Origin of the sequence: Paenibacillus sp. USHLN196, from assembly GCF_037144955.1 — a bacterium.
In the GTDB taxonomy this organism is placed as follows: domain Bacteria; phylum Bacillota; class Bacilli; order Paenibacillales; family Paenibacillaceae; genus Paenibacillus; species Paenibacillus xylanexedens_C.
Genome location: NZ_JBBCYH010000017.1, coordinates 57672 through 115342, shown reverse-complemented (window position 1 = coordinate 115342; position 57671 = coordinate 57672). Strand labels below are relative to the sequence as shown.

At 47.3% G+C, this 57671-nt stretch carries 50 protein-coding genes, 2 tRNA genes and 2 other annotated features (2 of these 54 cut by a window edge); of the genes, 4 read left to right on the top strand and 48 right to left on the bottom strand.

The window, feature by feature from the left end:
• The 41 genes from WFI24_RS29450 to WFI24_RS29250 all read right to left on the bottom strand — a co-directional run.
• On the bottom strand, positions 1-402 hold the 5' end (the start) of the coding sequence (locus WFI24_RS29450; RefSeq protein ID WP_336765448.1) for a homoserine dehydrogenase. The gene continues 885 nt to the left of window position 1, outside the view; only the first 402 of its 1287 coding nucleotides appear in the window; it begins with the start codon at positions 400-402; its stop codon lies off the left edge, out of view.
• A gap of 58 nt (positions 403-460) precedes the next feature.
• Entirely contained in the window at positions 461-898 is a 438-nt protein-coding gene (locus tag WFI24_RS29445) for an ACT domain-containing protein (protein WP_017692625.1), read from the bottom strand.
• 227 nt (positions 899-1125) lie between these two features.
• Positions 1126-2436: a GTPase ObgE gene (obgE, locus tag WFI24_RS29440; RefSeq protein WP_336765447.1), complete on the bottom strand. Its 1311-nt coding sequence runs from the start codon at positions 2434-2436 to the stop codon at positions 1126-1128.
• 17 nt (positions 2437-2453) lie between these two features.
• Positions 2454-3194 carry a Spo0B domain-containing protein gene (locus WFI24_RS29435; RefSeq protein WP_145325277.1) on the bottom strand — a complete coding sequence of 247 codons (741 nt, stop codon included), beginning with the start codon at positions 3192-3194 and terminating at the stop codon, positions 2454-2456.
• A 149-nt stretch (positions 3195-3343) separates the two neighbouring features.
• Positions 3344-3655 (bottom strand): 50S ribosomal protein L27, encoded by a 312-nt coding sequence (gene rpmA / locus WFI24_RS29430; RefSeq protein ID WP_017692622.1) that lies wholly within the window; start codon positions 3653-3655, stop codon positions 3344-3346.
• A 23-nt stretch (positions 3656-3678) separates the two neighbouring features.
• Positions 3679-4008 carry a ribosomal-processing cysteine protease Prp gene (locus WFI24_RS29425; protein WP_036605912.1) on the bottom strand — a complete coding sequence of 110 codons (330 nt, stop codon included), beginning with the start codon at positions 4006-4008 and terminating at the stop codon, positions 3679-3681.
• A gap of 14 nt (positions 4009-4022) precedes the next feature.
• Positions 4023-4334, bottom strand: coding sequence for a 50S ribosomal protein L21 (gene rplU / locus WFI24_RS29420; protein WP_091037543.1), 312 nt, complete (start codon positions 4332-4334; stop codon positions 4023-4025).
• A gap of 14 nt (positions 4335-4348) precedes the next feature.
• Positions 4349-4433: a sequence feature (ribosomal protein L21 leader region), on the bottom strand.
• A gap of 56 nt (positions 4434-4489) precedes the next feature.
• Positions 4490-5740, bottom strand: coding sequence for an Rne/Rng family ribonuclease (locus tag WFI24_RS29415; RefSeq protein WP_145325276.1), 1251 nt, complete (start codon positions 5738-5740; stop codon positions 4490-4492).
• 106 nt (positions 5741-5846) lie between these two features.
• Positions 5847-6707 carry a M50 family metallopeptidase gene (locus WFI24_RS29410; RefSeq protein ID WP_145325275.1) on the bottom strand — a complete coding sequence of 287 codons (861 nt, stop codon included), beginning with the start codon at positions 6705-6707 and terminating at the stop codon, positions 5847-5849.
• Positions 6700-7548, bottom strand: a complete 849-nt coding sequence (locus WFI24_RS29405; protein ID WP_336765446.1) for a M23 family metallopeptidase — start codon at positions 7546-7548, stop codon at positions 6700-6702. The genes WFI24_RS29410 and WFI24_RS29405 overlap by 8 nt, the downstream gene beginning before the upstream one ends.
• A gap of 149 nt (positions 7549-7697) precedes the next feature.
• Complete coding sequence (gene minD / locus WFI24_RS29400) at positions 7698-8492, bottom strand: septum site-determining protein MinD (protein ID WP_053783092.1); 795 nt, start codon at positions 8490-8492, stop codon at positions 7698-7700.
• 3 nt (positions 8493-8495) lie between these two features.
• On the bottom strand, positions 8496-9158 hold the full coding sequence (gene minC, locus WFI24_RS29395; protein WP_017692615.1) for a septum site-determining protein MinC: 663 nt from the start codon (positions 9156-9158) through the stop codon (positions 8496-8498).
• Positions 9159-9232: 74 nt separating this feature from the next.
• Complete coding sequence (mreD, locus tag WFI24_RS29390) at positions 9233-9766, bottom strand: rod shape-determining protein MreD (protein ID WP_145325273.1); 534 nt, start codon at positions 9764-9766, stop codon at positions 9233-9235.
• Positions 9766-10638 (bottom strand): rod shape-determining protein MreC, encoded by an 873-nt coding sequence (mreC, locus tag WFI24_RS29385; RefSeq protein WP_336765445.1) that lies wholly within the window; start codon positions 10636-10638, stop codon positions 9766-9768. The genes mreD and mreC overlap by 1 nt, the downstream gene beginning before the upstream one ends.
• A gap of 186 nt (positions 10639-10824) precedes the next feature.
• Entirely contained in the window at positions 10825-11859 is a 1035-nt protein-coding gene (locus tag WFI24_RS29380; protein ID WP_024633969.1) for a rod shape-determining protein, read from the bottom strand.
• A gap of 183 nt (positions 11860-12042) precedes the next feature.
• On the bottom strand, positions 12043-12732 hold the full coding sequence (radC, locus tag WFI24_RS29375) for a RadC family protein (protein WP_145325270.1): 690 nt from the start codon (positions 12730-12732) through the stop codon (positions 12043-12045).
• 40 nt (positions 12733-12772) lie between these two features.
• Positions 12773-13384 (bottom strand): Maf family protein, encoded by a 612-nt coding sequence (locus WFI24_RS29370; RefSeq protein ID WP_145325269.1) that lies wholly within the window; start codon positions 13382-13384, stop codon positions 12773-12775.
• 93 nt (positions 13385-13477) lie between these two features.
• The gene (locus WFI24_RS29365; RefSeq protein ID WP_145325268.1) at positions 13478-13720 is read right to left on the bottom strand and encodes a DUF4321 domain-containing protein; all 243 of its coding nucleotides are present in this window, start codon (positions 13718-13720) and stop codon (positions 13478-13480) included.
• 145 nt (positions 13721-13865) lie between these two features.
• A complete protein-coding gene (locus tag WFI24_RS29360) occupies positions 13866-15086 on the bottom strand; it encodes an SPOR domain-containing protein (protein WP_336765444.1) in 1221 nt (406 codons plus the stop codon).
• 117 nt (positions 15087-15203) lie between these two features.
• Positions 15204-16523, bottom strand: a complete 1320-nt coding sequence (gene murC / locus WFI24_RS29355; protein ID WP_062837803.1) for a UDP-N-acetylmuramate--L-alanine ligase — start codon at positions 16521-16523, stop codon at positions 15204-15206.
• Positions 16524-16579: 56 nt separating this feature from the next.
• Positions 16580-17956, bottom strand: a complete 1377-nt coding sequence (locus WFI24_RS29350; protein ID WP_336765452.1) for a bifunctional folylpolyglutamate synthase/dihydrofolate synthase — start codon at positions 17954-17956, stop codon at positions 16580-16582.
• A gap of 78 nt (positions 17957-18034) precedes the next feature.
• Complete coding sequence (locus WFI24_RS29345; protein ID WP_336765443.1) at positions 18035-20701, bottom strand: valine--tRNA ligase; 2667 nt, start codon at positions 20699-20701, stop codon at positions 18035-18037.
• 60 nt (positions 20702-20761) lie between these two features.
• Positions 20762-21043: a binding site (T-box leader), on the bottom strand.
• A gap of 156 nt (positions 21044-21199) precedes the next feature.
• On the bottom strand, positions 21200-22783 hold the full coding sequence (locus WFI24_RS29340) for a LysM peptidoglycan-binding domain-containing protein (protein WP_336765442.1): 1584 nt from the start codon (positions 22781-22783) through the stop codon (positions 21200-21202).
• Between the two features lie 368 nt (positions 22784-23151).
• Positions 23152-24060: an RluA family pseudouridine synthase gene (locus tag WFI24_RS29335; RefSeq protein WP_336765441.1), complete on the bottom strand. Its 909-nt coding sequence runs from the start codon at positions 24058-24060 to the stop codon at positions 23152-23154.
• A complete protein-coding gene (gene hemL, locus WFI24_RS29330) occupies positions 24057-25361 on the bottom strand; it encodes a glutamate-1-semialdehyde 2,1-aminomutase (protein WP_336765440.1) in 1305 nt (434 codons plus the stop codon). Before hemL ends, WFI24_RS29335 begins: the two co-directional genes overlap by 4 nt.
• Before the next feature lie 26 nt (positions 25362-25387).
• On the bottom strand, positions 25388-26389 hold the full coding sequence (hemB, locus tag WFI24_RS29325) for a porphobilinogen synthase (RefSeq protein WP_336765439.1): 1002 nt from the start codon (positions 26387-26389) through the stop codon (positions 25388-25390).
• 100 nt (positions 26390-26489) lie between these two features.
• Positions 26490-28052 carry a uroporphyrinogen-III C-methyltransferase gene (gene cobA, locus WFI24_RS29320; RefSeq protein ID WP_336765438.1) on the bottom strand — a complete coding sequence of 521 codons (1563 nt, stop codon included), beginning with the start codon at positions 28050-28052 and terminating at the stop codon, positions 26490-26492.
• A 4-nt stretch (positions 28053-28056) separates the two neighbouring features.
• A complete protein-coding gene (gene hemC, locus WFI24_RS29315; RefSeq protein ID WP_076216941.1) occupies positions 28057-29013 on the bottom strand; it encodes a hydroxymethylbilane synthase in 957 nt (318 codons plus the stop codon).
• A gap of 2 nt (positions 29014-29015) precedes the next feature.
• Positions 29016-29666 (bottom strand): precorrin-2 dehydrogenase/sirohydrochlorin ferrochelatase family protein, encoded by a 651-nt coding sequence (locus WFI24_RS29310; protein WP_145325259.1) that lies wholly within the window; start codon positions 29664-29666, stop codon positions 29016-29018.
• A 5-nt stretch (positions 29667-29671) separates the two neighbouring features.
• Positions 29672-30499, bottom strand: coding sequence for a cytochrome c biogenesis protein CcsA (gene ccsA, locus WFI24_RS29305; RefSeq protein ID WP_440131304.1), 828 nt, complete (start codon positions 30497-30499; stop codon positions 29672-29674).
• 14 nt (positions 30500-30513) lie between these two features.
• Positions 30514-31899 (bottom strand): glutamyl-tRNA reductase, encoded by a 1386-nt coding sequence (gene hemA / locus WFI24_RS29300; RefSeq protein ID WP_336765437.1) that lies wholly within the window; start codon positions 31897-31899, stop codon positions 30514-30516.
• Positions 31900-32241: 342 nt separating this feature from the next.
• A complete protein-coding gene (gene speD / locus WFI24_RS29295) occupies positions 32242-32643 on the bottom strand; it encodes an adenosylmethionine decarboxylase (protein WP_145325257.1) in 402 nt (133 codons plus the stop codon).
• Positions 32644-32977: 334 nt separating this feature from the next.
• Positions 32978-33565, bottom strand: coding sequence for a non-ribosomal peptide synthetase module (locus tag WFI24_RS29290; RefSeq protein WP_336765436.1), 588 nt, complete (start codon positions 33563-33565; stop codon positions 32978-32980).
• 274 nt (positions 33566-33839) lie between these two features.
• Entirely contained in the window at positions 33840-34490 is a 651-nt protein-coding gene (gene yihA / locus WFI24_RS29285) for a ribosome biogenesis GTP-binding protein YihA/YsxC (RefSeq protein ID WP_336765435.1), read from the bottom strand.
• Positions 34491-34646: 156 nt separating this feature from the next.
• Complete coding sequence (gene lon, locus WFI24_RS29280; protein ID WP_145325254.1) at positions 34647-36986, bottom strand: endopeptidase La; 2340 nt, start codon at positions 36984-36986, stop codon at positions 34647-34649.
• An 86-nt stretch (positions 36987-37072) separates the two neighbouring features.
• Positions 37073-38827, bottom strand: coding sequence for an ATP-dependent protease LonB (lonB, locus tag WFI24_RS29275; protein WP_145325253.1), 1755 nt, complete (start codon positions 38825-38827; stop codon positions 37073-37075).
• Positions 38828-38994: 167 nt separating this feature from the next.
• Positions 38995-40092, bottom strand: coding sequence for a flavodoxin-dependent (E)-4-hydroxy-3-methylbut-2-enyl-diphosphate synthase (ispG, locus tag WFI24_RS29270; protein ID WP_145325252.1), 1098 nt, complete (start codon positions 40090-40092; stop codon positions 38995-38997).
• A gap of 120 nt (positions 40093-40212) precedes the next feature.
• A complete protein-coding gene (gene clpX / locus WFI24_RS29265) occupies positions 40213-41466 on the bottom strand; it encodes an ATP-dependent protease ATP-binding subunit ClpX (protein WP_145325251.1) in 1254 nt (417 codons plus the stop codon).
• A 12-nt stretch (positions 41467-41478) separates the two neighbouring features.
• Positions 41479-42069, bottom strand: a complete 591-nt coding sequence (gene clpP / locus WFI24_RS29260; protein WP_145325250.1) for an ATP-dependent Clp endopeptidase proteolytic subunit ClpP — start codon at positions 42067-42069, stop codon at positions 41479-41481.
• Between the two features lie 378 nt (positions 42070-42447).
• Positions 42448-43788: a trigger factor gene (gene tig / locus WFI24_RS29255; protein ID WP_336765434.1), complete on the bottom strand. Its 1341-nt coding sequence runs from the start codon at positions 43786-43788 to the stop codon at positions 42448-42450.
• Positions 43789-43926: 138 nt separating this feature from the next.
• A complete protein-coding gene (locus tag WFI24_RS29250) occupies positions 43927-44859 on the bottom strand; it encodes a hypothetical protein (RefSeq protein WP_145325303.1) in 933 nt (310 codons plus the stop codon).
• Positions 44860-45093: 234 nt separating this feature from the next.
• Between WFI24_RS29250 and WFI24_RS29245 the strand changes: the two genes are divergently transcribed.
• Together WFI24_RS29245 and WFI24_RS29240 are read left to right on the top strand one after the other, a co-directional pair.
• Positions 45094-45167, top strand: a tRNA-Arg gene (locus tag WFI24_RS29245).
• A gap of 595 nt (positions 45168-45762) precedes the next feature.
• Entirely contained in the window at positions 45763-46992 is a 1230-nt protein-coding gene (locus WFI24_RS29240; protein WP_336765433.1) for a CynX/NimT family MFS transporter, read from the top strand.
• A 136-nt stretch (positions 46993-47128) separates the two neighbouring features.
• On the opposite strand, the gene WFI24_RS29235 is transcribed toward WFI24_RS29240, so the two are convergent.
• From WFI24_RS29235 to WFI24_RS29225, 3 genes are all read right to left on the bottom strand, one after another.
• The gene (locus WFI24_RS29235) at positions 47129-51142 is read right to left on the bottom strand and encodes a S8 family serine peptidase (protein WP_336765432.1); all 4014 of its coding nucleotides are present in this window, start codon (positions 51140-51142) and stop codon (positions 47129-47131) included.
• A 379-nt stretch (positions 51143-51521) separates the two neighbouring features.
• Positions 51522-52295, bottom strand: coding sequence for a methyltransferase domain-containing protein (locus tag WFI24_RS29230; protein WP_336765431.1), 774 nt, complete (start codon positions 52293-52295; stop codon positions 51522-51524).
• A gap of 415 nt (positions 52296-52710) precedes the next feature.
• Positions 52711-52784 (bottom strand) — tRNA-Arg (locus tag WFI24_RS29225).
• 280 nt (positions 52785-53064) lie between these two features.
• Between WFI24_RS29225 and WFI24_RS29220 the strand changes: the two genes are divergently transcribed.
• Entirely contained in the window at positions 53065-53358 is a 294-nt protein-coding gene (locus WFI24_RS29220) for a DUF4870 domain-containing protein (protein ID WP_336765430.1), read from the top strand.
• Between the two features lie 166 nt (positions 53359-53524).
• Here WFI24_RS29220 and WFI24_RS29215 read toward each other — a convergent pair whose 3' ends face one another.
• Complete coding sequence (locus WFI24_RS29215) at positions 53525-53881, bottom strand: hypothetical protein (RefSeq protein ID WP_336765429.1); 357 nt, start codon at positions 53879-53881, stop codon at positions 53525-53527.
• A 30-nt stretch (positions 53882-53911) separates the two neighbouring features.
• Positions 53912-54211, bottom strand: coding sequence for a hypothetical protein (locus WFI24_RS29210; protein ID WP_145325243.1), 300 nt, complete (start codon positions 54209-54211; stop codon positions 53912-53914).
• Between the two features lie 193 nt (positions 54212-54404).
• Here WFI24_RS29210 and asnB point away from each other — a divergent pair, with 193 nt between their 5' ends.
• Positions 54405-56249 (top strand): asparagine synthase (glutamine-hydrolyzing), encoded by a 1845-nt coding sequence (gene asnB / locus WFI24_RS29205; RefSeq protein WP_336765428.1) that lies wholly within the window; start codon positions 54405-54407, stop codon positions 56247-56249.
• A gap of 91 nt (positions 56250-56340) precedes the next feature.
• Here the strand turns inward: asnB and WFI24_RS29200 are convergent, their stop codons facing one another.
• Both WFI24_RS29200 and WFI24_RS29195 read right to left on the bottom strand, forming a co-directional pair.
• Positions 56341-57204, bottom strand: a complete 864-nt coding sequence (locus WFI24_RS29200) for an STM4011 family radical SAM protein (protein WP_336765427.1) — start codon at positions 57202-57204, stop codon at positions 56341-56343.
• Positions 57201-57671 carry the 3' end of an STM4012 family radical SAM protein gene (locus WFI24_RS29195; protein ID WP_336765426.1) on the bottom strand. Its footprint extends 918 nt past the window's final position, so only the last 471 of its 1389 coding nucleotides appear in the window; its start codon lies off the right edge, out of view; the stop codon is at positions 57201-57203. Before WFI24_RS29195 ends, WFI24_RS29200 begins: the two co-directional genes overlap by 4 nt.

Below are 57671 nucleotides of genomic sequence, written 5' to 3'. Positions count from 1 at the left end.
TCCCGCAACACTCGCTTCATAGAACACGTCACATTGTTTTTCCTGCGCCTTCGCCAAAATTTCTGAACCATGCAGGGCCATGAGATCTTTGTTCGCTGTTACGATGTGTTTCCCCCGCTCCAGCGCTTCAAGAATATACTCCTTCGTCTGATCGATGCCGCCCATGACTTCAACGATAACATCAATATCTGGATGACGAATGACTTCCCAAGGATCTTCCGTCAGCTTGGCACGGTCTACAGCAATGACACGGTCTTTCTCTGTATTTTTCACTGCGATCTTCTCGATGACAATCGGTGATCCAACCTGACTGCTCAGATCCTCCTGATTCCCTTCCACAATGCGTACGACTCCCGTTCCGACAGTTCCCAGACCCAACAATCCGACTTTTACCGGTTTCACTAACGATCTACCCCCTAATGTCTATTCTTGTCTGTCAGTCCTGTATGATAAAGCCTAATTAACCTTGGCCTACAATACGCGTTCGTCTCACTCCAGGCATATCTTGCATCCGATCCAGCATTTCTCCAATTTCGCCGTGAAGATGTGTCGTCTCCACTGAAATGACAACATTGGCTCTTCCCTGAAGCGGGATACTCTGATTAATTGTAAGTACATTGGCCCCATAACCAGCTACATGTCCAAGCACACGAGACAAGATCCCCGACTGATGCTCCAGATCAATGGAGATCGTCACAATTCTCTCGCGCTCCAGCTGGTTGATCAGATGAATTCCATCCTTGTACTTGTAAAAGGCACTCCGGCTTAATCCGACCTGTTCAACCGCCTCATGCACTGTTTTAACATCACCGGAAGCCAGCAGTTCTTTTACCTGCATGGTCTTCACCACAGCCTCTGGTAAAATATCTTCCCGTACTAAGTAATAGCGTTCGTTCACAGAACGTCCTCTCCTCAAAGACTCATGTATTCATATAGTGGACATTATATAGGATCTATGACAAAAGGGCAATACATGACACGCCTATTTTTTTGAAATACGTTCCTCACAGTATACAAGTTTATCCCTCTCCCATGTCAGGAAAAAACAAAAAAACGCAGAGTCGTGGGTCAACTTCCCACTTCTCTGCGTTCATATATCTATCTGTCTCCATGGAAGACGGCTACTTAGTAGTAACTGCTGCCTTCCACGAATTCGAATTCAAAGTCTCCGATGCGCACGATGGTGCCTTCTACAGCTCCGCGCTTACGCAACTCAGCATCCACACCCATATAACGCAGTGTACGTGCGAGTTTCAGTATAGCCTCATGCGAGTTCAGTTGCATCCGTTTCATCATGCGGTCAATCTTGGCACTTTCGACAATGAACATTTCATTCTCACGCACAATTTTGAAACCATCGTCTTCTTTTTTGTCCAAGCTGTACACTTTACGTTCGGATACGTCTGCTACCTCTTCAACAACTGGCTCATCCGGAATCTGATCCAGCAGATCAGCAGCACGATACAAGAGCTCTTGAATCCCTTTACGAGTGAGTGACGAAATAGGCATCACTTCAATATCCGGCTGCACCTCACGAACTTGCAGCAAAAATTGCTCCAGGTTCGCTTCCGAGTCTGGCATGTCCATTTTGTTCGCTGCTACAACTTGCGGTCTCTCAGCCAGAAGCGGATTGTACAGTTTCAGTTCATCATTGATTTTCTGCCAGTCTTCAAATGGGTCGCGTCCTTCTGAACCCGACATGTCCACCACATGAATAATAATACGGGTACGCTCGACATGACGTAAAAACTCATGTCCTAGTCCAATTCCTTCATGTGCGCCTTCAATTAGACCAGGCAAATCGGCCATCACGAAGCTTCGGCCTTCTCCTACACCGACTACACCCAGATTCGGTGTAATGGTTGTGAAATGGTATGCACCGATCTTTGGCTTGGCTGACGAAACGACAGAAAGCAATGTGGATTTCCCGACACTCGGGAAACCAACCAGACCAACATCTGCCATAACCTTTAGCTCTAATACGATGTAACGCTCCTGGCCTTCTTCACCATTCTCGGCAAGTTCAGGTGCAGGATTGTTCGGTGTGGCAAATCGGATGTTACCCCGTCCGCCCCGACCACCACGAGCAATAACAACCTGTTGACCGTGACGTGTCAAATCCGCCAAAATTTCTCCACTGTCTTCATCCAAAATCACAGTCCCAGGTGGAATGCGCACGATCATGTTCTCAGCGTTTGCACCATGCTGACTTTTATTACGTCCCTTCTCACCACGCGGGGCCTTGAAGTGACGCTGGTAACGGAAATCCATCAATGTACGCAAACCTTCATCCACGCGGAAAATGATGTCAGCTCCTCTGCCTCCATCGCCCCCGGCAGGTCCGCCGTTTGGTACATACTTCTCACGACGGAACGAAATAATTCCATCCCCTCCGTCTCCGGCTTTTACATAAATCTTCGCTTTATCTACAAACATTGGTTAACCCCTTCTTCCTATATTCCACACGGCATTCTGAATTGTATAAACGTATCCTCAGACGGAAGCTGCTCCGTTCTGACTTTTTTTCCTTTGAGTACGGCAGTAAGATGCCGCAGTGTTTCCGGATCGGGTGTTTGATCCCCATCCAGTCGGACAACCACATCTCCATGATCCTGTCCGAAATTTAAGGTCAGTTTGCGAACCTCTCCCCAAGACGACCGGCCGCCGCCATATTGATAGGCCCTGATTGCATCCGCAATCGCTCCGGTAAGTGACTCGCCATCCTCGGGAGAGACCAGAGCACTAAGCTGCAGCTCATCTTCTATTTCCACATGCAATTCCAGCGCTATTCCACTGGCGCGGAAAGACTGAAGATAAAATACGAGGGAAGGAATACCCAATCTGGAGATTCGGCTTTCTTCCGTTACCCGCTCTTTTATTCTTTCCACACATTGCAGGGATTTATCAAGTTTGCCCAGCCGAAGATATCCATATAACACCTGAAGGTCGTTCATCCAGTCGTGTCGATGATGATTTAATGAAGCAATTGCTGTCTTTTCCATGGATTGTATGATGGTTCTGCGTTCCGCCTCCGCCTGTTTCTTCATCGCATTCACAGAAATGAACAATACTGCGACGGACCACAATGCGCACACGACGCTTGAGATTATCATCGCCGGATACAACATAACGAAAACCAAAGGAATCAGAAGTGAACATGCCGCAATCCACGGCACTCTTTTCCAAGATTTCATGGCTTCTCCCCGTTCTACAAAACTCGGTAGGTCTACACCCACCGTAACCCAGTATAACATGTCTTTTCTGCCAGTTCATTATTGAATAACCGTGAATACAAAAAACCTCCGGCAAAAATGCCGAAGGCTCCTTAGGCGGAATGCCGATATTACGCTTCTACTGCAGCTGCTACAGGAGCAACATTAACAGGGTAGATGCTTACTTTTTTGCGATCGCGTCCCCAACGTTCGAATTTTACAACGCCGTCGATTTTCGCGAACAAAGTGTCATCTTTACCGATGCCAACGTTAGTTCCTGGGTGAATTTTCGTTCCGCGTTGGCGAACGAGAATGCTACCACCAGTTACAGTTTGACCATCAGCACGTTTAACACCCAGACGTTGAGCATTACTGTCACGTCCGTTCTTCGTGGAACCTACACCTTTTTTCGATGCGAATAACTGAAGATTTAATTTCAACATGATTGGTTGTCCTCCTTCTTTGTTTATTTGAATTGCTGTATTTTAATATACTTCCCGTATGACTCTGCAATATTAGAGAGCATAACCACCATGGATTCGAGTAACAATTGTACCTGGGACCAAGTTTCCCCTCTCTCTAACAAAGGTAAAGAACCACTTAAAAAGCCATTCTTCATCTTGGCGTCCATTTCGACACCAGTCAATGTTTCAATCGAGTTCACCGTACCCACTGTAACAGCGGATACCCCGGCACATACGATGTCTTCTCCCCGTTTGGCAAAATTAGCATGCCCTTCGATGGAAAAGCGTTCGATGTTCCCGTCCTCATCACGAAAGATTTGAACGATAATCACTTATCGCACCTTCTTTACGCTTTGATTTTTTCGATAGTTACTTTAGTGTACGGTTGACGGTGACCTTGCTTCACATGGTAGTTCTTTTTAGGTTTGTATTTGTATACGATAACCTTTTGTCCTTTGCCATGTTTCTCCACTTTAGCCGTTACAGTAGCTCCGGAAATCAATGGTGTACCTGCTGTCAAACCTTGATCGTTAGATACAGCCAGGACACGGTCGAACGTTACGCTTTCGCCATCGTTCGCAGTCAATTTCTCGATGAACAGAACATCGCCCTCTTGGACTTTGTACTGTTTGCCGCCTGTTTCAATAATTGCGTACATTTGCCTTGCACCTCCTCATGTCTCAGACTCGCCCGTTCTCAGGTGACAGTGTCCTTACGGAACTGTTCTTATACCCGGCCAGTGCGGTTACAGCATGTGCAAGACCATTAGGCTAAACACATACCTGAAGATTATATCACGCAATATATCAAAAATCAATGCAAAGGTGAAATATATCTTTTCCCCGTACCATGACAGGAAGAACACGGCTCCACATAGGGCAACGTACTCTCTTCCCGCACTTTCTTGCGTGTCAGTTCAAGCAAGCCCAGCTTGGTCCACCCCATCACGAAGGCTTTGGTCCGGTCCTTCTTGAGCTCGCCTTCCAAGGTTGCCGCCACTTCATGACGATTCGAGGCTTCCTCCATATCAATGAAGTCGACAATAATCATCCCCCCGATATCACGCAGACGCATCAGACGGGCAATCTCCACTGCTGCCTGCATGTTGGTCTCCGTCACAGTCTCTTCCAGACTGTCACCACCAGCTCCTGTGTATTTGCCTGTGTTCACATCCACTACGGTCAGAGCTTCAGTATGATCAATGACAATATATCCGCCTCCGGGCAGCCACACTTTGCGGGCAAAATCTTTGTTCAACTGCTCCTGTACACCATAAGCAGCAAAGATAGACTCTGTTCCCCGATACACCTGTACCTTCGGCTGATGCCCCGGACTAATTTCTTCCAGCAATGCCTTTACCTCACGGGCTTGTCCTTCACTATCGGTGATGACTTCGTCACTGCCTGGTGTATATACATCTCTGATGATTCGCTGCACCATGCTATGATCCCGATGCAAAAGGCTTGGCGAAGGCAAACTGTCTGCTTTTTCACGAATTACATACCACTGCGCACGTAATGTTTCCAAGTCTGCCTGAATGGCTCCATGCTGTTCTTCTGAGGATACGGTCCGGATAATAAGCCCCTCTTCATCCCGTCTCAGTTGTTCACCAAGTGCCTTAAGGCGGGAACGATCCCCCTCACGGGCTATTTTCTTGGATACCGCCACATAGTCAGCAATAGGCATGTAAACAAGCCAGCGGCCCGGCAGTGAATAATGAGTCGTCACCCGGGCTCCCTTGCCTCCTACCGGTTCCTTCAGAACCTGAACAATGACTTCCTGTCCCGGACGCAGCAACTCCGAGATGGAAGGCTTCACCTTGGGCTGCTTCTCCAAATGGGGATGCAACACATCGTCCACATACAGAAACGCATTCTTTTTCTGACCGATATCCACAAAAGCAGCCTGCATACCCGGTAACACATTCACCACTCGTCCCTTGAAAAAGGAACCCAATAGTCCACGTTCGCGTGTACGCTCTGCCGTGAATTCCACAGCTTTACCTTCTTCCAGAAGCGCCATTTGCATGAGGTTATGTTCATTATGTACAATCATTTGTTTCATGGCTTCACCTCTAGAAGACAATTCAATTCATCCACATCCATTTCAGTATCTTTGTAATTCTCATTGTACATGTATTAACCCATTTCAGAACAAGACCACCAGAACACTACAATTTATCACCATTTTGTTGAAAATAGGAACCGATAATCCGTTGCTCAGGCAAGACGGCCATAATTCGACCCTGTCTGTTCATCACGTATACCATATGGTATCTTTCTCTCTTTAATAGACGCAAAATAGTGTCCAAAGGTTTCGCCGGAAATGAGATTATTGGCTGCGCCAAACTGCCAGTAGCCGCATGCCTGGCGAACGCGCCCTCTCGATTCATGAGAAAACGGATAAAGCGGTAGGGAACATTTCGGTAATCGGTCAGGTTGGAATAGAACAAAAAAAGGCCGATTAACAGAATGTTGAGCGGCAGGCCATAGTCTCCGGTTAGCCATCGGCTGATGGCATACAAAATAACTCCTGCGCTGCACAGGATGCTAATTCTGTAAGTCCACATTAATGTTGTATAGTAGGGTGCCCACAGACTGACAAGTGCCTGAACAATTTTACCTCCGTCCAGAGGAAGTACAGGAAGCAGATTAAAGAGGGCAATGAGCAGGTTCCCCTGAATGATATAGCTCAGAAAAACAGGATCGCCCAGATTGCCATACTGCAACAGTAAAACAACGCCAACCATCAGCATGTTTTGCAATGGACCTGCCAGAGCAATGATAATTTCCCGGTAGGCCGTGATAGTACCTCCATCTTCAATAACCGCTACTCCTCCAAATGGGAGCATCTGGATCGACAAGACACGATAGCCCAGAAGGGCCGCAGCTGCAGCATGTCCACATTCATGAATGAATACAATGGCGAACAACGTAATAAGCTCAATAAAATGTCCAGTCAGCAGTGAGGCCATCATGATGATTACAAAAAACGGATGAAACGTAATACGTACTCCCCACACCCTAATCAAGGGCAACGACTTCCGCTGGGTCTACGTACTCCTCACCCTCTTTGACTGCAAAATAGAGCGTGGCCGGTTGTTCACCACCTGTAGCGTTGAGACTCCCTACTGGACTCCCCGCTTCCACCCAATCATTGACGTTCACTTCACTTTCGTTCAGCCGACCGTATATTGCCGTGACATTACCTGTATGCTTAATGACCACCGTGAACCCGCTTGTTGAATCTCCGATAACCTCCATGACACGCCCTGCATCCGAACTGGCAACCTGTATAAGTTCAGCACCTGCATCATCTGGAACGATCTCAATTCCTTTCATGCTCAGTGCAAATGGCTGAACCACTGTTCCTGAGATCGGTTTATCCAGTAACTGCCGAATGCCTAAACCATTGACAACATCCGTCGTATGTCCAAGCACCGGAAGAAACGAAGGCGTGCCTCCAAAATGCCGTTCATACCAAGCCGATGCAGAGGCAAAATCCATATCCCGATGGAGTACATCAGCAATGACCGTTTTAGTTGAAGCACTCCATGATGTATCTAATTGAAACAGCCCCCATACTCCGCCAAATATCAAAGCGCTGATGACTGTCCGTCTTAGAAATGACTTGAATAAGTTGAATCTCGAATGACTCCCTGGAACAAAATGACCATTCTCTTTTTTCCACAGCCATTCCGGATCTCTTTCTTGTGTCTCCTCACCCGACGCAAACGGCTTCCGTTGTATGATCTCGTTCTTGTCCAATAGCGAACCTACTTTTTGCTCCTGTAAGACTTCAACAGTCGCACCATCCATCAGTCGCCGGATGCGTTCTTCTCTTCTCTGCTTGATTCTGAGTTTCGTGTTCATGGAATGTCCTCCCGCCGAGGCTTGTTTACTACATCCTATGAAGAGGCGCTTGATAATATGAACAAGCCTGTCGGCAGGTAACAAAAAAAGCCGGGCTATAAGCCACGGCTGTCATGTAATCAGATAATGAATAAGTCCATTTAAATGAATTAACCCATTCCGAAGAACTTTTTGAAACGAGTGAAAGCTCCCTTTTTCTGCTCCAGCTGCATCAATGGAACCGTATCTCCCAAAATGCGTCTTGCAATGTTGCGATAGGCAATCGCCGCAAGTGAATCCGGATTCATGACCGTAGGTTCTCCTGAATTGGCCGCTTTGATGACCAGTTCATCATCAGGTACAATGCCAATCAGGTCAATATTAAGTACTTGTAAAATACCATCGATATCCAGCATGTCACCCGATTTAACCATATTATTGCGAATTCGATTCACCACCAGCTTCGGTGATTGAATGTGCGAACTCTCCAGCAGGCCGATGACACGATCCGCATCACGTACTGCAGCATTTTCCGGTGTAGTGACCACGATGGCCTGATCTGCTCCTGCTACCGCATTTTTGAAGCCCTGCTCTATGCCGGCTGGGCAATCAATAATGACGTATTCAAAATCTTTTTTCAATTCAAGGATAATATCTTTCACCTGTTCTGGCGATACGGAGTTCTTGTCTCTCGTCTGCGCCGCAGGCAACATGTATAATTCTTCGAAACGCTTGTCTTTGACCAAAGCCTGATTCAGACGGCAGCGGCCGTCCGCAACGTCGCACAGATCGTAAATAATACGGTTTTCGAGTCCCATCACGACATCCAAATTACGAAGGCCGATATCGGTATCTACCAGACAAACCTTTTTGCCGAGCAGCGCCAGCGCTGTCCCGATGTTTGCCGAGGTGGTTGTTTTACCCACGCCGCCTTTACCCGAAGTGATCACGATCGCCTCTCCCATGAGCTACACTCCTTTAAACACATTAAAATCTCGGCGTAAACGAACGATATTGCTCATTTTGTCTATCTGCATCTGATTGTCCTGTAAGTAAGCAAATTCCATTCCGGTCTCTCGGCTCTCCCATTCATCGGGAGGACGACTGATGATATCCGCAATCCGCAACTGCGTCGGTGCAAATACGGAAGCGGCAATGATGGCTTCTTCGTCCCCGCCAATTCCGGCATGAGCCATACCTCTGAGTGAACCCAACACATATATATCTCCGGTACACGTCACTGTGCCCCCCGGATTGATATCCCCAAGAAACAGGAGATTTCCTTCATGATGAAGCACCTGACCTGAACGCACCATACCACACATGGTCACAATCGGCGGCGGTCCTTTAACCTCCGGTTGGAGTGCAGGTGAGTCGATGGATCGAATAAGCAGATTCCCTTTTTGCTTCAATATATCGAGGATTGCTTCTTTCTGGTCCTCTGTCACTTCGCGGGCACCCAACTTGATATCCACATGAACAATTGGTCCGGTCAAAATATTTTGATGGCTGTGTTCCAGCTTATAGCGGAGCTCATAGAGCAATTCCTCGAATTCACATTGATCGTCCAACAGGAAAACCAGGCCGTCTCGGATGCCTTTAATCGTTACGTGATTCGATTTTACCGTCATAAGCCTGTCCCTCCCATCTCATTACATTTCGTGCCCGGGGCCCCAAGTTCCTGCTTTGCGCTCCATAAATGTATTTAAGAAGCTTCTTCTGTCTTGCTCCGTCTCTTGCCAATCCGTTCCAGTTGTTTCCGAAGCGGGACATAAATGATCAAGGCAAACACAAAATGAATGAACAAATTAGGAATCATGTATTCAAGCAACGCCCAGTCAAAGGTCACGTGGTTAAGTTGGAAGAGCTTATACAGGAAGAATAGCATGGTGTCATTAAGCAAACTCCCCAAAATGACAACCGACACCATCACCGGCAGTGGTGCACGCGGTGCTTGAAAAATGAGTCCCATCATGTATGCCGATAAACCCATTGAAAATCCGTAAGGCCCAATCATCTCGCCATAGAATACGACATCATGTAATAGTCCAAATAATATACCAAGCACTAAAGCCGTGTGTCGATGGTGATATACAGCGATAAACAAAATTGCGATATAAACCAGATTGGCAGAAATACGCATGTGCCAGCCGGAAGGAATGAGCAGCGGCAGAATCGTGCCTTCCGCAATGAACAAAACGAATAGTAACAGGAACAAGACTTGCTTGCGCGTCACCATTATTCTTTTACCTCAGGCGGTATAATGATAATCAGTTCTTTCCAGTCAAGGAAGCTTGCATATGGCTCAATTGTAGCTGTTTTTGTTAAACCATATTCACTTTTCTCGACACTCTTCACTTCCCCAATGCGCATATACTTCGGAAAGTTATTGATGATTCCGGAGGAGATGATCTCATCACCTTTTTTAATGTTAGAATCCTCTGAAATCTTGGTCATCTTGAGCATGCCTGTCTTCGGATCATAACTCTCAATCATACCAAACACTTTTTCCTTACCTACTGCCGTTGCTGCAATGGCATTGGATGTTGGATCATTGGCGTCCATGGACGTTAACAGATTAACCGTTGATGTATATGAGCTGACATGACTGATCACGCCGACCAGCCCTTCCTGTGAGGTAACAGCCATACCCGGCTTGATTCCCGCGTTCTCACCGATATCAATGTTAATGGTTCTGCTGTTTGGATCCGAATTGGCACTGATAACTTGCGCAATTCGTGAACCATAATTATACCGATTTTTCTGTTCTTCCGTGAAATTCAGTGCTTTTTGAAGCTGCTCGTTCACCTGTTCCATATCATTGTACTTCAGGCGATCCCGGGTGTAGTGCCCCATCGCGATGCGAAGCTCTTCATTCTCTTCATATACCGTACGCATGTTCGCTACATCTTTGAAAAAGCCCGCTACATAGGAAGCGGGCTTGTAAAATACGTATTGTACAAATCCAACTGAATCCTTCAGGAATTTCTCCGGCCAGGATAGAGTGGTTCGCGGACTGAGCGTAAAGCCCATTAACGCGATAAATGTAACAAGGCCCACCAGCAAAACAAAAAGTCTTTTGTTGCCTAGCAGTTTAAACAGTTCGAACACCCTCTAACATCCATTATTCTCTTCCGAGCCATGCCCGGCGGGGAGACTGTCAGACCTGTAGTCCCTGCGAGAATATCAGCTGATCCTCCCCTGTTAAGCGGGTAATAGCTCATCCCCGGGGTTAACCGGGTACTCTATAACGATACCTTGCCACATGGTCGCAATGCCAAGTTAGCCAAATACCAATTAACGTTTGGAACGAACTGCCGAACTGCTTCTGCTTTTGAACAAATGAATATTCTCTAGCGCTTTACCTGTTCCGATCGCTACACAATCCAGCGGGTTCTCAGCCACAATGACAGGCATTCCTGTCTCACCAGCGAGAAGCTTGTCCAGGTTGCGAAGCAATGCCCCACCACCTGTAAGAACGATACCCCGATCCATGATATCGGCAGCAAGTTCAGGCGGGCATTTTTCCAGTGTTACTTTTACTGCTTCAACAATCGCATTCACTGTATCAGCCAGCGCTTCGCTGATCTCGTCCGAAGTAATCGTAATCGTCTTCGGCAGACCTGTAACGAGGTCGCGTCCACGAATTTCCATCGTTTCTACTTGCTCCAATGGCATGGCTGATCCGATGTCCATCTTCAATTGCTCCGATGTACGCTCACCGATCATGAGATTGTATTGGCGTTTGATGTACTGGATCACGGATTCATCCATCTCGTCACCTGCTACACGAACCGAACGGCTCGTTACAATACCGCCAAGAGAGATAACAGCCACTTCCGTTGTACCGCCACCAATATCTACAACCATACTCCCCGTCGGTTCCCATACAGGCAGATCTGCACCAATAGCAGCTGCAAAAGGCTCTTCAATCGTATAGGCTTCACGTGCTCCAGCCTGCTTTGTTGCATCTTCAACTGCACGTTGTTCTACTGCAGTAATCCCGGATGGTACACATACCATCACGTTCGGATGACGTTGGAACATGGAGCGTTGTTTCTGCGCCTCACGGATGAAGTATTTGATCATCGTTGCCGTTGTATCGAAATCGGCAATAACGCCATCTTTCATCGGACGAATGGCACGAATGTTACCTGGTGTACGACCAATCATTTTTTTGGCGGCTTCACCTACTGCCTCGATGCTTTTAGTATCTGTCCGTATCGCGACAACCGAAGGTTCCCGCACCACAATTCCTTTTCCTCGCACATAAACCAACGTATTTGCTGTCCCCAAGTCAATACCCAAATCTTTCGTAAAACCACCAAACATAACATAATCTCCTTTTCTGCCTCATATAGCCGCTCTATGCTGATCCAGAGCGTAACAATTTCATTCCCACGCAGCACGTGGAGCTAATATTCGCATTTGTTTTTTTGCATTTGTAAAGTGAACCTATCTTTTACGGACAAAGCCGTTAACATTCATAGGAAAACATCAACGCCAACCATTATATTATACTAAGCCCTTCTCCTTCAAACTTACGTACGTTCCATCTCCGATAATAATATGATCAAGCACGTCAATGCCGACAATAGCACCTGCTTCAATCAGTCTCTTGGTTATTTGGATATCCTCCGGACTAGGCGTAGGATCACCACTCGGATGGTTGTGTGCGCACACAATCGATGCGCTGCTGCATTTGATGGCAGCCCTGAACACTTCACGCGGATGTACAATCGAAGCGTTAAGGCTGCCCATGGAGAGTGTTTCCTGGGCAATAATATGATTTTTGCTATTCAAAAAGAGACACACAAAATGCTCTTTCTGCAAGTAACGCAATTGTTCCATTAGGATGTCGGCTGCATCACGCGGTGTACGAATTGAAGTCGACTGTATGAGTCTGCTCTTCGCAATTCGATGCCCAAGCTCAATACCGGCTTTCAATTGCACAGCCTTGGCATTGCCGATCCCTTTCATTGCAGTCAATTCTTCCAGACTCAGATCCATCAACGAGCGAATGCCGCCCGCTTCAGCCAGAATCCGCTGTGCCATATGCACCGCGGATTCCTGTCTTGTGCCTGTTCGAAGTAAAATCGCCAGCAATTCAGCATGGCTTAAGGCGCCCGCCCCGTATTCCATCATGCGTTCTCTCGGGCGTTCTTCCTGGGGGATGTCGCGCATCATGTATTGAGGCGACTCCATATGTTCCCTCTTTTCAGTTCAAAACGTCAATTGGCTTCATTCATGTTCGCGGCAACACATGAACGCCAAACCCATCCAACATATCACTCAGCAAGGATAGGGGAAGGCCAACCACATTAAAATAGCATCCTTCAATACGGTCGATCAGTGAAGCCCCAATGCCCTGAATGGCATAAGATCCTGCCTTATCCGAAGGCTCTCCAGTCTGCACATAGGCACGGATCGTCGCATCCGAAAGTTCTTTCATCGTTACATCGGTCTGGCGATAATGAACTACAGACTGACCATTCCCCGCATCAATACAAGCGACACCGGTAAACACCCGGTGTACGCGGCCCTGTAGCCGAGATAACATACGTTCAGCATCGGCTTCGTCTACGGGTTTACCCAGAATTTCTTTATCCAGAACAACAACGGTATCACTACCAACAATAATGGCTTCCTGCTCACGGCCTTCAAGCCCGCGATACACAGCAAGCGCCTTGCGCAAAGCAAGCTCCTGTACCGTCTGTTCAGGTGTCCATTCTGGTGGCGTATCTTCATCGGCATGACTTGGTATTACATCAAACGCTAGGTGGAGTGATGCGATCAGTTCTTTGCGCCGAGGCGATGTGGAGGCCAGAATAATAGGGCGCTGCTGAGTGTTATTCATCATGAACGGCTCCTTATGCTACGGCAACATCCTGTCCTTATCACGATAATAGATGTCACTGGTTTATTTTTTTCGTCATAACTCGTCATTCTCCTACAGTCTGCGATACAGCCACACAGCGGCAATCATACCGATCAGACTCAGAAGGCTCATTTGAAATTGAAGTGAAATATCATAACTGATAATATCCAGATCAGCCTGTGGCGACCAACGTATGGTCGTGGCTTTTGTAAGAAAGGCTACTGCCTTAACAGACTGCAGTGCCTTGGCGATCCACGCTCCGACCATCCAGCCGAGCAGTAGAAACAGCAATAACATGCCGAAGTTTTTTTTCATCGGTAATCTTCCCTCGCCATTTTTTGACACCCACATTATTATACGGGGTTTTGTACATCAATACAAACACAAATCCGGCAAGGGGAACTATTTCCAGTTCCTTGCCGGACAGGTATTTCCAAGCGTTGTTATGGGAAAGAGCATGTTACTGCTTTATCGCTTCAAGCCATTTTTTCTGCTGCAGTACGTATTCCATCAGATCGGACTGTACAGACCACATGTGCACATCATCCGGGTTTTTGTTGTACTCCGCGATAGCCGTAATTGCACGATTCATCGATTTCTCCATTCCGCCAATCATAGGTTGTACCTCTGCGGTCAGGCCGGGTGAAAGACTATTCAAACCGGTCAACCATGACTCGTGCTTATTCTGAATTGCGGTCATCGTTTCTGTGGGGACTGCTACCGGGGTAGACTGTCCCAGTTGCTGAATGGACAAGGTAGATAGTTGTTCGATTAGTGCAGAACTGTTTGTAAAGAAACGCTGTACATCCTCTTGCTTGCCACCAAATATGGCCGGATTGATCTCAGGGTTCACGATCTCCTTGACGTACAGTTCGACTCCCTGAGCTTTAAGTCTGGTGCTAAGTAGCTTGGCCTCTTCACGATCAGCTGAAATACCTGCATATACCCGATTACCATCTTCAGGATCCGTACCTGCGGCTATACCTGCTTGAGCCAATTCTAGCTTGGCCTGTTCGGCTCGTTCGGGTGAACTAAAGACGCCGTATTGAAGTGCATAATACGTGCTGCCAGTCGCAGCTGCCTGAAGCTGCTGCTCTGTTCCTGCAACGCCCTCCTGACCTGTCACAGAGGAAACTGCCTGATTAACGGGAAGAAGATCACCTGGCTTCGCGGCTCCTTCTTTATTAAAAAATGAAAGAATAACCATGCCGAATAGTGCTCCCGTAACGAGTGCCCCGGTAACAGAGCCAATCATTTTCCAGCCCCTTGGAGGGCGATTACGCTTATAGGAATAGTTCTCGGAATCTACAAGCCAGTCGTGTCCTTGATCGTACGTATTGGACAGATCGCGACGCTCTTCCTCTGGATCTGCTATGTGATTATGATAACCGTAACCTGATCTGTCCCCAAGATCATGGGCCTCATCCAAGTTCGAATCAGGGCTCATCCGTTGTTCAGGGTCAGGTACAGTAGAGCTTGTCAGCACCGTCTCTCCCCAGTCTCCGGGGATATCTTCTGGTGTCCAAGACGGGGTTGTATCCAGTTTCTCAGGCGTTAGCGTATGATTGCGCGGTAATTCTTCACTCAACGTCACCAATGGACTGGACGCGGAAATCCTCTTATTTTCAGGCTTGTCCGACTCATGATCCCCGAAGCGAAACGTCATTCTAGCATTGCTCACCCGTACCCTCTCCTTTGTCCCATTTATACCAGCTATATGCAGAGACGGGAGAAGACATTCCATTTAACGCAAAAAAACGCCTGCTTCTTATCGAAGACAGGCGTTTTCTGCATTGATTTATTTCAATCCTTTGGCAAGGGTATCGCCGACTTTCCAAATATCACCTGCGCCCATCGTGATCACAAGATCTCCTGGCTGCAGACGATGCTGCAAATCAGCTACAACTTCCTCTTTCGTTGGCAGATAACGCGCAGAAGCATTACTGTTTTGAACGATCAGTTCAACCAGTCTCGCTGAGGTTACCCCTTCGATCTGTTTTTCGCCCGCAGGAGAATAGATATCGGTAATAAGCACTTCATCCGCTTCCGCAAAAGCACGACTGAATGCATCCAGCAGGAAGAACGTCCGCGTATAACGCTGTGGCTGGAATACCGCAATAATGCGCTTGCCCGTTGCTTTGGCCGCACTAATGGTCGCTTCAATCTCGGTAGGGTGATGAGCATAATCATCGATGATCAGCATATCTCGTGCCTCGCCCAATACCTGGAATCTGCGTTTCGCTCCGTGGAACTGGATGATGGCCGCCACAATCTTCTCAAACGGAATACCTGCTTCCAGACAGGTAATCACGGTAGCCATCGCATTATAAACGTTATGCTTACCTGGGACCGATAACTCCACCGTGCCCATAGCAGCACCCTGGTGATTCATCGTAAAGGAGATCCGGCGATCGCCCAATACAATATCCGTTGCCGTATAGTCCGCAGCACGGTCGATACCATAAGTCGTGATCCGTGACTTGAGTTCTGGCAAAATCGCTTGAACATTCTCATCGTCAGAACACACAATGGCTGTTCCTTCCGGGCGAATCTGGCTCAGGAACTGCACATAAGCCTTTTTGAGTTCCTCAAAATCACTGTTGTAATTCTCCAGATGATCTGCCTCAATATTCGTTACAATACCGAGCCATGGATGGTACTGCAAAAATGAACCATCACTCTCGTCCGCCTCAGCGACAACCCAGTCACCTTGACCGGCCTTCGCGTTGGTACCCACATTCATGATTTCTCCGCCAATAATATATGTCGGGTCTGTATCACATTTATCCATAACAAGTGCAATCATGGATGAGGTGGTTGTTTTACCATGGGCACCGGCCACAGCCACACCCTTACGTTCGTTCAACAAACGTGCAAGCATCTGGGAACGATGCAGAATCGGAATGTTCAGCTCAGCAGCTGCTACCCGTTCCACATTATCTGCAGGCGCTGCCGTAGAGTAGACAACCAGATCTGCTCCAGTGACATGCTCTGCCGTATGTCCGATATATATTTTCGCTCCCTTGGCTGCCAACTTCTCGGTCAACTCCTGCGAAGCGACATCCGATCCGGTAACGGTATATCCCATTTCCAGCATAACTCTTGCGATGGCACTCATGCCATATCCGCCAATCCCTATAAAATGAACGTGTTCCGATGTATTTAACAAAACTTTCACCAACCTTTTTCAGAATCGGTTTGATGCAAAAGGGCTGCCCGCACATCCGCAATCAGGTACAGTGTGCCGGAGACCACCCCCAGATCTTCCGCTTCCGTCCGTGACTTCAATAGATCAAGTGCCTTTGCCCATTCGGGCTCGACGATGATTTCCAGTTCCTGCTTCGCAATGGCGGGACGTACCCGTTCGACAATCTGCAGCAATTCGGCTGCATCCATTTTGCGTCGGAAATCTGGCTCGGTCAGGATCAGCGTATCCACTAGTGGCAGTATATGCTGCAAATACGCTTCGTGATGCTTATTCGCCAACATACCCATCATCAAAATTAACTTATTGTGAGGATATACATCCATAATACTCTTGGCCAGTGACTCTGCCCCCTCAGGATTATGTGCTCCATCAAGCACAATTCGGGGTTCATCGACGACTTTTTCGAATCTCCCTGCCCAGAAGGCATTCTTCAGTCCAAGTGCAATATCGTTGTCATCCAGCATAAATGCCATGTATTGTCTGAGCAATTCAAGCACCATTAGTGCGGCCGCAGCATTGTCACATTGATGTGAACCCTGCATGCTTATGCGAACGTCCAGGTCGCGAAACGGGCCTGTAAAATGAAAAGATTGTCCGCTCTCATTGCTATCCAGTCTATGATAAGAGAATTGATCTCCAGCCAAATACAAGGTTGATTGAGACTGCTGTGCTTTCTCCTGAATTACCTTCACAGCTTCGGGTTGAGTCGCGCAGGTCACAACGGGTACTCCCGGCTTGATAATGCCTGCCTTTTCCCAGGCAATCTGCTCAATCGTGTCTCCAAGCACATCCGTGTGATCCATACCAATGTTGGTGATGACGGACACAACAGGTGCAACAATATTCGTTACGTCCATCCTTCCCCCTAGCCCCGTCTCCCATACCACAACGTCAGGGTAGCACTCTTCTGCATAATACAGAAGCGCGAGAGCCGTGGACACCTCAAACATCGTTGGTGATCCAAGTGGGGTCGATGCCATTTCCATGACCAGCGGGCGCAACCGATTCGAGAGCTTAAGCAGGATTTCTTCGGGAATATCCTCACCGTTGTATTGAAAACGGTTTGTAAACTTGGTGATATAAGGGGACGTAAAGGTGCCCACATCATATCCAGCCTGAAGAAGCACTGACGTCAAAAAAGCGCAAGTCGAACCTTTGCCGTTCGTTCCCGCGACGTGAATAAATTTGAGACGTTGGTGTGGATTGCCCAACATGGACATCAGACTCTCGATTCGTTCCAATCCAGGTCGAATGCCAAAAGGAATAAGGCCATTGATCCAGTCCACGGCCTCGTTATACGTAAGTAAAGGAGCTGCTGCATCTGTCCCGTCTAATTGCGTCATCTGATTCACCTTCGGTCCCGAGTTTGATTGAAAAAAGCGGCCGGATGGCATAATGGCTCTCCATCCGACCCAGATATATTAACCTTTCAGTTCCTTGATTCGTGCAATCACTTTATCCCGTTTATCGGAATAATCTGCTTGCTTGGCGCGCTCTTCCTCAATAACCTTGGCAGGAGCTTTGGCTACAAAGCCTTCATTCGCCAGCTTTTTCTCCACACGGAGTACTTCACCCTCAAGGTTCTGCAACTCTTTCTCCAGGCGAGCCACTTCCTGCTCGATGTCAATAAGACCTGCCAGTGGCAAGTAGAGCTCTGCACCCGTGATGATCGCAGTCATCGCCTTATCCGGTGAGCTTAGCTCCAGCCCACTATCGAACTCGGACGTATTACAGAAACGTTTGATGTAGTGACTGTTACGCGCAATGATACTGGACGTCTCAGCACTGTTAGCTTTGACCATCAACTCGATCTTTTTGCTCATCGGCACGTTCACTTCTGCACGAATGTTCCGAACTGCACGAATGGTATCCATGAGCAGGTTCATCTCGGCAACAGCCTCTGGATTCTCAAGTGCAGGATCATATACCGGCCAGGAAGCCAGCGTAATGGTCTCTCCCTCATGAGGCAGATGCTGCCAAATCTCTTCAGAGATATATGGCATAAACGGATGAATCAGGCGCATCGTCTGATCCAGTACATAAGCCAACACGGATTGTGTTTTCTTCTTGGCAATCGGATCTTCTCCGTAGAAGGACAGTTTCGCAAACTCAATGTACCAGTCACACAGGTCATCCCAGATAAAGTTATACAGCACACGGCCTGTTTCCCCAAATTCATACGCTTCGATTAGACGCGTAATATCACGAGAAGTTTCGTTCAGACGGTGTAAAATCCAATAATCCGCTGTGCCAAGCTCTCCGCTAATGTCACGTTCCTCATAAGTGAATCCTTCCAGATTCATCAATGCAAAGCGCGAAGCATTCCAGATCTTGTTGGCAAAGTTACGCGCCTGCTCCACCCGTTCCCAACGGAAACGCAGATCCTGACCTGGCGTGCTGCTGGTTGAGATCATGTAACGCATCGCATCTGCGCCGTATTTCTCAATCACATCGAGCGGGTCTACACCGTTGCCCAATGATTTGGACATTTTGCGTCCATCTGCGTCACGAACAAGACCATGCATCAGCACATCCTTGAACGGAATCTCATCGGTGAATTCCAATGCAGTGAAAATCATACGTGCAACCCAGAAATATATGATGTCATACCCTGTCACAAGTACACTTGTCGGATAATAACGTTGCAGATCTTCCGTATCTTCCGGCCAGCCCAATGTGGAGAAAGGCCATAATCCGGAGCTAAACCATGTATCCAGAACGTCTTCATCCTGTCTGAGCTTGCGTCCAGCATTCTCTGGCAGCGTCGTCGGATCTTCAGCAGATACGATGATTTCACCCGTTTCCTCATCATACCAGGCAGGAATACGATGTCCCCACCACAGTTGACGTGAAATACACCAGTCACGAACGTTCTCGATCCAGTTCAGATAGGTTTTCTCAAAACGATCCGGAACAAAATTAACTCCTTCGCCGCTCTGTTGTTTCTTAATCGCTCTCTCTGCAAGTGGCTTCATCTCAACGAACCACTGTGTAGACAGATAAGGCTCAACAACAGCTCCAGTACGCTCACTGTGTCCAACCTGGTGCGTGTGATCTTCGATATTGATCAATACGCCTTGCTCTTGCAAGTCAGCAACAATCTGCTTGCGGCAGTCACTGCGATCCAGTCCCTGATACTTGCCTGCCTCTGCATTCATTGTGCCGCTCTCATCCATTACCGTAATTTGAGGCAGATCATGACGAAGACCTACTTCAAAGTCATTCGGATCATGCGCAGGCGTGATTTTAACTGCACCACTTCCGAACTCTTTATCCACATAATCATCAGCGATAATTGGAATTTCGCGTCCAATGATAGGCAGTACAAGTACTTTACCAATCATATCTGCATAGCGCTCATCCTTCGGATGAACAGCAACCGCTGTATCGCCCAGCATCGTTTCAGGACGCGTTGTTGCCACGGTAACGTAGCCACTTCCGTCTTTGAGCGGGTAACGCAGATGGTACAAGTGACCTTGAACCTCTTTATATTCAACCTCAATGTCGGACAGAGCTGTCCGGTTCACCGGGTCCCAGTTAATAATCCGTTTGCCTCGGTAAATAAGGCCTTTTTCATACAATTGAACAAATACTTTGCGAACCGCTTGGGACAGACCTTCATCCAGCGTAAAACGTTCACGTGAGTAGTCAAGCGACAAGCCCATTTTGCCCCATTGCTGACGAATGGTAGTGGCATATTGATCTTTCCAGTCCCATACTTTCTCCAGAAACTTCTCGCGTCCCAGATCATAACGTGTCAGACCTTCTTCACGCAGTTTCTGCTCCACTTTGGTCTGGGTAGCAATGCCTGCATGGTCGGAACCCGGAAGCCACAGTGCATCATAGCCCTGCATCCGTTTCGTACGGATCAGTATATCCTGCAGTGTAAAATCGAGCGCATGCCCGATGTGCAGCATCCCGGTCACATTCGGGGGTGGGATAACAATCGTGTAGGGCTCGGCATCTTTACGTTGACCGGCTTTGAAATATCCACGTTCCATCCAGGTGGAGTACCATTTATCCTCTGCCGCCTTTGGATCGTAAGTGGTCGGCATTTCTGTTGCAGCTGATTTTTTTTCCTCAGACATGTGTCATTCCTCCGTTACTTATCATCTTCGCCAAAAAAAACAAAAAAAACCTTTCATCCATCAAAGGACGAAAGGTTAGCTTTCGCGGTACCACCTTTGTTTCACGCAGACAGCGAGATAGACTTCACCCTCTGTACATGACGTGACACTTCAAGCAGATAACGGCTGCGACCGGCCCATCCTACCTCAGAAATAAATGACGATAAATCTCATTCATCCCTTGTATTCAAACAGGCAACTCCCGGGCGACTTCGATCAGTTGGTTCCTGCGGAATCTCACAGCGCTACAATTCCACTCTCTGATAGGTCATACTGTCTACTACTCCCGTTCCACGTTGTTCTTCAAAAAACCTACACACATCATACCTTGCTCTTGCGCGATAGTCAACCTGACAACAGCGGAAAAAGAGCGCTGGAATGCAGGTTTAGGACGAATCATGCAAAAACCCGCAATCCTCAAGGGGATCACGGGTCCTAACGAAGGCTTTTAACTACGGATTAAGGAATGTACAATATCTGACCTTCTTCCACAACCTGTTCAGATAATCGGTTATACAACTGAAGTTCCCTCGTGCTCAATTGGTATCGATCTGCAATGGCATCAAGTGTATCTTCTCGCTGAACGATACACAGTTTCACCTTGCGGAATGGGGTCTGATCCACGATCGTCCCCAGGAACAGATTCTTCCACTCCACATCATCCGCTGGATACGTTTCTTCCTGTGCTACACCAGCAGGGATCTCCTCGCCTCGCTCCACTTCGGCATCGCGCGTTGCTCTGCCAGAGGATAACAAGGAAGAGATACCTACACCCTCCTCTTGCCTTGGTGCGGATTGTTTCTTGCTCCCAAAAGCAACCTTCAGCTCCGGCTTGTCTTCCGTCTCACCCACAGGTTCAGGAACAAATGCTTCGTTCTGCACAAACTCGTCTACCCCATTCGCTTCAAAGGACGGTCGGTCTTCCTCTGCATTGTCTGGTTCGGACGAAGCAAATACACCCTGCCAGTTCTCAGCCTGTGATTCCACCGGAACATCGGCAACGGCCGGGTTCTCCTGCTGGGGTACAGATCTTGCTGATTCGAAGTGCCATACGTCCGGTGCATCCGGTACACTCGGTGGTACCAACTCATCAGTTGATTGTGCAGCCAGCTCAGAGGTTTCTTGATCTGAACTTCTCGGGTTCGCAGGCAATGCATCCACGGAAGGCTCGGACCACACAGAAGACTCTTCCTCGAGAGGCAACAACGGTTCTGATTCCGGATAAGAAGCTAGCCGATCAGCGGTCTCAGCCATAAATGACGAGATGGGAGTAGGTTCACTGTATTGCTCATGGGATGCCAGTTCATCTCCATCCGTTGTCAGAGATGCGAGATCTTCGTTTGCATCAGGTTGTCTGGGATCATTAGCATCCTCTGCACTCTGCTCTTCCGACTGAATTGACTCGGTCGAAGACGAAGGCACATATTCCTGCTGCCATTCTTCGCTATTTCTTAAGGTCTCTTCTCTTGTGGACAGATCAGCAAATTCCGGGGCACCATATGCAAGTTCTGCTGCATTCGCAAGTCTCTCTTCCTCACTCCGCTGGAGCAGATACTCTTGTGCAAATGCATTAGGATCGCTGCCTGACTGTTCTGCTTCATCGGAACGGTTGAGTTGCTGAGAGTCGGGTGAGTGAACAACAGTGAACTCATCTGCTGACCACACTTGTGGCTCTTCAACAGGAAAACCTTCGATGCCTCGCAGCGACAATACGCCTGTAATGTTCAGACTGCGATTGGATAACAGATCCACGTCAAAATTTTCGATCTCGATGGAAATATCCTCAATTGATCTGACCCGGTTCAGCGGCACTGTGATCTCCACGGGAATGAAATGTTTGAGCTCCTCTGAAGCCTCATTTTCTCCTCTGTACGCACCTGTAAGTAAAAGATGCCCTCTTAAGGTGGCATGATCATCCTGCCCTATGACTTGAATGCGCGGGTATAGTTCAATCTCCTCCAATTCCTCAATCGCAGGGACTCCCTCAGACAAATGAACGCGCTCATAAATATCGAACCGCAAACCATAAGGTTGATTCAACAAAGGTGGCGTCCTCCTTTCGGCATATGTTCACCATGATCCTTCTCATGGGACTGATCCATGGTCCAAATCCTTCGTTACCCCATCTATATGCCTTGAATGAGGGGAGCATGCCACCTTTTGAAAAACCTTGTTATATTAAGCGAAATAGAGAATGTTGCACCTAGCCACTTCGATGACAGAATAACCTTCCGATCACTGTTATCCCCAGATTTTTTTTGATTCCCTTCTTCAAAGGGAAAATGCGGGGATAGCTTATGCTTCCGAAGCAGCTTTCTTTCAGAAAGCTTTTAGGCGAACGCTTTGCTTCTTCTGGTTGTTTCTGTCCTCTCTGTTTTCGTGTAAATAGTTAGTCGAACTTATATAGTGTATTAATAATTTTGACGCTCACGCTCTGCCAATTGTGTGAAATCGGACGGCCATGGGTCGTTCACTTCAATCATCGCTCCGGTTAAAGGATGACTAAACTTCAGCATTTCTCCGTGAAGTGCTTGCCGTCCAATGGCATCCGCTCTACCTCCATACAACGCATCACCAATAAGCGGGTGTCCAGCATAACTCAGGTGTACACGAATTTGGTGTGTGCGTCCTGTATCCAGCTTTAATCGAACAAGGGTTGCTCGTTCCCATACTTCGACGATCTCCACATGGGTAACGGCTTCCTGTCCACCTTCCGAGACACGTCTGCGCTGCTTGTGATGTCTGTCCTTGCCAATCGGAGCATCAATTTTGTGGAGTTCAGGGGGTAATTGTCCACCTGCAATGGCTACATAATGGCGGCCAATCTCTTTGCGCCGCATCGCTTCATCCAGTTTGGCGAGAGCAAAAGCATTTTTGGCATATAAGACCGGTCCGGTTGTATCCTCATCCAGTCGATGAACATGGCGTACACTCGCCTGAATTCCATTCATTTCATAATAGGAAGCAACCGCATGATCCAGCGTAATGGCCTGATCAGCACGGCTTCCATCCGGATGCAGCTTCATGCCTGCCGGTTTGTGCACAACCAGACAGAAATCATCCTCATACAATACATCCACCTCAGCCCAGCGCGGCTCGACATCAATCGGCTGGGACGCAAAAAGGGCCAGCCGAAGCCGGTCCCCTGCAAGTTGTATTCCTCGGTTTGCTTTCAGCTGACGGAGCAGTTTCTCCGGAAACTGAAGCTCAGACAATAGCCATTGCTCTGCAGCCATCGGTTTGTCCGAACTGCCTGTTACGGCTTTCCCTGGCATCAGCTCAAGCCATTCCCCGCGGCGTTTCCAACTTTTGATGGTCATAGCGATTGAAGAGCCTTACGATTCGCCTCGATCGTATCATCAATATCCTGCTCCGTGTGCACACCAGAGACAAACATGCCTTCGTATTGCGAAGGTGCAACACTCACACCTTGATCTATCATGGCCGCAAAATAACGACGGAATTGATCCAGATTACTTTCTTTGGCAATATCATAGTTGGTTACCGGAACGGCACTGAAGAACGGACATACCATCGAGCCAACACGGTTAATGGTTATTGCAACACCCGTCTCCGCTGCATTTTTTTCAAATCCAGCTTGCAGGCGTGCGGACAGTGTCTCCAGGCGGTCATAAACCTCCGGTGTCAACAGTTTCAGTGTGGTATATCCTGCTGCCATAGCCAGCGGATTCCCGCTCAGTGTACCTGCCTGATAGATTGGCCCTGTAGGCGCAATCTGTTCCATCAGATCTCGACGACCACCATAAGCGCCAACCGGAAGTCCGCCACCGATTACTTTACCCAGACAAGTCAGGTCAGGTGTAACCCCAAAGCGTCCCTGGGCACAGTTCAACCCTACGCGGAAACCGGTCATGACTTCGTCAAAAATGAGCAAGCTGCCATACTGCGTCGTCAAACTGCGCAAGCCTTCAAGGAAACCGGTAGCCGGAGGTACAACACCCATATTACCCGCCACAGGTTCCACAATCACAGCAGCCAGTTCTTCCCCATAACGTTCAAAAGCAAGCGTCACGGACTCCAGATCGTTATAAGGCACCGTAATTGTATTTACAGCTACCCCTTCAGGTACGCCCGGACTATCTGGCAGACCCAGCGTTGCAACACCCGATCCAGCCTTAATCAGCAAGCTGTCAGCATGTCCATGATATGATCCTTCAAACTTCAGAATTTTACTGCGTCCAGTTACCCCGCGTGCCAGTCGAATGGCACTCATCGTTGCTTCCGTACCGGAGTTTACCATCCGAACGATATCGATGGAAGGTACACGCTCACATACCAGTTTCGCCATCTCGGTCTCCAGCAAAGTCGGTGCACCAAAGCTTGTTCCTTTCAAAGCTGTCTCACGCAAAGCTTCTACTACGGCAGGATGAGCATGTCCCATGATGAGTGGTCCCCACGATCCCACATAGTCAATAAAAACATTGCCATCAATATCGTAGATTTTGGACCCTTCTCCACGCTCTGCATAGATCGGGGTAAGCCCCACCGATTTGAATGCACGTACAGGGCTGTTCACACCCCCAGGTATGTACTGCTTAGCTTCTTCAAATGCGCTACGTGAGCGCTCATCATTGCGACGATTGCTTTGTTGTGCAGTCATGAATATCCTCCTTAATGTCATTTATTTTATTTCTCAGCCAGCCAGCGTGAAGCGTCTTTTCCGTAATAGGTAATAATCATATCTGCGCCTGCGCGTTTCATGCTGAGCAGGATTTCCATGGCGACTTTTTTCTCATCAATCCAGCCTTGCATCGCCGCTGCCTTCACCATGGCATACTCGCCACTTACATTATAGGCCACAAGCGGAAGATCAAATTGATCCTTAATCGTACGCATGACATCAAGATAGGACAGGGAAGGTTTAACCATTAGCATATCCGCTCCTTCGAGCACATCCGTCTCTGCTTCACGCAAGGCTTCACGCGCGTTCGCCGGGTCCATCTGATACGACTTGCGGTCTCCGAATTGTGGTGTGGAATCCGCAGCTTCACGGAATGGACCATAGAATGCCGACGCGTATTTTACAGAGTAGGACATGATCGGAATGTGACTGAAGCCATTCTCATCCAGCCCCGCGCGGATCGCTTGTACAAATCCATCCATCATGTTGGATGGTGCAATAATGTCCGCCCCTGCTTTCGCTTGGGACACTGCCGTTTGCACGAGTAGATCCAGTGATTCATCATTTAATACATCTCCGCAGATATGTCCGTCAATCTCCACGGTGTGAACCATACCGCAGTGACCGTGATCCGTGAATTCACACAGACAAGTGTCAGCAACAACCAGCAGTTCTGGGTACCACGATTTGATCAATCTCGTCGCTTCCTGCACAATACCATCTTCAGCAAAACCAGATGAACCTACACTATCCTTGGTCTCCGGGATACCGAATAATAGTACGGCTGGAATCCCCAACTCAGCTATTTCTGTTACTTCCTCTTGAAGACGGTCCAACGAGAAGCGGTACACGCCAGGCATGGATTTGATTTCGGATTTTACATTATGTCCATATGTCACATAGATTGGTTGAATAAAGTCATCCACGGTTAGATGGGTCTCTCTGACCATATTACGAATACCTGTGGATTGGCGTAAACGGCGATGCCGTACAATTGGAAAACTCATATGTGTAACCTCCTTGAAAATGAAATAGAGCAAAAAGGGAAGCGCGCTGGTATCCTATCGAATTCAGCACGCTTCATATGTTGACATGATTACATGTGTATTAATTTCGAAGAGCGCCTTCCTTGGTGCTTGTCCGTTTCCAGTCGCAGAGCACTGTGATCAAGCTATCCATCGTTGCTTCTTCTGCCATCAGTGTAACCTTTAGCCCAGCGGCCTCTGCCGTCTTCGCTGTAACCGGTCCGATACATGCAACCTCCACATCTTTCAATAAAGGCAATGGATCTTGCAATCCCATACGTTTCAACATACTCATGAAGTTGGTAACCGTCGATGAGCTTGTAAAGGTCACCGCATGAATGCCACCTTCTTCAAGCAACTTAAGCAGTTCATCATCATCCTCACCAGCGAGAATCGTATCGTAAATGATGGCTTCGGTGACATGAAGTCCTCGTTCTCTCAACTGGTCACGCAACCACGTACGTGCAAGATCACCGTGCGGAAGCAGTACTCTCTGACCTTCCTTCAGTTCACTTTCAAAAGTCTCAAGCATGCCTTCGGCCTGGAAAGGGCCTTTGACAACTTCAGCAACGATGCCATGTTTGCGCAACGCGTCTGCTGTGGAAGGTCCTACGGCTGCAATTCTCGCTTGATGAATCGAGCGAATGTCCTTGCCTTCCTGTTCCAGATGTCGGAAGAAAAACTCAACACCGTTCACACTTGTGAAAAATACCCAGTCAAAAGTATTTAAAGCACTGAAGGCGTCTTTGACACTTTGCTTGGCAGATTCACTGGACGGCATGACCGTCTCAATGACCGGAAATTCATACGGTTCCCCGCCGAGTTCCTCAATGCGATTCACCAGTTCACTCGCCTGACTGCGAGCACGGGTCACCAGAATTCGTTTGCCAAACAGCGGCAGCGCTTCTGCCCATTTCAATTGTTCCCGCTGATTGACGACATCCCCCACCACAATAACTGCAGGCGGTTGGAAATTGGCTGCGATCACTTTCGCTTCTATATCTTCAAGGGTACCTGTAATGGTATCCTGTTCCGCTCGTGTTCCCCAACGAATCAGAGCCACAGGTGTCTGCGCTGGACGACCATGACGAATCAATTGTTCGCTGATATATCCAATTTTGGCAACCCCCATCATAAATACAAGTGTGCCCGTTGCATTCGTCACTTTATCCCAATGGATACTGCGATCAAGCTTGTCCGGACTCTCATGCCCCGTAATAATAGAGATGGAAGATGCATAGTCACGGTGAGTGACAGGAATTCCGGCATACGCAGGTACACTTATTGCAGCGGTTACCCCAGGTACAATCTCAAACGGAATTCCGTTTTTGTGCAGCAAATCCGCCTCTTCGCCTACACGTCCAAAGATGGTCGGGTCGCCACCCTTAAGTCGAACCACAACCTTACCTTCCAGAGCCAGATCAACCAACAATTGATTGATCTCTTCCTGCTTCATCGTATGTCGATCCGGGCGTTTGCCCACGTAAATCTTGACCGCACCGGGTTTCATTTGTTTCAACAATCTCGGACTTGCCAAACGATCGTAGACTACAGCATCGGCTTTACCGATGGATTCCCACCCTTTTACCGTAATCAGCTTCGCATCCCCAGGACCTGCCCCTACCAAAAAGACCTTTCCCACCATGTCTTCATCCCCTAACTTCTGCCAGTATCTGCTCTGCTCCCCGTTCAATCAATCTCCAAGCCACTTCTTCACCCAGACGAACCGGGTCCTTGCCGATCAGAGCTTCTTTAAGAATCAGCCCACCATCCGGCGTGCCGACCATACCTGTTAATTGTAACGTGTTTTCACCATTCAGGGAATCTGCATCTTGCTGAGGTACCCATACCGCATGAGCACCGATCGGAACCTGACAGCCCCCATTCAATACACTGAGAAAACGGCGTTCCGCCTGTACAGGAAAAGCTGTCTCTGGATCGTTATACAGCTGCAGCAAGTGCAATAGTTCCTCATCGTCTTCACGACATTCGATACCAAGCGCACCTTGACCCACTGCCGGAAGGCATGCTGTTTCCGTCAGGTACTCTGTGATCCGGTCTTCCCAGCCCATACGGTACAATCCTGCAGCTGCCAGAATAATCGCATCGAATCCTTCGGTCTCCAGCTTCCGCAGACGGGAATCAATATTGCCGCGAATCGATTCCAATTGCAAATCTGGACGATAGGCCTTCAATTGACTGGACCGGCGCAGACTGCTTGTTCCGACTCTAGCTCCTTCTGGCAGTTGATCCAGAGTAAGTCCACCATTGGAGATCAGCGCATCCCGTGGATCTGCACGACGAGGTATAGCCCCATTCGTTAATCCTTCGGGTAACTCGGAAGGCATATCTTTCATACTATGAACAGCCATATCAATCGTACGATCAATCATCGCCTGTTCAATCTCTTTGACAAACAATCCTTTGCCTCCCACTTTTGACAACGTTACATCCAGAATGAGATCTCCTTTGGTAACAATCTTATGTACTTCAAAGTCAAAAGCTAATCCTTCGCGCTCACAAATATCGCGCAAATCCTGAATGACATGGCCTGTCTGGGTTAGCGCAAGCGCGCTCTGTCTACTTCCCACTTTAATTGTACGCATATCTACACTTCCTCCTGATTACGGGATATCCAGTCCCCGATTTCTTCTTCGGTCCACCACCGGAAATGGCCTGTACGAATATCTTCTAAGATGTGCATTTCAGTTAACTGCCGGAGCAACGTGCTTCTGAGACTCGGAGAAGTTACACGTGACTTCACCTCAGTTCTCATCTGATGCAAAAATTCAAGGTACGTCTCATACTCATCCCCAAACTGTCGTTCAAGTGTGGCACGAATCTCCGCTGCAGCTGCTGGACCCGCTCCAGCTGTCGAGATGGCAATGCTTAATCTCCCTCGCCTGACCACGCTTGGCGTGATAAAGCTGCTGTGCTCGGAAGACATCGCGTCATTCACCAGTATGCCCGCGGTCTCCGCATCCTGAACCACCGTTGAATTGACCTCTGAACGGTCAGTCGCTGCATATACGAGAAAGGCCCCCCGCAAATCTCCATTGCGGTAGGACCGGGCTATCCATTGAATTCGGGATTCATGATGCAGTTGTTGTAACACGGGAGTAAGCTCCGGACTAATGACCGTTATCTGTGCCTCGGCATGCAGCAATCCCTTTATTTTACGCTCGGCTACGCGTCCACCACCGACCACGCAGCAATTCTTGCCTGAAGTATTCACAAATATCGGCGTGTAGCGGTCCATACCCTTCACTCTCCCGTCCAACGATGAAACGCTGAATATGCATTGGATAAAAAACTCATAATGACAAATCCATATCCGATCAGTGTCCATCTTGCCATAATAATCGTAGAAAACTGTTTCCTTCTCTTGGATACGAAGTAACCGACATAGATGGCTATGGCAAGACCTGTCGATATGACTTTGAGATCCAAAAGCAGATTCCAGCGCGTTTCCGCCACAATGGATAATACGGCAAGCATCACAGAAACACCAAGGAGCGGTGTGCCGATCAAAGTAGCACCATCCATGTACTTCCCGATCACTTCCAGGCTGGGCAGCCGTCGCATCGTATCATTCCACTTTTTTTTCTTCAGCTTGTAATGCAAGAACAGATATAACAAGGCAAATACCGTACCAACGGTTAACGCTGCAAAACCGAGATTTGCCAAGGTGATATGCATAATAAGTAATCCATGAACGGTTTGCCAGTTGTGCAGTGATATCTCACCAGCCGTGAACCAGAGTCGGTTCAATACGGTAACGGAAAAACCAACAACATTCAGCAACAGAATGACAAATTCAGAACGCTGGATTCGTGTCATGGCGAGCGACATCAACACAATACTGAATGAAAATATAAACAAAAAGTCAAAGGTGGTGTAGATAGGGAAATGTCCTTCGGTCCACATCCGCAAAATAACATGCGTTACCTGTAGCCCCCAAACAACAACAAGAAACCCTGTGCCTGTCCGCTTCGCCCCCGCATTGCGTCGAATGCAGTCCGAGAAATAGAACAGTAGGCTCAGGGCATACATATAGATTAGAGCTTCATAGACTTGTTCAGCAAGGGTCAAGCTGCCCACCCGCCTTATACGCCTGCCGGAGCATAAGCCGGCACGGGGTCTTGCCGGTTTTCGTTAAGGTGAGCGGCTGGTTTGCCCAGAGCCGTGGCATCACTCTGATTTACTTTTTCAGCAGCCATGTCCACTGCATCTTCCAGAGCAAAAATCTGAGTAAACATACGCAGAGCTTCATCACCTTGCTTCGTACCTGCCATTTCTTTGATCCGGTTAATCGGATCTGTTGTCATTTGATTCACAATACTCTTGGTCAAACGACGAATGACTTTACGTTGGTGTTCATCGAGCTCAGGCAGTTTATTGAACAGGCTATCCATCGTTTCTTCATGAATGGAGACACCTTTTTCCTGCAAAGCGCGAATGACAGGACGAACGCCCAATGTTTTGAGCCAATGATAATAATCCTCCATCTCAAGCTCAATCATTCTTTCAATCTTGGCAGCTTCCACCTTACGCATCTCCAGGTTACTCTCCACGATTCCTTCCAGATCATCAATATCATAGAGAAATACGTTGGATAATTCACCAATGGCCGGATCAATATCACGCGGAACCGCAATATCAATCAGGAACAGTGGGCGAGATTGCCGACGCTTCATGCTCTTCCGAACTACACCAGCATCCAAAACATAACGTTCGGCCCCAGTGGAACTAATCACAATGTCGACTTCATTCAGCCTTGCGATTGCCTGTTCCATCGTACAAGGGGTTCCCCGGAACTTGGCTGCCAGTTCCTCGGCTCTTGCGAGCGTACGATTCGCCACAATGACTTCCGATGCTCCGTTGGCATAGAGATGTTTCACGGTCAGTTCACTCATCTTGCCGGCACCCAGAATCAGTACCTTCTTGTCTGTGAAAATGCCAAAGATCCTCTTCCCGAGCTCAACAGCAGCATAACTGACAGATACGGCGCTCTCCCCAATGGAAGTCTCCGAATGTGCCCGTTTGCCCAGCGTAACGGCCTGTTTAAATAACTTATTAAACCAGGTTCCTGTTGATTTCTCTTCCTGAGCTTTCAGAAAAGCCTGTTTCACCTGTCCAAGAATCTGAGTCTCACCAATAACCATGGAGTCTAGTCCGCAGATGACACGGAACAAATGGCGCATGGCTTGGTCATCTTCATATATATATAAGTGTTGCGTAAATTCTTCCCGTGGTACATTGAACCATTGTTCCATGAATGTTCGAATAAAATAACCACACATGTGAAGACGGTCCACCACAACATACAACTCGGTACGGTTACATGTGGCTACGATTACACCTTCCAATACACTCTTGGTCAGCTTGAGCTGCTGCAGCGCTTCAGACAAGTCCTTTTCTGCAAATGTGAATCGTTCCCTAACCTCTACAGGCGCCGTGCGATAATTCAAACCAACGACAACGATGTGCATTGCAAGTTCACCTGCCTAATAAATTTCCAATCAAAGTGCTTACTGCATATGTCTATCCATTTATGATTGACATGGTTAATTATATCACACATCATAGCCGTGACCGGGTCATTTTTATGAAATGTTTATGAAATCACCATGTTCATCATCATATGCATTGTCATTTATTGTAGTGTCTCACCAAAGTTCACCGTTATGCGTTAAAATGTGCTGATCATGAATATTCATAACGATCCGGATATTAAAACAAATAGCCATGGAATTATTCCATGACTATTAGGATTAGGGAGGTTATGCGTCCATCCCGATATGTGAACATTGTTCATGTGATGTGCTTCTTTTTTACACCAGTTCGATCTTGTTGTTCATCTCTGGTGTTTCAACTTGCAATTCGCCCAATCCACGTACCAACTTCTTGGCATACGTTTTTTCAGGTTTTAATACGGATACCAGGTAGTCAATAGCGAGCTGCGGGTCTACGGTCTCCCCACAAGTGTAACAATCAATTGCTGCAAAACCTCTCTCAGGATACGTATGAATGGAGAGATGGCTCTCAGACAATAGTACGAGCACTGTCGCTCCCTGTGGATCAAACTGCTTGGACTGTACGGACATCACTGTCGCACCACATGCCTCTGCTGCTTCAACCATTTGGGCTTGCAAATACTCCGCATTGTTCAGTAGATCAAAGTCAACACCCCAAGTGTCAACAGCAACGTGTCTTCCGAAAGTTGAATATTCCATCCTTCGGTTCCCCCTTCCTAGGAATAAAATGTTTGAAAAATTTCATCCGCTAGGACCTACGTCATTCACTTCCCGAGGGAAAAACCTCTCGCAACATATAATGTCCTGAGTGAATCCTGGTTCCTATATTCTTTTCAACGAGATTAAAAATAACATTGAATCAGAGTGAAAGCAACCCTTTTCCAAAAGATTGTAAAATAAATAATTTCATTATGGAATATTCTATCTCGCATCAAAAAATCCCCTGCAACCTCCGCATTGGCAAGTGCCATTGCCCGGAAGAAACAAGGGAATTCATAACATTCATATACGTGTATAAACATGCTCTTTCAGGTCAATAAGCTTCAAGCTCAAACAACCGTTTTTGATAACGTGCAAGGGTCCCATCAATCTGATGGAGCTGATCAGCAGTCGCATCTTTTCTAGTATCCAGTAAGGAATCAATCTCGGCATACACACGGTTGATTTCGCGTTCTACATCCCGGGCCTGGAACAGATGTTGCAATTCAAGCAACGTATTTTTGTATTCATAGATCACACGGGTGTTCTCCCCGGTCTTCTCCACAATTTTACGGACAGTGCCTTGAGCATAAACATACGTCATGGTGAACCCTTCATAGATCCGATGAACGACCCCGTCACCCTTAAAAGTCATAAAGAGCTTCCGGACAACGTTGGTCAGATGCAGATTCACCAGGCGGCAAGATAACTCACAGATATAAAACCCTTCTATGCGGTCAAAAGGGAAATGAACTTCTTCTCCACTCACATCCCCCAACACAACCTCCTGACAGCCATTATCCAACACCTTAACCCGATGATGAAGCCTGCCGTCTTCTGTCATGCGCAAAAACTGATGCATTTGGGGTTCTGACAATTTCATAGTGGCCTTCACATACTCTGTGGCTAACCGCTGAGCCATACAAATCTCCTCAATTCTTTCCCGATTGTTTTGCCTTCCTGCACATGTAGCAGTCATCTCAAAATTCTTCAGGCCGGCGACGCCGGTATTTTGGTACTGTTGGCAACATGCGCCTATGCTCATTATACACTACCATAATGCTATTTTGCTCCGGGCCCACATGATGAATTCTCACGAAATCCCATAAAAACCGGACTAAACCTTGATCTCATCAAAGATTCACTTAGCATGCTCACTTTCCCGCACTAAAACGGTATACTATCTCGGTCATCCGTTAATTTTCGTTTTCTTCCTCATCCGCTGCACCCTCTGCTTCCAGTACTTCTGGTGCATACTTATCTATGCGTGCATGACGGGTAATGATGTCCCATAACTCTTCCTTGCCCAATCCTTCTTCCGATGAGAAGGGTACAAACAGATCCCCTGAACGAAGACCCAGTGATTCCTTAATGACTTTGATATGTTTGGCTCTGCGTGTTTTTGGAATCTTGTCCATCTTGGTGGCAACAACAACCAAAGGCAATCCGTTATGACGAAGCCATTCATTCATCATCTTGTCATCCTTGGACGGCTCATGTCTCATATCCACCATCTGCATGACCAGTTTCAATTCCTCGCGTCCCAACAAGTATTTCTCCATCATTTTGCCCCAGGCAAAGCGTTGCTCTTTAGAAACTTTGGCGTAGCCATATCCCGGGAAATCGACAAAGTAGAGGTCCTGATTAATTTTATAATAGTTTAGTTGCTGTGTCTTACCCGGTGTCGAGCTCGTCCGAGCCAAATTTTTACGATTGATCAAACGGTTGATCAGGGAAGATTTCCCCACATTGGAGCGTCCCGCCAAAGCAATCTCTGGCAGACCATCCTCGGGGTATTGTTCAGGCCGAACGGCACTGATAATAAATTCAGATTGATTTACTTTCATATTGTATCTTTCCTCTCTTGAACGCTTGTGCTATGCATAACCTGTTGATGGTATTATGCCATGGATTGTTCTATCATACCAAAAAAACCGTTCCAGCGGACGCCGAAGCCTCCGCAGAACGGTCTACTCTTCATACGAACCTTTCGGATACGTGGATTACAGGTTAATACCTGCCTGCTCAACAAGTGCATGCTGCAATACCTGATCCATATGGGCTACAGGGACAAATTCCACATCTTCCTTGATGCTGTCTGGAATGTCACGCAGGTCACGTTCGTTATCCTTGGGCAATAATATTTTTTTATAGCCGGCACGATGGGCTGCCAGTGATTTCTCTTTCAGACCACCAATCGGCAGTACACGTCCACGCAACGTTATTTCACCGGTCATGGCGATATCCTTGGACACATGTTTGTTCGTCAGTGCTGAGATTAACGCTGTTGCCATCGTAATCCCGGCGGATGGACCATCCTTCGGAATGGCTCCTTCCGGAACGTGGATGTGAATGTCGTTCTTCTCATGGAAGTCAGGCGAAATCCCGAGCTGTGTAGCTTTGGAACGGGTGTAGCTGAATGCGGCTTGAGCCGATTCCTTCATGACATCACCCAGTTTACCTGTCAGGGTCAACTTCCCTGTTCCTGGTACAACAGTCACTTCAATGACAAGGGTATCTCCACCCACTTCAGTCCACGCAAGACCCGTTACGGTACCAATCTGATCTTCCAGTTCGGCCATGCCATAACGGAATTTACCAGGTCCAAGGTAGTCTTTGACCTCATCTGATGTGATGTTGATCTGACCTTCCACACCCGATACAATGTTCTTGGCTGCTTTCCGGCACAACGAAGCCATCTGCTGTTCCAAGTTACGCACACCTGACTCCCGTGTATATTCACGAATGACACGCAAGAGCGCATCATCCGGAATTTCCAGTTGCTCTTCTTCCAGACCATGGTCCTGCTTCTGCTTGGGCAGCAAATAATTTTTCGCAATTTGCAGCTTCTCCAGCTCCGTGTAACCTGGGATGTTGAGCATTTCCATCCGATCCAGCAATGGACGCGGAATGTTGTGCACTGTATTGGCAGTGGTTACAAACATAACGTTGGATAAGTCAAACGGCAATTCGACAAAGTGATCACTAAACGTATTATTTTGTTCCGGATCCAGCACTTCAAGTAGCGCTGCGGAAGGATCTCCGCGGAAGTCTGAAGCCATCTTATCAATCTCGTCCAACAGGAATACCGGATTGAGTGAACCTGCCGTTTTCATCCCCTGGATGATACGACCAGGCATGGCTCCCACATAGGTGCGTCGGTGCCCACGAATCTCGGCTTCATCACGCACGCCGCCAAGAGAGATTCTTACAAACTCCCGGCCCAGCGATCTCGCGATCGAACGGGCAAGTGATGTTTTACCAACCCCTGGGGGTCCAACCAGACAGAGAATCGGCCCTTTGAGCTTCTTGACGAGCTTCTGAACAGCCAGATATTCAAGCACACGCTCTTTGGGCTTTTCGAGCCCGTAGTGATCTGCATTGAGCACATCCTCGGCTTTTTGAATATCCAGATCATCTGCTGTCATCTGGCTCCAAGGAAGGGCTAGCAGCCAATCCACGTAGTTGCGAATGACTCCACCCTCAGCTGAACTTGCAGGCATTTTCTCCAGTCGATCAATTTCTTTTTCGACCTTTTCTTTCACCTTGTCCGGCAAGCCGAGTTCTTCCATCTGATTACGAAGTTCCTCAACTTCACCTGCACGGCCTTCTTTTTCACCCAGTTCTTTCTGGATCGCTTTCATCTGCTCGCGCAGATAATATTCCTTTTGCGTTTTCTCCATCTGTTTCTTCACACGTTGGCTGATCTTGCGTTCAAGCTCCAGCACTTCGCGTTCGTTATTCAGAATATCCAGCAATTTCTCCAGACGCTCCCGAACATCAATGGTCTCCAGAATTTCCTGTTTATCCTTGATCTTCAGGGAAAGGTGACTCGTGATGACATCAGCCAGGCGTCCCGGTTCTTCAATATCAGACACAGCCGCAAGTGTCTCTGGTGTAACTTTTTTGGACAGATTAATATAATTCTCGAACTGGTTCAGAACGGTACGCATCAAGGCATCCGTCTCCGGATGAGTATTCTCCTCTTCAGGCAGTTCTTGTGCCAGTACTTCGTAATATTCCTCGTTGTCCGTATATTCAATAATTTCAGCCCGTTCCAAGCCTTCCACGAGTACACGAATCGTACCGTTCGGAAGCTTCAGCATCTGTCTGACCTTGGCCACGGTTCCGATTCTGAAAATGTCCTCTTGTGTTGGTTCTTCAATATTTACTTCAGCTTGGGAACATAGGAGAATCAAATGTTCTTCTACCATCGCTTTTTCTAAAGCCTTGACCGATTTCTCTCGGCCCACATCGAGATGCAGTACCATACTCGGGTAGACGAGAAGTCCTCTTAAAGGCAGTAAAGGAAAACGACGACCTTTCGCTTTGCTCGGTCCCATCGCTTTCGCACCTCCAATGGCTCTCAGGTTGTAGTCATTCATTATTCTATCAAATGTTCACATAAAAAACCAATGAAGGGAAGCGCCTAGCAGCTTCCCGAATCTGTAACCTGTCCTGGGCGAGGCACGTCAGCACGCAAATAGGAAGCAGATGCCGGTGGAAAAATCTCCGGTGCAGGTGCAATTGTCTCCTCTGCAAGCTTCGTTTGTTCCACCTTTTGCGACTCTGGAACCCAGGCAAACACTTCACGGAATACGTCCTGTACTGTATCTACCGGAATCACGCGCAAGCCCTCCAGATTCTCAAAAATGGACTGCCAGTTCTCCGCCGGAATAATAACGGTCTTCGCTCCAGCCTGAAATGCAGCCTCCACCTTGGCCAGTACGCCACCAATTGGCTTGACCCGACCATGGATGCTGATCTCGCCAGTCATCGCTGTCTCATGATCCACAGGGCGTCCCTGAATGGCTGATGTAATGGCAGTCGCCATGGCAATCCCTGCCGATGGACCATCAATAGGCGTCCCACCTGGGAAATTCACGTGTAAATCGTAATCATTCGGACGAATCCCCATGGCTTTTAATACGGTTAACACATTTTCAACCGAGCCTTTAGCCATACTTTTTCGCCGGAGTGTACGCGAACCGCCTCCAATCTCTTCTTCATCCACAACGCCTGTAATGTTGATTCGGCCTTGATCTTTGAGAGCCGGAACAGCAGATACTTCGATCTCCAAAATAGTTCCCATGTTCGGTCCATATACCGCCAAGCCGTTAACAAACCCCACCTGTGGCTGCGAAGGGACCTTACGATCAGGCCGTGGTTGAATCTGGCTGCTACCTGCCACCCACTCCACATCAGACGCCTGCAGCGTCTCACGTTTCTCTGTCAGCGCAAGTCCAGCAGCCAGTTGGATGATATTGACCGCTTCACGTCCATTGGTTGCATATCGCTTGACCACATCGACGGCATCCGGACATGGGCTGAACCCTATTTTCTGAACAGCGTCTTCGGCAATTCGCCCGATCTCCTCAGGTAATAGAGGACGGAAATAGACTTCCATACACCGCGAACGCAAAGCTGGCGGTAGCTCATGAGGCGAACGTGTCGTTGCTCCAACAAGGCGGAAATCGGCCGGCAGGCCATTTTGAAAAATATCGTGGATATAAGCAGGAGTATGCGTGTCTTCCGAGTTATAGTACGCACTCTCCAAAAACACCTTGCGATCCTCCAGCACTTTCAACAGCTTATTCATCTGAATGGAATGCAATTCACCGATCTCATCAATAAAAAGCATTCCCCCATGCGCTTTTGTCACAGCGCCCGGTTTAGGTTGGGGAATCCCTGCAACGCCCATGGCTCCTGCTCCCTGATATATCGGATCATGGACCGAACCAATTAAGGGGTCCGCAATCCCACGCTCATCAAAACGGGCTGTTGTTGCATCCAGCTCTGTGAATTTGGCATCTGGCTTAAATGGCGAAGATGGATTCTTCTTGGCCTCTTCCAACACGACCCTTGCAGCGGCTGTCTTCCCGACTCCCGGAGGGCCATAAATAATAACATGTTGCGGATTCGCACTGCATAATGCAGCCTTAAGGGCACGCAGCCCATCCTTTTGCCCAACGATATCGTTAATGGTAGCTGGACGCGTCTTCTCCGACAACGGCTTGGTGAGTGAGATTGAACGCAGCTTACGTAGCTTCTCCAGTTCCTTGCGAGATTCTCGCTCAACGGCACTGCGATTCGTTTTCTGGCCACGCAGCAGGTTCCAGAAATACAAACCAATCACCACTCCAAAAAATAACTGAATCAACATGATGACCATACCAAATTCCATGTCTTCACATCCTCCTATTTTGTCGCTATTCTCATATGAGATCATGCTAATACTTGGTAGTATAGCCTTTTCAACGCGACGTAAACGGGCGATGCGGAATTTGTCTGCGAGAAAATAAAAAGCCCACCATTGCTGGCGGGCTGTAACAGAAACAAGATATGAATCAATCAGTGCGAACGACCAGGAATAACTCCTGTCTCTTCATAGGTTTCGACGATTTTGTCGATCTCTTTTTTCAATTCCTCAACCATGATTTCCTCAGGCACTTTACGAATCATCTTACCGTGACGGAACAGGAGACCTTCTCCACGAGCACCGGCAATCCCAATATCCGCTTCTTTCGCCTCACCTGGACCATTCACTGCACAACCCAGCACTGATACTTTAATCGGCACCTTCAGTTTGGAGATATACTCTTCCACTTCGTTGGCAATGGAGAACAGGTCGATGTCCAAACGTCCACACGTCGGGCAGGAGATCAATGTAGCTGCATTCGTAATAAGACCAAAGGTTTTGAGCAGATCACGAGCAACCTTGATTTCTTCTACCGGGTCCGCACTCAGCGAGATCCGCATCGTTGAACCAATCCCCATAGACAGTAAGGCACCCATACCTGCGGAGCTTTTGATTGTACCGGAGAACAGTGTACCTGCTTCCGTGATCCCGAGATGCAACGGATACGGAATGATTTGAGCTGCTTTGGTATAAGCTTCAATCGCCATCGGTACATCCGATGCTTTGAGAGACACGATGATATCATGGAAATCAAGCTCTTCCAGTATACCAATGTGATACAATGCACTTTCGACCATAGCATCCGCCGTAGGATAACCATACTTATCAAGAAGATGGTTCTCCAAGGAACCGGCGTTTACCCCGATACGAATTGGAATACCACGCTCTTTACATGCTTTTACGACTTCTTCCACTTTGGAACGTTTACCGATATTACCCGGATTAATCCGTACTTTATCAATGCCATTCTCAATCGCAAGCAAAGCCAGCTTATAGTTAAAGTGAATGTCCGCTACGAGCGGTATGTTAATACGTTTCTTGATTTCCTTAATGGCTGCAGCGGCTTCCTCATTATTTACCGTTACACGTACCACCTGACAGCCGGCTTCTTCCAGTCGCAGAATCTCTGCAACCGTCGCCTCAACATCTGCCGTTTTGGTCGTACACATACTTTGGATAATGACTTCGTTGCTGCCACCAATCGTTACGTTCCCGACTTTTACGGGACGTGTATCTTGTCTTAAATACATGAGTGATTTCTCTCCCCACAACGTCAAAGCTCCACCCTGACAGAGACATAAATTCGCCTTCTGCCAAAGTGGAGAACTGACAAGTCTATATTTCAGAGTTCAACGGGATTCAGGCCTTAATTAGGCGCTTTCTTCCTGCTTATCGTCCTTTGATTGGCTTAGTTCAGGCACAACTCTTTTCTCAACGACTTCTTCGGTAATCACACAGTTCGTAACATCTTCACGTGAAGGTACTTCATACATGATTTCAAGCATGATGCCTTCAATGATGGCACGCAATCCACGTGCACCTGTGTTACGTTTGATTGCTTCTTTTGCAATCGCGAGCAATGCAGCTGGTTCAAATACCAGATTGACATTGTCCAGCTCAAGCAATTTTTGGTACTGTTTGGTAAGCGCGTTTTTCGGTTCGGAAAGAATCCGTACCAACGTATCTTCATCCAGCGGCTCCAAAGTGGAGATGACTGGCAAACGGCCTACAAATTCCGGGATCAAACCGAATTTCAGCAAGTCTTCCGGCAATACCATGCCCAGGTATTCACCTGGTTTCAGATCTTTTTGCTCAGTAACGGTATTGAAGCCAATGACTTTTTTACCGATCCGGCGTTTGATCATTTGCTCCAGACCATCAAAGGCACCGCCACAAATGAACAGGATATTCGTTGTATCGATCTGAATAAATTCTTGATGAGGGTGTTTACGACCACCTTGTGGTGGTACAGAAGCCACGGTTCCTTCAAGAATTTTCAAGAGTGCTTGTTGAACCCCTTCACCCGATACATCACGAGTAATGGATGGGTTCTCGGATTTACGTGCTACTTTGTCAATCTCATCGATATAAATAATGCCACGCTCTGCTTTTTCCACATCATAATCAGCAGCCTGGATCAGCTTGAGCAGAATGTTCTCTACATCCTCACCCACATAACCCGCTTCCGTTAATGAAGTAGCATCAGCAATAGCAAAAGGTACATTCAGAATTTTGGCCATCGTTTGCGCAAGCAACGTTTTACCAGAACCCGTAGGTCCTAACAGCAAAATGTTACTCTTCGACAGTTCAACATCTTCAATCTTGCTTTGTGTGTTGATCCGTTTGTAGTGATTGTACACCGCAACAGACAATGACTTCTTCGCTTGCTCCTGTCCAATAACATATTGATCCAGGATATTACGAATTTCTTTCGGTTTTGGAATATCTTTGAGGTCTACTTCTTCATCATGACCGAGTTCTTCCTCAACGATTTCGGTGCAAAGTTCGATACATTCATCACAAATGTACACGCCTGGTCCAGCGACCAGCTTACGTACCTGTTCCTGAGATTTACCGCAAAAAGAGCATTTCAGTTGCCCTTTCTCATCGTTAAATTTAAACATGAAACCACCCCTTTAGGAATTGATCGGTCTACTGAGCACCTGGTCAATAATACCGTACGCCTTGGCTTCGTCAGCGCTCATGAAGAAGTCACGGTCTGTATCCCGCTCAATTTTCTCAAGAGACTGACCCGTACGATCGACGTATATTTGATTCAGTTTCTGACGTGTTTTAATAATCCATTCTGCGTGTATCTTAATATCCGCAGCCTGTCCTTGAATGCCGCCAAGCGGCTGATGAATCATCACTTCGCTGTTTGTCAGCGCATATCTCTTGCCGGGTGCACCGGCTGTCAGCAATAAAGAGCCCATGCTTGCTGCCATCCCTACGCAAATGGTAGATACATCCGGCTTGATAAATTGCATCGTATCGTATATACCCATCCCTGCGGTGACAGAACCACCAGGTGAATTAATGTACAAGCTGATATCCTTCTCAGGATCGTCGGCTGCCAAAAACAAAAGCTGTGCTATGACAAGATTGGCTACATCGTCATCAATCGCACTGGTTAGAAAGATAATGCGATCCTTCAGCAAACGCGAATATATATCGTAAGACCGCTCGCCTCGATTGGTTTGTTCTATAACCATTGGCACCAGACTCATGAGACCAACCTCTTTTCTACATGTAATTAGACATAGGCCACCTGTAAAGCAAACCCAAATTCATTCTAACACTTTCCTGTGACAATGTCATTTTTCACAAGAGGCGTCAGACATCAGTTGGTTTACTTTTTAGCCTGATCATATTTAACCATGTTTTCTATGTATGTGCAAATTGGAGCCATCCTATGCCGTCTTGTCATTTTTTATTTGCATGAAGTACATAGGTATGTGAAAGGTGTACACCGATCAATAAAATTAGTAACCACCCATATCATTACTTCATCTTCTATAAAATGGATGTCACAATTTAAAAATAAGGCACGCAATAACTCACGTGCCTTATCATTTATTCAACTGTCTAATTCAAGACAGCTTGTCTTATTTTCCGTCAGCTTCTGCAACAACTTCTTCAGCTGGAGCTTCTACCGGTTCAACAACTGTGCTGTTCTCAACAAGAACGTCAATCGTTTTACGCAGTTTAACTTCATCGCGAAGGCTGTCCAGGGAACCATTACCCTCGAGGATGCCACGGATCTCATCAGCAGGACGCTTGTAAGATTCAGCCATTTTTTCGAGTTCTTGATTCACTTCTTCGTCAGATACTTCAATGTTTTCCGCTTTACCTACAGCTTCAAGCACCAGGTTGTTGCGAACACGTTTGGAAGCATCTTCTTGCATTTGTCCTCTCAGGTCAGCTTGAGTCTGGCCGGAGAAGCTCAGGAACATTTCAAGGTTCATACCTTGGTTGCGCAGACGGTTGTCGAAATCACGCATCATGTTCTGTACTTCGCTCTCTACCATTGCAGAAGGAATGTCCACTTCAGCGTTCTCAGCCACTTTTTCTACAACTGCATTTTCTTGAGCAGCTTTGGCTTCGTCAGCTTTACGGGATTCCAATTGTGTTTTCAGGTCAGCTTTGTACTCTTCCAGAGTATCGAATTCACTAACATCTTTAGCAAACTCATCATCCAATGCAGGAAGTTGTTTGCGTTTGATTTCGTGAATTTTCACTTTGAATACCGCTTGTTTGCCAGCAAGTTCTGCTGCATGGTAGCTCTCTGGGAAAGTCACTTCTACGTCTTTGAAGTCGCCTGTGGAAAGACCCACAACTTGCTCTTCAAAACCAGGAATGAATGTGTTAGAACCCAGTTCCAGGGAATAACGCTCAGCTTGTCCACCTTCGAAAGGCACACCATCAACGGAACCGTCGAAGTCGATTACTGCAACGTCGCCGTTTGCAGCGGAACCTTCGTCGATTACAACGAGTTCTGCGTGACGTTGTTGAAGACGCTCAAGTTCTTCAGTCACTTCTACGTCAGTTACTTCACCTTTTGCTACAGCAACTTCGATTCCTTTGTAGTCACCCAGGGTAACTTCAGGTTTCACAGTTACTTTTGCTTTGAACTTGAATGTTTGTCCTTTAGCGAACTGTTCAACATCTACGTCAGGACGATCAACCGGGAAAATATCCGTTTGGTCGATTGCTTCTGTATAGGCTTCAGGAAGCAAAATGTCGATTGCTTCTTGATAAAGGCTCTCTACACCAAAACGAGCTTCGAAGATTGAACGTGGTACTTTACCTTTACGGAATCCAGGTACGTTTGCTTGTTTTACCACTTTATTAAAAGCTTTGTCGAGTGCTGCAGTTACACGATCTGCATCCACTTCAACCTCAAGAACCCCAAGGTTCTTCTCTATCTTTTCCCAAGTTGCTTTCATTGTATACTTTCCCCTCCAAAATTCACATGTTCACGTAGGCAATCACGTACAAAATAACCATTTTAGTATAAACAAGATTAGATTCTTTTTCAAGGGGAATCCCTTGATACGGTTTAAGGAAAACGTTTCCGGCCTCTATTAACCATCCAATCCGGCAGATACAAACTGCTTCATGGAACGATAAGCCTGCTCCAGCCGAAAGCGCATTGCCCCTGTCACAGCATACATTGAGCGAGTATTTTCCTCATCATGCGAGCCACCCAGACTGTCTGCAACGGTCATATGTAGAGCTGCTGCCCATATATCTGTCATGGAATCATTTTCTTCCAACATGGATACATAATCACGAGTTCCATACACGGCCATGACATATTGTATCCATAACTCCTGGGCAAAATAAAAGAGCGTAGGTTCATGAACCTCCGTCTGATCTGCCACTCGTTCCAGAATCTGAACGATCTGGAGCGGGAATTCCTCTGGTTTAAGAGGCACGGTATCAATCTCGACTTCAACCTGCTCTTCGCCTCTCGTAAACAGGATCATACCTTGAACGCCTCGGCGACGCAAGGTTTGCAGCACCCGAAATTGAAGCAAAGGGTGAAGCGACTTCTCTTTTAACCAACTCGTAAGTGCCTCATCAATCTTCGGCAGATCAAGATAGGCCAGCTGCTCCAAAGCCAGCATCGTCTGTTCAGACAACGGTTCTTCCATGACTGTGCGAAGCATCTTATCTGCATAACCATCATCCTGTTCAAGCTTCAAACGGGCGTGCTGCCGGGCCATATCTTCCTCACTGATCTCTTCCTCTTCCCGTTCTTCATTAACGGCTGGCGAGGTCTCTTCATAATGAGGGAACGCAGCCTGAAGCCATTCGAGCAAGGCCCGCCATTCATCATAATGGCGTTCTTCCTGTCCCTGACATTGCAGCAAAAAGTGAAGCAATTTCATCGCTTCACCATACCGTTCATTTTCAAGCATCACTGTCAATTGAATCTGGTAATAGTCCAGCGTCTTAGGAAACAGCACAATATTGTTGTTGTGCTCGGTCTCCGGGGTCGTGGATTCCTTAATGGGAGCACCTCCTCTATATACTGAATCTCCAGTCGGAATCAACATAAATAGATGTATATATTAAAACGATTGTCGATCTATTTTCTGAGTTCTCCTGATATTCTAACATAACCTTAAATATAATGAAAAAAACGTTACTGCCGCCAAATATCATATATGAAAAATATATTAAAATAAAATGCTTGATATTCCTGTTTGCATATGATAAAATCAATTTTGCTTGAAAAAATTCATGTCTCAGTAGCTCAGCTGGATAGAGCAACGCCCTTCTAAGGCGTCGGTCGGGGGTTCGAATCCCTCCTGGGACGTATAAAAAGAAAACTTCCTTTGGGAAGTTTTTTTTGCGTTCTGGGGATGAGAACCCCAATGGTTCGTCGGAGCATTCGCTTCGTTAGCGCCACTTCGCAGTCTCGACTGCAAGGAGTATCCCTCCTGGGACGTATAAAAAGAAAACTTCCTTTGGGAAGTTTTTTTTGCGTTCTGGGGATGAGAACCCCAATGGTTCGTCGGAGCATTCGCTTCGTTAGCGCCACTTCGCAGTCTCGACTGCAAGGAGAGTATCCCTCCTGGGACGTATAAAAAGAAAACTTCCTTTGGGAAGTTTTTTTGCGTTCTGGGGATGAGAACCCCAACGGTTCGTCGGAGCATTCGCTTCGTTAGCGCTACTTCGCAGTCTGAAACGGGATGGGTAGCACCCCTCCAGGGCCCATTAAAAAAGCTTCCTTCGGGAAGCTTCTTTTGCGTTTTGGGGATGATAACTCCGATGTATCGTCAGATCACTTGCGTTCTGTTGGTTTTATTTTTCATTTCATTGGTCAATGTTGACACAGAATGTTATGCTTGTGAAGTGGATAATGTAACAATCCATACATATCAACTTATTAGAAAACAGGAGATTTTATCATGTCATCTTCAATACAGCAACAATCATCTATTCTTGCCGAAGGAGAACATTCTCCGGCATCCAAAAGATTCGGCCTGTTATTAGCAGGCATTATGGTCATTGCCGCTACCATGAGATCACCGATCACGGCAACCGGACCCGTCGTGGAGATGATCCGCTCGGATACGGGCATTGGCCATACGATGGCAGGGCTTCTGACCTCGCTCCCTTTGCTCGCTTTTGCAGCAGTCTCTCCTTTTGCACCACGTCTCGCCAAACGTTTAGGACTCGAATCAGCGTTGCTGATCGCAATTATCATCGTAACTCTAGGGGTGGCCTTACGTTTATCCCCTTCTGTCCTGGCTCTATATGCAGGAACCGCAATATTGGGATGCGGCATTGCATTAAGCAACGTGCTCTTGCCAAGTTTGATCAAACGTGATTTTCCATTGCGGGTGGGTATCGTAACCGGATTATACTCTGTATCCATGAACATATTTGGCGCCATCGCCTCAGGCGTGAGTGTGCCAGTAGCGGGAGCAACATCTATGGGATGGCGCGCTTCGCTGGGCATGTGGGCCCTGTTATCCATAACGGCGCTTGTCTTGTGGCTCCCCCAGATCGCCGCAGGACGACAGCGAATGTTATTTGTAGCCTCACAGAGCGAAGGGACTCCTGTACGTCTACGGACCTCTTCCTTGGCCTGGTTCATTACTCTGTTTATGGGACTGCAATCTTTAATATTTTATACAACAATCACCTGGCTACCAGAGATTCTAGCCGAGCAAGGTTTCAGCGCAACGTCTGCAGGCTGGATGCTCTCCTTGATGCAAATGGTTAGCGTACCAGCTACCTTTATCGTTCCGATCTTAGCCGGCAGAACCCAAGACCAGCGTATTCTAACCACGTTAACGTGCTCAGCTTTAATTGTCGGGTATGCTTTATTGTTAAGCGGACTCCCTTCGCTCGTTACCATCGGCGTTATGCTGGCAGGAATAGGCGCTGGCGCTTCGTTTGGACTGGTAACCATGTTCTTCGTCCTTCGCACAAGAGATGCCAGACAAGCTGCAAGTCTTTCCGGTATGGCCCAGTCTTACGGCTATATGCTGGCAGCCGTGGGACCTCTGCTATTGGGTATGCTTCATGACTGGACAAAAGGATGGACTCTTCCGTTGCTAATACAGGTTATTCTTGCCATTGCGTTACTTATTGCAGGGACCCAGGCCAGCAAAGATCGCGCAATCAGTTAATCACACTTCCATTTATGTGAAAAAAAAGAAACAAAATGAACGGCCTCCATCCTGCTAAATCAGGATGGAGGCCGTTTGTGCGAAAAACAGTTCCTTCAATAATCTAATCAACGATCAGTTTATTGGGTGGACAAGCTTACTTTACTTTTACCGTAATCGTGTCTGTGCTGGTAACCCCGGCTGCGTTAATTAACTCAGCTCGATACGTATACGTGCCCGAAGCTTTCCCGGACAGTGTCGTCACAGCACTTTGGGCAAGTGGTGTAACCGCACGGAGTTCTTGCGTATCGATCAACTTATCATTTTCATAGAGACGATACTCAGAAGCATTCGTCCCCCACCACAGGTTCATGGTCACCTTATAATTGCCGTCGCCATCCCAGTTATCCTGAGAGAGAACCGCTTTGCCTGGCATTGCGTTGGTAACCCGAACAGTCAACGTCTGACTCCGGGTTGTTCCCTTGTCGTTAGTTAGCTCCGCTACGTACGTATACGTACCGTTAGTTTTGCCCGTGATTTTCGTCTGAGCAGACTGCGCCGAAGGCGCGTTATAAGTCAACTTCTGCGTATCAACCAAAACCCCGTCTTCATATAATTTGTAGCTGGTTGCGTTCTCTCCCCACCACAGATTCATGGTAACGATATACGAGCCTTCAGGTAGGCCGTTGCCCACCCAGTTATTGTGAGAAAGTACAGGCGTGCCTGGGGCCTTGGTAGCCGGAGTTTCAGGTTCGGTCTCCAAAGCTTCCAGTTTCAGTACCGTATTAGCTGTACCCGAAAGTCCCTGTTGGTCTTTCACCGTAAGTTCAACGGTATATTCACCCGCTTCGATTCCTTCCAATGGAAGGCTGAAGCTGCCATCCGCTTGTACTTCAAAAACACCCTCGTTTTGAACCGAACCATCCTCGTTTTTCACAACATACGTTGCTTCCAAAGAAGCTGCTGGATCAAACGTGATGTCCCATCCGCTGGCAAGCGCAGGTGCAACCTCAAAGTACAAGTCATCCACGCTACCATTAAGAACAGCCGATTCATCCGCTTTGAATTCCAACACTTCTGGTGCAGTTACAGCCGGAGCTGTCTTTTTCACCAAAAACGGAGAAGTATCTTCCTTATAGGTTTTGCCGTCCGTACCAATGGTAGTGATGTCCACCGTGTATAAACCATCCGGAAGCTCAGTCACTTCATCGGTCGTGTAATCTGCATATGTGCCGTCCCAAGCAAGGTTATATCTTGCATTTGCATTGAAGTTAAAATAGTTACCAAAAATGGAGCCAATGTATCCATCCTGGTAGTATCCACCTTCAGGGTTAAGACCATCATAAATCTCAATCAGGGCGAAAGTCATCGGATTATAGAATTCCATCGCAACATTCAGCGTATCCAATGTACCATCAGCCTTCAATGGATAGTGGAATGGATTTTTTTCATTACCTTTTACCGTCTCAATATATTTAACGCCAGTCAACGTAACATTGAAATGAGCAACATATGGCACCGTAAAGGTATTGGTTCCGTTCGACAACTCAATGTATCCTTGGGCTTCTGAAGCCGCAGTAATCCCACGTGGAACGGTGATTGTCACTGCAAGTTCTTCCTCACCATTCAATGTAAAGGAATTCTTGTCTACGGCAACGGATACGCCAGCGACATTACGAGTCGGATTCACATTTACGGTGTAATCTCCACCGCTACCATTCTGCGCTTCAACTTTGATCGTTTTGGTAATCGTCTTTTCATCTGTACTCAAGAAATTACCGTAGTTGATGCTTCCGGTGATATTTTCCTTTTCTACAACTGTGCCACTCTCCGTGTATTGAGTAACATCAAGCACTTTGACAAAAGCAGCAGGATCGATGGTGTTCACAGCCTGAATACGGCCTGCACCCTGATCGAATACATCAAACTTGGTCGTATCCAGCACTTTGCTATTGTTCATGAGCGCAACTTTGATATCAAATGGCGTCCAGTCCGGATGCTTCTCGATCAGCAACGCAATCAAACCTGCTACATGAGGTGTAGCCATACTTGTACCTGATTTACGATCATACGCTTGTGCATAATCTGCATCTGGCTCATCCTTGCCGTAGGCAGGAATCGTAGACAAAATGCTTGTACCTGGTGCAACAATATCCGGTTTGATGTCCAGCGTTACCTTTGCAGGTCCACGTGAACTGGATGAATTCATTTCATCGCCCGGAGTTTGAGCACGTTCAAAATCACTAAAGCTCACTTCAACGGCTTGTCCTGCGTCCAGCTCAGCTTTGATCACATCTCCATCTTCCTTGGACATGCTCAGTGTCGGAATGAGTTCAAAGTTATCGCCCAGACTTACACCGATCGGGCCAGGAATGTTGTTATATACAATAACAGCTACGGCTCCGGCCGCTTTGGCATTGGCGATTTTCTCTACAAATGCGAGTTCACCACGCTGTATTAATGCGACTTTACCCGTAAAATCCTTGCCTTCAAAATCAGTTGGCTTACCCAGTGCTGCATATTCAAGCTCATATTTCTCTCTCAAAACAATTTCAGGGTCTGCCGACAGGCTCCAGCCCATCAGATCCAGACGGTAAACCGACTCTGTAATAGCCAATGGAGCTTCAGTCGGAGCAATTACAGACTCTTCTTCCACAGGGGCAGCTTCAGGAGAAACTTCAACTGGTGCAGAAGGTGATGCAGATGGAGTATTTTCTACCGTTGTAGCTTCTTCTACATTCGGAACTTCAGCGTCGACAGGCGTTTCAGCTGTAATTCCATCTTGTTCTGATCCAGCAACTAAAGTTTCATCAGAAACCGCGTCCTCCACAGCTGCTGCACTTTCCTCATCAGCAGTTGCGGATACACCTTGCTCTAAAACTTCTGGTGTTTCCGTTCCAGGTGCTGTCCCCAGTTCAGGAGATTGTTCAACCTCTGGCACCGGTTGTTGTTCAGGTTGCGTCTCTTCGCCTTCCTCACCAATCCAGAAGTGAGTATCAGCTGTAATAAGCTGGCTAGGTCCTGTAGAGTTACCTACAGTAATAGCCATTGCAGACGCACCTGGAGAACCGAGTGTATAACGGTTGGGTCCACTGTTACCACTTGCCACAACCGCTGTCACGCCAGACAGCATGGCATTGTTAAGGGCAACCGAAGTGATATAACTCGGGTCGTTGGCGGCGTTACCTAACGAGAGATTGATTACATCCATGCCATCTTGAACAGAACGATCAATTCCGCCGAGTACCCATGAGGTTTGACCACTACCATACGGTCCAAGTACACGGTAAGCATAGATATCTGCTTCAGGAGCAACACCAACAATACCGTAGTCCCCCGCTTCGCGAGCAGCAACGGTACCCGCTACGTGCGTACCGTGAGATGTGTAATAGGGGCTTCCAAGCTCGTTAAGCTCAGGCTCGCCCGATCCTTTCCATTCTTGATATGTTGTTTCATACGGATCATTGTCGTTTCCAACAAAATCCCATCCACCTTTGTAGGCTTCTTGCAAATTAGGATGTTCATAGTCAATGCCTGTATCAATGACGCCGACTTTAATGCCATTTCCTTTGTAACCCAAATCCCATACTTCAGGTGCACCAATAAAAGGCGCTGTGTCTTTCATGTACGGGTTCACTTCATCTGTCTCGGGCGCTATGGTAACTTCAAGGTCAGGATATACGCTGACCACGCCAGGTATTTGAAGCAATTGTCCCACTTGGTTTCCTTTAAGCTCAATCGCTACACCATTCAGGGCATATGCATATTCTTCCAATACTTCATGTTTGATTTTCTTCTGAGTGAGGCTATGTACAAATGACTGTTGTTGTTGCTCAACTTGAGTCACAGCCTTTGTTTCCATAGAGGAGGTAAAAGATTTTCCTGAGAGGGTTGATTCGCCTTGCGCTACTGCAACAGGTTTATTGGAAAGTTCAACGATAACTCGGGTGTTTTCTCCACCCAGGCCTTCCAAGCTTTTATCCAAAAATGGATCTGCGGCAAGTTTTGCTTCTCGCCCTGCAAGAATCTCTCTCCATTGTTTTGCTTCGGCCGTACTCGGTATGTTCTCAAGTTGAATAGCTGAATCTGCGGGAGCGGCTCCAGCCGCTGGGAGGATAATAGAAAAGACCATCAGAACACTTAATAACGTGGATATCAATCGTTTACTCAAGGCTATGCCCCTCCTTTTTTGAATGTGAGTACCTCACCAAATGATGGGTTCCTGCTGTTCGCAAGTACTGCAATACCTGCTCCAATTCCACCGCCTATCTGCAAGATGATTGACCCTTGGTAAATTATTCTATCAAAATACCACATTTTCCTTCTAAATAATTACAAATATGATATAGAAATTACTTATATGGGTCTTGAGTATGATAAAAAGATCCATTTGTAATTATTTGTCGTTTGAATATTTCATTTTTAAAATAATGCAAAAAAAAGACCATACCCTCTTTATTAGCAAGAGACTCCTGGTCTTAATTTGAAGGATGGTTATTGTATAAAAGATCCCCGTATTTCCTTTAACAGAGATTAAATAATATGAAATTTTAATTTTCTGGCTTTACAGCTTCAATACGCAAACGTCTGTAATCGGCATATATCGCATCATCTTTCCAGAGGTGAGGCATCACAATCCGACTGGTTTCCTGACAAAATTGTTGTATCTCATCAGGACTAAAACCTGCAAAATAGTCGCCTCCAAAATGAGCCAACCAGCCTACTATACCTTGTTCACCATCTTCAAGTCTGGTAGGACGGTCGTAGTGATAGGCCTGTCGCACCACAAATCCACTTTGTTCCAAGATATTGCTGTATTCTCCGATCGAAGGAAAATACCACGGATTGCGTTCTGATGCACGAATCCCCGTGTTGCGTACCAATACCTCCTCTATAGCATTCACAATGATCTGCACGTTCCCTTTACCGCCGAATTCTGCTACAAAACGCCCTCCGGGCTTCAAAGATTTCCATATGCTATCCACGACTAGTCGTGGACTTCGCATCCAGTGCAGGGCTGCATTGGAGAAGACGGCATCATATGGTCTATTCGTCTCAAACTGATGACCGTCTCCTTCCACGAACTCAAGTTCAGGGAATTTCTCCCTCGCACGGCGAATCATATCCGGCGATGCATCCATTCCAATAACCTCAGCTTCGGTCAGAGAAATTTCATACGTCAAATCCCCCGTCCCGCAACCCAGATCAAGGATGTATTCCCCTTTTTGGGGTTGAAGCCAGGAGATCAGGTTTTTGCCGTATCCGGACACAAAAGCCAGCTTGTTGTCATATTCTTCTGCCTGCCACTGATTTAATGATTTCATGGAACCACCGTCGCTTTCGTTATTGATATCCTCATTGTGACACAGAATTGTTTATTATTCAAATATATAGATTCTATATTGTTTATAGGTAAAACCAATAGAACACTTCCCCTGAACGCAAAAAAAACTTCCCGAAGGAAGTTTTCTTTTTACGTCCCAGGAGGGATACTCTCCTTCCAGTCGAGACTGCGAAGTAGCGCTAACGAAGCGAATGCTCCGACGAACCGTTGGGGTTCTCTTCCCTTGAACGCAAAAAAACTTCCCGAAGGAAGTTTTCTTTTTACGTCCCAGGAGGGATACTCTCCTTCCAGTCGAGACTGCGAAGTAGTGCTAACGAAGCGAATGCTCCGACGAACCGTTGGGGTTCTCTTCCCCTGAACGCAAAAAAACTTCCCGAAGGAAGTTTTCTTTTTTACGTCCCAGGAGGGATTCGAACCCCCGACCGACGCCTTAGAAGGGCGTTGCTCTATCCAGCTGAGCTACTGAGACAAATATGTATAATAAATTTTCGGCGCGGTTCTTATTATACTCTGTTTTCTATATTTTTCAATAGTTTTATAAAAAAATTAATAATTACACTTATAAATGTACTTTTCCGTGTTATTTTCATACTCCAGTACCCTTCGGAATATGATAGCTTGAACCGGGCTATATTGAGGAGATGGGTACTACTTGAGCAGGATTAACATCAGACATTTTCAATGTCAGGATTGCTGGGTAATCTTTTGCATACATACATTTCAATGTTCCATTGAAGGAGAGAATCGTCATGAGACAACTTTTATCAGCCCTATCCTATTTTAGCATTTTCTTTGCCCCGTTCCTGTTTCCGATCATTATATGGATTGTTGCCAAGGATGCTTACATTGAAGGACATGCCAAACGCGCCTTATTCTCACATGTATTCCCGTTTCTCGCTGCCATTCCGCTATTTTATTTCTTCGTGACAGCGCATAGCTTGGGTTCCGCCGTCGGGTTTGTCATCCTATTCTTTGTGATTTACGGATTAAGCTTTGTATATAACATGGTCAAAGGAATTCAAGTGCTTCGTGAATATGCTTGATTACCTCTCCACCTGGATCTGACCTCGCATAACAAACCCCGCCGTTCAACAACGGCGGGGTTTTCTAGTTACAGGTGCATTATAGAAGGTCAATGTGTACGCTGTACAGTTCAACGTCTAGCTCCTATCCCGCAATCACCACATGTTGTTGCACGTGCCTTCCCTGTTAAGCCTGCCCAATCAGATAGCGCTGAAGTGTTGGACCAAGCAAACCAAAGGCAAACAGTTCACTTTGAAACCGAGCTTTATCTTCTTCGGCAGTAATGCCTTCGCTGTTCTCAAAGGCGGTTTCTGTCGCCTCTTCAAATGCGGTATGCATATTATTGTTATACCAGTCGATCGCCGAATCGGAGTGATTACGTACAATTCGAACAACTTCCAGCGAATTTCCAGGCTGAGTGGAGGCCACGTATACAAGTAATGACGGGTCTCCGACATTTCCAGGCTGCACTTCAACCTCTGCACAGGACAACCCATCTACCTCAGTTAATCTGCGTATTTTGGCATCTTGAATGGCATACATTCGTATCGCGCTCCTTTTCCTTTGTGCTTATCATGTACTTTGTTCAATCTGGTATCGCGTCTCTGGTGTGCCCAATCGATAAATCTCCCGATACACCTGTTGTAATACCGTTTCATACGCCCGGTTTACGGACTCCTCCGGTGTATCCGGCCATGGGAATACCATGCCAGGAAAGGCCTCTTCCTCCTTTTCCTGCATGAGATTGAGCAGTCCCAGTAATTGCTCCGCTTCCTGTGGTGTTGCCTGAATGATCCATTCATACGATGTTACAGACGGATCCGGAATAACGGAGCGGCCCATGACAGATACATAATACTTCATACTGTCCATTGCATGTTCTCTCCTTCACAGGCATGTTGAGGCCGTTGTCCCTAGAACTAGTTTCCGAAGAGGACAGACATTTTATGCCTGCTTTCGGCATATATTTGTTACGACTTCTGACGAAAAAGACAACATTTGCTGGCTGTCATTGATTCAAGCAGCCATACGGATGAATGACTCGACCAAGAAAGGATGAACAACCATGTGCGGTATTACCGGCTTCATACAGTGGAATCGGGATTTGACCCAGGAATCAGAGCTGCTGGTCCGGATGACGGACAGCTTGTCGAACCGGGGGCCCGACGCTTCAGGTACATGGATCTCCAATCCTTGTGCCTTTGGACATCGGCGTCTTAGTGTGATGGACCCCGAGAACGGGGCACAGCCCATGCATGCGTTACAAGGAGATACCTCCTATACCGTCGTGTATAACGGAGAACTATACAATGCACCCGAGTTGAAAAAGGAATTGCTCCAGCGGGGGCATCAGTTCCGTACGCAATGTGATACGGAAGTGTTGCTCGCCTCTTATATCGAGTGGGGACCGGCATGCGTTGACCGGTTTAACGGTATTTTTGCTTTTGCCATTTGGGATGGGGGACGTGAACAGGTTTTTATCGCACGGGATCGCCTTGGCGTGAAACCTCTGTTCTACAGTAATGCAAAAGACACCCTCGTATTCGGCTCAGAGCCCAAAGCACTGCTCATTCACCCGGATGTGGAAGCAGCTGTTGGCCCGGAAGGATTAGCCGAAGTCTTCATTATAGGACCTGCCCGGACACCTGGACACGGGGTGTATTCTTCACTGAGCGAACTCAAGCCTGCACACGCGCTAATCTACAACCGAAACGGAATTCGTACCTATGCCTACTGGAAACTGGAAAGCCACAATCACGAACATAACCTGGAAGAGACGGCCGCCGAAGTGCGAACCCTCTTGCAAGATACACTGGAGCGCCAGTTGGCATCAGACGTTCCTGTCTGCTCGCTTTTATCAGGAGGACTGGATTCCAGTGCCTTGTCTGCATTAGCCGTGGATTATTACAACCGGACGGGGCAAGGCCAAGTCAGTACGTATTCTGTCGATTATGTAGATAACGCCAAGCATTTCCAGGCCCATTCCTTCCAGCCGGGAGCAGATGGACCGTGGATTAAGCGAATGGTAGATGAACTCAAGACCGATCATCACTGGATTGAGATCGAGAACGGAGAACTGGTTCATGCACTGACACAGGCTATGCTTGTGCGAGATCTGCCCGGCATGGCGGATGTGGACTCCTCGCTCTATCTGTTCTGTAAGGAAATCAAAAAAGGAGCCACGGTTGCCATTTCAGGCGAAGCGGCGGACGAAGTATTTGGCGGCTACCCTTGGTTCCATCGGGAAGATATGCTGAACTCCGGTACGTTTCCTTGGTCTGTAGCGCCTGATATGCGAGCAGCCTTGTTATCCCCGGACATTCGGGAATGGATTCGGCCACTCGACTATCTCGCAGACCGCTATTCTGATGCCGTGGCTGAAGTACCTCTTTTGGATGGGGAAACGGGCAAAGCTGCACAAATGCGGGTGATGTCTTACCTGAATATCACACGTTTCATGCCTACTCTTCTCGATCGCAAAGACCGGATGAGTATGGGGGCAGGATTGGAAGTACGTGTACCTTACTGTGATCACCGTCTGATCCAATATGTGTTTAACATCCCTTGGGAAATGAAAATAACGGGCGGACGGGAAAAAGGCATTCTGCGTAAAGCACTCGAAGGTGTCCTGCCTGACGATGTGTTATACCGCAAAAAGAGTCCATACCCGAAAACACATAATCCACAATACCTGGCTGCGGTCAAACAACAGGTACTTGATATCCTGGATGATCCCACATCCCCTATTTTGCCTTTGATCGACAAAGCTCAGATCCGCAATCTTGCGTCTTCACCAGATGCAGCTTCCAATCTTCCCTGGTTCGGACAGTTAATGTCGGGTCCCCAGTTATTTGCTTATCTGACTCAGATCAATACCTGGTTGCGGACATATAAAGTTGCCATTCGTTAGAATGACCATTTATCATTCATAAAAAAGACGTTTGGTGAACAGCGTAACTGTTGTTCACCAAACGTCATATTATTCCTACATCGATCAATCTTTATCGGTTGATTAATACCGGATTTCGCTCAAGCAGCCCACTGCCAAACGTATCCCTGAACGGAGAATCCTCCATATGGATATAACCAATGTAACAGCCACACTTTTTCATGCGACATGGCCGATCCGCAGACAAAGCCTGCAAACCATCACGATACAAATGCCCAATGATCCGGCGATCCTTGTAGCACCTCTTCACATGCCCTGACCCTTGTACATAAAACACTTCCGAACCGGCAGCACATCGCTTGCCCAAACTCTCATAGTCCTGCAGATTGCCTTCAAAAAGCGGATCAAGCCCACGTAAAAACTGAATCTCTTCCGGGGTATAATACTTCGGCCGATCTTTAAATGCATTAACCCACATGTACACATCATCCGGTAAAGCCTGTCTCATGGATTCGATGGCGGGGAATGCACTGCGGAGTCCCACTGTACCGACACTAAAAGCAAGCCCCATCTGACGCAAGGTCAAACATTGTTTTACAAAAGAAGCCTCTTTTGTCTCGCGAGGATGATACGTCGCCCAAAAGGCTGCTTTATTCGCATCTAACTCCCTCGCCCAATCCAGTTTGACGGACAGGTTGGTTTGGATTGCAACTTTATCCACATGTGGCATATGTGACAGCTCAACCATGGCTTCACGATACCAGCGCCGTACCAAAGCTTCACCATAGGGATTGAAGAAAATCGAAAATTGATGCCCGGCACTCTCTTGCTCCCTGACCCAATTCACAAATTGACCCAATTGTTGTTCATCCACTTCCAACGTCTCTTTGGAGTCCACCGTTTTGCTAAACGGGCAATATGGACAGTCGTAATTACAGGAAGACAACTTCCCCCGATAATACAAAGTTGCTCTCATGAAAAAACAAACCCTTCCATCTGTTCACGAATTTCGGCAGATATAAGCCAATCCCCAATCGCATCGGAGTAACCCAGTCCCTCTTCAGTCAGACGCAGTACCTGCTTGCCCTCATCATTCTCCAGCTCGGCCATACCCACCGTCAACAGTTCTGCTAACCAGTCATAGTCGGACATCACATCGGTACCGAAACGCTCATGGTAGTCAGACAACGTCAATCCCTCCCGATGCAGCAACGCTTTCAGAATGAAGCGCCGTCTCTGTTCCTCACGGCTTAACACAATACCATAATCCGCCACATCGTAACGCTCAGTAGCCACATAATCGGCGATGATGCTTTGCGTGGCCTTGTAACTCACGCCATACTTGGAAGCATAGTGTACTTCACTGGTATAAGAGCGTGCCCCGCATCCCAGACCAACCATGCCTTCCTCCTGACAGCTGTATGGCAGAAGTGCTTTCGAGGA

Coding starts and splice junctions, on each gene's coding strand:
- obgE (WP_336765447.1), bottom strand. CDS start 2,436: ATGTTTGTAGATAAAGCGAAGATTTATGTAAAAGCCGGAGACGGAGGG.
- WFI24_RS29435 (WP_145325277.1), bottom strand. CDS start 3,194: ATGAAATCTTGGAAAAGAGTGCCGTGGATTGCGGCATGTTCACTTCTG.
- rpmA (WP_017692622.1), bottom strand. CDS start 3,655: ATGTTGAAATTAAATCTTCAGTTATTCGCATCGAAAAAAGGTGTAGGT.
- rplU (WP_091037543.1), bottom strand. CDS start 4,334: ATGTACGCAATTATTGAAACAGGCGGCAAACAGTACAAAGTCCAAGAG.
- WFI24_RS29415 (WP_145325276.1), bottom strand. CDS start 5,740: ATGAAACAAATGATTGTACATAATGAACATAACCTCATGCAAATGGCG.
- WFI24_RS29405 (WP_336765446.1), bottom strand. CDS start 7,548: ATGAACACGAAACTCAGAATCAAGCAGAGAAGAGAAGAACGCATCCGG.
- minD (WP_053783092.1), bottom strand. CDS start 8,492: ATGGGAGAGGCGATCGTGATCACTTCGGGTAAAGGCGGCGTGGGTAAA.
- minC (WP_017692615.1), bottom strand. CDS start 9,158: ATGACGGTAAAATCGAATCACGTAACGATTAAAGGCATCCGAGACGGC.
- mreD (WP_145325273.1), bottom strand. CDS start 9,766: ATGGTGACGCGCAAGCAAGTCTTGTTCCTGTTACTATTCGTTTTGTTC.
- WFI24_RS29380 (WP_024633969.1), bottom strand. CDS start 11,859: ATGTTTGGTGGTTTTACGAAAGATTTGGGTATTGACTTGGGGACAGCA.
- radC (WP_145325270.1), bottom strand. CDS start 12,732: ATGGAGTCGCCTCAATACATGATGCGCGACATCCCCCAGGAAGAACGC.
- WFI24_RS29370 (WP_145325269.1), bottom strand. CDS start 13,384: ATGAATAACACTCAGCAGCGCCCTATTATTCTGGCCTCCACATCGCCT.
- WFI24_RS29365 (WP_145325268.1), bottom strand. CDS start 13,720: ATGAAAAAAAACTTCGGCATGTTATTGCTGTTTCTACTGCTCGGCTGG.
- murC (WP_062837803.1), bottom strand. CDS start 16,523: ATGAGTGCCATCGCAAGAGTTATGCTGGAAATGGGATATACCGTTACC.
- WFI24_RS29350 (WP_336765452.1), bottom strand. CDS start 17,956: ATGACGCAATTAGACGGGACAGATGCAGCAGCTCCTTTACTTACGTAT.
- WFI24_RS29345 (WP_336765443.1), bottom strand. CDS start 20,701: ATGTCTGAGGAAAAAAAATCAGCTGCAACAGAAATGCCGACCACTTAC.
- WFI24_RS29335 (WP_336765441.1), bottom strand. CDS start 24,060: ATGACCATCAAAAGTTGGAAACGCCGCGGGGAATGGCTTGAGCTGATG.
- hemL (WP_336765440.1), bottom strand. CDS start 25,361: ATGACTGCACAACAAAGCAATCGTCGCAATGATGAGCGCTCACGTAGC.
- hemB (WP_336765439.1), bottom strand. CDS start 26,389: ATGAGTTTTCCAATTGTACGGCATCGCCGTTTACGCCAATCCACAGGT.
- cobA (WP_336765438.1), bottom strand. CDS start 28,052: ATGGTGGGAAAGGTCTTTTTGGTAGGGGCAGGTCCTGGGGATGCGAAG.
- hemC (WP_076216941.1), bottom strand. CDS start 29,013: ATGCGTACAATTAAAGTGGGAAGTAGACAGAGCGCGCTTGCGCTAACC.
- WFI24_RS29310 (WP_145325259.1), bottom strand. CDS start 29,666: ATGGACCGCTACACGCCGATATTTGTGAATACTTCAGGCAAGAATTGC.
- hemA (WP_336765437.1), bottom strand. CDS start 31,899: ATGCACATCGTTGTCGTTGGTTTGAATTATCGCACGGCGCCTGTAGAG.
- speD (WP_145325257.1), bottom strand. CDS start 32,643: ATGGAATATTCAACTTTCGGAAGACACGTTGCTGTTGACACTTGGGGT.
- WFI24_RS29290 (WP_336765436.1), bottom strand. CDS start 33,565: ATGGCTCAGCGGTTAGCCACAGAGTATGTGAAGGCCACTATGAAATTG.
- yihA (WP_336765435.1), bottom strand. CDS start 34,490: ATGAAAGTAAATCAATCTGAATTTATTATCAGTGCCGTTCGGCCTGAA.
- lon (WP_145325254.1), bottom strand. CDS start 36,986: ATGGGACCGAGCAAAGCGAAAGGTCGTCGTTTTCCTTTACTGCCTTTA.
- lonB (WP_145325253.1), bottom strand. CDS start 38,827: ATGGAATTTGGTATGGTCATCATGTTGATTCAGTTATTTTTTGGAGTG.
- ispG (WP_145325252.1), bottom strand. CDS start 40,092: ATGTATTTAAGACAAGATACACGTCCCGTAAAAGTCGGGAACGTAACG.
- clpX (WP_145325251.1), bottom strand. CDS start 41,466: ATGTTTAAATTTAACGATGAGAAAGGGCAACTGAAATGCTCTTTTTGC.
- clpP (WP_145325250.1), bottom strand. CDS start 42,069: ATGAGTCTGGTGCCAATGGTTATAGAACAAACCAATCGAGGCGAGCGG.
- tig (WP_336765434.1), bottom strand. CDS start 43,788: ATGAAAGCAACTTGGGAAAAGATAGAGAAGAACCTTGGGGTTCTTGAG.
- WFI24_RS29240 (WP_336765433.1), top strand. CDS start 45,763: ATGTCATCTTCAATACAGCAACAATCATCTATTCTTGCCGAAGGAGAA.
- WFI24_RS29230 (WP_336765431.1), bottom strand. CDS start 52,295: ATGAAATCATTAAATCAGTGGCAGGCAGAAGAATATGACAACAAGCTG.
- WFI24_RS29220 (WP_336765430.1), top strand. CDS start 53,065: ATGAGACAACTTTTATCAGCCCTATCCTATTTTAGCATTTTCTTTGCC.
- WFI24_RS29215 (WP_336765429.1), bottom strand. CDS start 53,881: ATGTATGCCATTCAAGATGCCAAAATACGCAGATTAACTGAGGTAGAT.
- WFI24_RS29210 (WP_145325243.1), bottom strand. CDS start 54,211: ATGGACAGTATGAAGTATTATGTATCTGTCATGGGCCGCTCCGTTATT.
- asnB (WP_336765428.1), top strand. CDS start 54,405: ATGTGCGGTATTACCGGCTTCATACAGTGGAATCGGGATTTGACCCAG.
- WFI24_RS29200 (WP_336765427.1), bottom strand. CDS start 57,204: ATGAGAGCAACTTTGTATTATCGGGGGAAGTTGTCTTCCTGTAATTAC.